Source organism: Collinsella sp. TF09-1AT, assembly GCF_003436895.1.
Classification (GTDB): Bacteria; Actinomycetota; Coriobacteriia; order Coriobacteriales; family Coriobacteriaceae; genus Collinsella.
In genome coordinates this window covers 57,672-109,537 of sequence record NZ_QSRC01000009.1, presented here as the reverse complement: position 1 = coordinate 109,537, position 51,866 = coordinate 57,672, and the positions used below count along the sequence as shown (strand labels likewise).

The 51,866-nt window shown below is 58.8% G+C and carries 39 protein-coding genes and 4 tRNA genes (1 of these 43 only partly in view); 18 read left to right on the top strand and 25 right to left on the bottom strand.

Translation table 11 applies throughout. The annotated features are described in order from the left end of the window. Window positions 1–34: 34 nt before the first annotated feature. The 5 genes from DXC90_RS08715 to DXC90_RS08695 all read right to left on the bottom strand — a co-directional run bounded on the left by DXC90_RS08715 (window position 35) and on the right by DXC90_RS08695 (window position 10,162). A complete protein-coding gene (locus DXC90_RS08715) occupies window positions 35–3,325 on the bottom strand; it encodes an RICIN domain-containing protein (protein ID WP_158550255.1) in 3,291 nt (1,096 codons plus the stop codon). 207 nt (window positions 3,326–3,532) lie between these two features. Next, window positions 3,533–6,931 carry an RICIN domain-containing protein gene (locus tag DXC90_RS08710; protein ID WP_117735626.1) on the bottom strand — a complete coding sequence of 1,133 codons (3,399 nt, stop codon included), beginning with the start codon at window positions 6,929–6,931 and terminating at the stop codon, window positions 3,533–3,535. A gap of 100 nt (window positions 6,932–7,031) precedes the next feature. Continuing rightward, window positions 7,032–7,988 (bottom strand): dTDP-glucose 4,6-dehydratase, encoded by a 957-nt coding sequence (gene rfbB, locus DXC90_RS08705; RefSeq protein ID WP_117735625.1) that lies wholly within the window; start codon window positions 7,986–7,988, stop codon window positions 7,032–7,034. A 34-nt stretch (window positions 7,989–8,022) separates the two neighbouring features. Then, the gene (locus DXC90_RS08700; protein WP_158550254.1) at window positions 8,023–9,051 is read right to left on the bottom strand and encodes a glycosyltransferase; all 1,029 of its coding nucleotides are present in this window, start codon (window positions 9,049–9,051) and stop codon (window positions 8,023–8,025) included. Between the two features lie 7 nt (window positions 9,052–9,058). Continuing rightward, window positions 9,059–10,162, bottom strand: a complete 1,104-nt coding sequence (locus DXC90_RS08695) for a glycosyltransferase (RefSeq protein WP_117735624.1) — start codon at window positions 10,160–10,162, stop codon at window positions 9,059–9,061. A gap of 111 nt (window positions 10,163–10,273) precedes the next feature. On the opposite strand from DXC90_RS08695, the gene DXC90_RS08690 reads away from it, so the two are divergent. After that, the gene (locus DXC90_RS08690) at window positions 10,274–11,404 is read left to right on the top strand and encodes an acyltransferase family protein (protein WP_117735623.1); all 1,131 of its coding nucleotides are present in this window, start codon (window positions 10,274–10,276) and stop codon (window positions 11,402–11,404) included. 170 nt (window positions 11,405–11,574) lie between these two features. Then, on the top strand, window positions 11,575–12,594 hold the full coding sequence (locus DXC90_RS08685; RefSeq protein ID WP_117735622.1) for a glycosyltransferase: 1,020 nt from the start codon (window positions 11,575–11,577) through the stop codon (window positions 12,592–12,594). A gap of 20 nt (window positions 12,595–12,614) precedes the next feature. Here DXC90_RS08685 and DXC90_RS08680 read toward each other — a convergent pair whose 3' ends face one another. The 5 genes from DXC90_RS08680 to DXC90_RS08660 all read right to left on the bottom strand — a co-directional run bounded on the left by DXC90_RS08680 (window position 12,615) and on the right by DXC90_RS08660 (window position 17,657). After that, window positions 12,615–14,411, bottom strand: a complete 1,797-nt coding sequence (locus DXC90_RS08680) for an AAA family ATPase (RefSeq protein ID WP_158550253.1) — start codon at window positions 14,409–14,411, stop codon at window positions 12,615–12,617. A 202-nt stretch (window positions 14,412–14,613) separates the two neighbouring features. Beyond that, window positions 14,614–16,395 (bottom strand): hypothetical protein, encoded by a 1,782-nt coding sequence (locus DXC90_RS08675; protein WP_117735620.1) that lies wholly within the window; start codon window positions 16,393–16,395, stop codon window positions 14,614–14,616. Between the two features lie 128 nt (window positions 16,396–16,523). Next, the gene (locus DXC90_RS08670) at window positions 16,524–16,943 is read right to left on the bottom strand and encodes an HI0074 family nucleotidyltransferase substrate-binding subunit (RefSeq protein WP_006235564.1); all 420 of its coding nucleotides are present in this window, start codon (window positions 16,941–16,943) and stop codon (window positions 16,524–16,526) included. Continuing rightward, window positions 16,930–17,217 carry a nucleotidyltransferase family protein gene (locus DXC90_RS08665; RefSeq protein ID WP_006235563.1) on the bottom strand — a complete coding sequence of 96 codons (288 nt, stop codon included), beginning with the start codon at window positions 17,215–17,217 and terminating at the stop codon, window positions 16,930–16,932. Before DXC90_RS08665 ends, DXC90_RS08670 begins: the two co-directional genes overlap by 14 nt. An 8-nt stretch (window positions 17,218–17,225) precedes the next feature. Continuing rightward, the gene (locus DXC90_RS08660; RefSeq protein WP_117735619.1) at window positions 17,226–17,657 is read right to left on the bottom strand and encodes an Rrf2 family transcriptional regulator; all 432 of its coding nucleotides are present in this window, start codon (window positions 17,655–17,657) and stop codon (window positions 17,226–17,228) included. A gap of 224 nt (window positions 17,658–17,881) precedes the next feature. On the opposite strand from DXC90_RS08660, the gene sufC reads away from it, so the two are divergent. The 5 genes from sufC to sufU are packed head-to-tail and all read left to right on the top strand — an operon-like array spanning window position 17,882 to window position 23,127. Then, window positions 17,882–18,682 carry a Fe-S cluster assembly ATPase SufC gene (sufC, locus tag DXC90_RS08655; protein ID WP_117735618.1) on the top strand — a complete coding sequence of 267 codons (801 nt, stop codon included), beginning with the start codon at window positions 17,882–17,884 and terminating at the stop codon, window positions 18,680–18,682. Between the two features lie 12 nt (window positions 18,683–18,694). Further along, on the top strand, window positions 18,695–20,107 hold the full coding sequence (gene sufB / locus DXC90_RS08650) for a Fe-S cluster assembly protein SufB (protein WP_117735617.1): 1,413 nt from the start codon (window positions 18,695–18,697) through the stop codon (window positions 20,105–20,107). Next, window positions 20,107–21,378, top strand: a complete 1,272-nt coding sequence (locus DXC90_RS08645; protein ID WP_117735616.1) for a SufD family Fe-S cluster assembly protein — start codon at window positions 20,107–20,109, stop codon at window positions 21,376–21,378. Before sufB ends, DXC90_RS08645 begins: the two co-directional genes overlap by 1 nt. Further along, window positions 21,375–22,700, top strand: coding sequence for an aminotransferase class V-fold PLP-dependent enzyme (locus tag DXC90_RS08640; RefSeq protein WP_199406663.1), 1,326 nt, complete (start codon window positions 21,375–21,377; stop codon window positions 22,698–22,700). Before DXC90_RS08645 ends, DXC90_RS08640 begins: the two co-directional genes overlap by 4 nt. Then, complete coding sequence (gene sufU, locus DXC90_RS08635; RefSeq protein ID WP_117735615.1) at window positions 22,693–23,127, top strand: Fe-S cluster assembly sulfur transfer protein SufU; 435 nt, start codon at window positions 22,693–22,695, stop codon at window positions 23,125–23,127. The genes DXC90_RS08640 and sufU overlap by 8 nt, the downstream gene beginning before the upstream one ends. A 65-nt stretch (window positions 23,128–23,192) precedes the next feature. On the opposite strand, the gene DXC90_RS08630 is transcribed toward sufU, so the two are convergent. Then, window positions 23,193–23,993, bottom strand: coding sequence for a transposase (locus tag DXC90_RS08630; RefSeq protein WP_117735614.1), 801 nt, complete (start codon window positions 23,991–23,993; stop codon window positions 23,193–23,195). 403 nt (window positions 23,994–24,396) lie between these two features. Here DXC90_RS08630 and DXC90_RS08625 point away from each other — a divergent pair, with 403 nt between their 5' ends. The 4 genes from DXC90_RS08625 to DXC90_RS08610 all read left to right on the top strand — a co-directional run bounded on the left by DXC90_RS08625 (window position 24,397) and on the right by DXC90_RS08610 (window position 28,513). Further along, entirely contained in the window at window positions 24,397–25,131 is a 735-nt protein-coding gene (locus tag DXC90_RS08625) for an iron-sulfur cluster assembly scaffold protein (protein WP_006235554.1), read from the top strand. Between the two features lie 18 nt (window positions 25,132–25,149). Then, entirely contained in the window at window positions 25,150–26,154 is a 1,005-nt protein-coding gene (locus DXC90_RS08620) for a GGGtGRT protein (RefSeq protein ID WP_117640944.1), read from the top strand. A gap of 296 nt (window positions 26,155–26,450) precedes the next feature. Beyond that, window positions 26,451–27,977, top strand: coding sequence for an FAD-dependent oxidoreductase (locus DXC90_RS09825; protein WP_117735613.1), 1,527 nt, complete (start codon window positions 26,451–26,453; stop codon window positions 27,975–27,977). A 161-nt stretch (window positions 27,978–28,138) separates the two neighbouring features. After that, window positions 28,139–28,513 (top strand): BRO family protein, encoded by a 375-nt coding sequence (locus DXC90_RS08610; protein ID WP_233502265.1) that lies wholly within the window; start codon window positions 28,139–28,141, stop codon window positions 28,511–28,513. Window positions 28,514–28,791: 278 nt separating this feature from the next. Here DXC90_RS08610 and DXC90_RS08605 read toward each other — a convergent pair. The 3 genes from DXC90_RS08605 to DXC90_RS08595 all read right to left on the bottom strand — a co-directional run bounded on the left by DXC90_RS08605 (window position 28,792) and on the right by DXC90_RS08595 (window position 29,082). Continuing rightward, a tRNA-Lys gene (locus DXC90_RS08605) sits at window positions 28,792–28,864 on the bottom strand. A gap of 43 nt (window positions 28,865–28,907) precedes the next feature. Further along, a tRNA-Lys gene (locus DXC90_RS08600) sits at window positions 28,908–28,983 on the bottom strand. 22 nt (window positions 28,984–29,005) lie between these two features. Further along, window positions 29,006–29,082, bottom strand: a tRNA-His gene (locus tag DXC90_RS08595). 165 nt (window positions 29,083–29,247) lie between these two features. Between DXC90_RS08595 and DXC90_RS08590 the strand changes: the two genes are divergently transcribed. Next, window positions 29,248–30,429 carry a pyridoxal phosphate-dependent aminotransferase gene (locus DXC90_RS08590; protein ID WP_117735612.1) on the top strand — a complete coding sequence of 394 codons (1,182 nt, stop codon included), beginning with the start codon at window positions 29,248–29,250 and terminating at the stop codon, window positions 30,427–30,429. Window positions 30,430–30,568: 139 nt separating this feature from the next. Then, window positions 30,569–31,459, top strand: coding sequence for an ROK family protein (locus DXC90_RS08585; protein ID WP_117735611.1), 891 nt, complete (start codon window positions 30,569–30,571; stop codon window positions 31,457–31,459). A gap of 114 nt (window positions 31,460–31,573) precedes the next feature. Here the strand turns inward: DXC90_RS08585 and DXC90_RS08580 are convergent, their stop codons facing one another. The 4 genes from DXC90_RS08580 to argS form a co-directional block, all read right to left on the bottom strand. Next, entirely contained in the window at window positions 31,574–32,023 is a 450-nt protein-coding gene (locus DXC90_RS08580; RefSeq protein ID WP_117735610.1) for a VanZ family protein, read from the bottom strand. A gap of 7 nt (window positions 32,024–32,030) precedes the next feature. Continuing rightward, window positions 32,031–33,431, bottom strand: a complete 1,401-nt coding sequence (locus DXC90_RS08575; protein WP_117735609.1) for a hypothetical protein — start codon at window positions 33,429–33,431, stop codon at window positions 32,031–32,033. Between the two features lie 313 nt (window positions 33,432–33,744). Further along, window positions 33,745–36,318, bottom strand: coding sequence for a transcription termination factor Rho (gene rho / locus DXC90_RS08570; protein ID WP_233502264.1), 2,574 nt, complete (start codon window positions 36,316–36,318; stop codon window positions 33,745–33,747). 913 nt (window positions 36,319–37,231) lie between these two features. After that, window positions 37,232–39,085: an arginine--tRNA ligase gene (argS, locus tag DXC90_RS08565; RefSeq protein WP_117735608.1), complete on the bottom strand. Its 1,854-nt coding sequence runs from the start codon at window positions 39,083–39,085 to the stop codon at window positions 37,232–37,234. Window positions 39,086–39,427: 342 nt separating this feature from the next. Here argS and DXC90_RS08560 point away from each other — a divergent pair, with 342 nt between their 5' ends. Further along, the gene (locus tag DXC90_RS08560; RefSeq protein ID WP_006235480.1) at window positions 39,428–39,913 is read left to right on the top strand and encodes a CarD family transcriptional regulator; all 486 of its coding nucleotides are present in this window, start codon (window positions 39,428–39,430) and stop codon (window positions 39,911–39,913) included. Window positions 39,914–40,020: 107 nt separating this feature from the next. Continuing rightward, the gene (locus DXC90_RS08555; RefSeq protein ID WP_117735607.1) at window positions 40,021–40,620 is read left to right on the top strand and encodes an HD domain-containing protein; all 600 of its coding nucleotides are present in this window, start codon (window positions 40,021–40,023) and stop codon (window positions 40,618–40,620) included. A 63-nt stretch (window positions 40,621–40,683) separates the two neighbouring features. On the opposite strand, the gene DXC90_RS08550 is transcribed toward DXC90_RS08555, so the two are convergent. Next, window positions 40,684–41,442, bottom strand: a complete 759-nt coding sequence (locus DXC90_RS08550; protein WP_158550252.1) for a transposase — start codon at window positions 41,440–41,442, stop codon at window positions 40,684–40,686. 216 nt (window positions 41,443–41,658) lie between these two features. After that, entirely contained in the window at window positions 41,659–42,945 is a 1,287-nt protein-coding gene (locus DXC90_RS08545) for a glutamate-5-semialdehyde dehydrogenase (RefSeq protein WP_117735605.1), read from the bottom strand. Window positions 42,946–43,058: 113 nt separating this feature from the next. Between DXC90_RS08545 and DXC90_RS08540 the strand changes: the two genes are divergently transcribed. Next, entirely contained in the window at window positions 43,059–44,477 is a 1,419-nt protein-coding gene (locus tag DXC90_RS08540) for an alpha/beta fold hydrolase (protein ID WP_117735604.1), read from the top strand. Window positions 44,478–44,576: 99 nt separating this feature from the next. Here DXC90_RS08540 and proB read toward each other — a convergent pair whose 3' ends face one another. The 5 genes from proB to DXC90_RS08515 form a co-directional block, all read right to left on the bottom strand. Further along, window positions 44,577–45,704 carry a glutamate 5-kinase gene (gene proB, locus DXC90_RS08535; RefSeq protein ID WP_117735603.1) on the bottom strand — a complete coding sequence of 376 codons (1,128 nt, stop codon included), beginning with the start codon at window positions 45,702–45,704 and terminating at the stop codon, window positions 44,577–44,579. Between the two features lie 80 nt (window positions 45,705–45,784). After that, window positions 45,785–47,290, bottom strand: coding sequence for a nicotinate phosphoribosyltransferase (locus DXC90_RS08530; protein ID WP_117735602.1), 1,506 nt, complete (start codon window positions 47,288–47,290; stop codon window positions 45,785–45,787). 81 nt (window positions 47,291–47,371) lie between these two features. After that, window positions 47,372–47,830, bottom strand: a complete 459-nt coding sequence (locus tag DXC90_RS08525; protein WP_055252324.1) for a hypothetical protein — start codon at window positions 47,828–47,830, stop codon at window positions 47,372–47,374. A gap of 64 nt (window positions 47,831–47,894) precedes the next feature. Further along, a tRNA-Ala gene (locus DXC90_RS08520) sits at window positions 47,895–47,967 on the bottom strand. 192 nt (window positions 47,968–48,159) lie between these two features. After that, entirely contained in the window at window positions 48,160–49,098 is a 939-nt protein-coding gene (locus DXC90_RS08515; protein WP_117735601.1) for a radical SAM protein, read from the bottom strand. Window positions 49,099–49,632: 534 nt separating this feature from the next. Here DXC90_RS08515 and DXC90_RS08510 point away from each other — a divergent pair. After that, window positions 49,633–50,832, top strand: a complete 1,200-nt coding sequence (locus tag DXC90_RS08510; protein ID WP_117735600.1) for an MraY family glycosyltransferase — start codon at window positions 49,633–49,635, stop codon at window positions 50,830–50,832. Between the two features lie 156 nt (window positions 50,833–50,988). After that, window positions 50,989–51,866, top strand: partial view of a tryptophan--tRNA ligase gene (gene trpS / locus DXC90_RS08505; RefSeq protein ID WP_117735599.1) — the 5' portion only. The gene runs 172 nt beyond the window's last position; 878 of the gene's 1,050 nt are visible here — the first part of the coding sequence; its start codon is at window positions 50,989–50,991; its stop codon lies off the right edge, out of view.

Genomic DNA, 51,866 nt, shown 5'->3' with positions numbered 1-51,866 from the left:
CTATTTGCTCAATGTGTTCGGCTGAGATCGGAAATCAACCCACGTCGTACGAACGCAGGTTGCTACCCCTACTTGCTAGGAAATTATTGGCAGCCCTATTGAGTCCAGGAGCGCAGATCTCGTTACCGTTGTTATAGCTGTGGGGGTCTCCCCAGAAGCACCAGACAAAGTCCCAGGAGCTACGGGGGATCCATCGATCGGCCATCTCGCACGGACCAACGCCAAAACCGTAATAGTTAAGGACGTTGGTCAGAGCCGCCGATTCACAGCCGTTGGGGAGACCAACGGAGTACTGATTGTAAACTGGGACAGCCAGATCTACTGCCTCGGGCGTATAGCTCGTCTGGGCAAAGTAGAATCCCTGCGCGTCGGAGCCATTAGCAGCGTAAATCTGGATATTGGCTCCATCATTAAGCGCGCCTCCGTTCACGTCCAAAACGAGCGAGTCGTTAAGCGCAGAACGAATGACAAAGGAGCCGCCGCCTACGTAGTCAACACGCCAGCGCTGAGCGGAGCTTCCATTCCCCTGCCACTGCTGAACGTTAGCACCCGAAGCACCCTGAGCATTCAGGACATCGAGATATTTTTTGCTTCGGCAGTTTTGAATCGAAACGGTTCCATCCGAGTTAACGCTGACGTTCCATTTTTGAGCGCCAGAACCATTGGAGGACCAAAGCTGAACGTTGGCACCGTTGGAACGAGAACCGCTCGCCACATCCAACACCTTGGATCGGTTAGAAGAAGCAGCAATGGTATAGGTACCCGAGTCAACTAACGAGCAGGCAGACAGTTTAAAAGACTGAGCCGCTGTGCCGTTAGAATCATACATCCTAATATTAGTTCCGTTGCTTGTTGAGCCACCTACGGCATCGAGGACCTTATCGGTTGCAACGTTAACGAAGTTGACACCGCCCTTGTCAATCTGAGCGGTCCAAAGTTGAGCATCGCTATTATCAAAAGATCGGACGCAGACGTTGCCATCTTCATCTGCCGTTAAGACCTTGCCAGACACCAGGCTTTCAACGGTATACGTATTATCGCGGTCGGCGACCTTGGCGACTTTCCACTTCTGAGCAATCGACTTGTTGCTTCCATAGAGCTGAACGTTAGCGCCATCACTGGCCGAGCCGCCCGCAACGTCCAAAACAGCAGAGGAGGAAGCAGAGCTCGAAATGGTAAAGAAGCCCTCGGGCAAAAGCGAAGTCAGCTTTGTAAAAGCAAGACGCTGCGACGCGGAATCAGACGGGATATCTCCGTACACATTAGAGTTGGCAACACTTAGGACCAATCCGGTTGCTTTATTCGTTGCCGTATAGGAACCGTCGTCGTTACGAACAATGGAAAACAGCTGATTTGCGTTATTGCCGTCACCGCTCCATTGGTGAACATTTGTTCCAGGGCACACATTGCCACCATCGACATCGAGAGCCTTACCAGACTGGGCGTTCACGATTCGATAGTAGCCATTCTCATATACATATTTAAAGACCTGAGCAAACGTGCCATTAGCAGCATAAGTCTGGACGTTTGCCCCGTTAGAAGAGGACCCTCCGGAGATATCAAACACACGAGATGAATCCGATGCCAGCGAAATAGTGAACCAGCCGTCCAAACCAAGATCGTCGGACGGGGCTACATCGGGAACGGCCGATACAAAACGAACGTTTTGGGCGGCGGTACCGTTGCTCGCATATGTTTGAATATTGGCACCATTCGAGGAAGATCCGCCTGCAACATCTAGAACAAGATCGGGCAGAACCGCGGACTGCAACCGGAACGAACCACCAGGCACCGAGGGAACGGCGATCCAGCGCTGGGCACGCGATCCATTGGATGAATACTGTTGAATATTGGTTCCCAACGTACAAGAACCGCCCGCAATATCAAGCACCTTGCCAGAGGAAACGTTTTTGATAATCAAATAGCCGAGTTCATCGTGCGAAATATCCCACTGTTGAGCCGCTGTCATATTCGACACATACGACTGAACGTTGCCGCCGTTGACTTTAGAGCTACCGTTCACGTCCAGAACCTTAGCTCCTCCGACGCCGAGCGCCAAGACATAGCGTCCATCAGCAATATTGCCAGCATTTTGCTGGGCAAGTGCATCCAGTTGTTCGCGCTGAACGTCTAAATTGAATAATGTCCAACGTTGAGCAATCGTGCCATTATCCGACCAAGTTCGCACGTTCGTGCCGTTACTTGTATTACCGCCGGCGATATCAAGGCAGATCGACGGATCAAGCGCAGACACCAGCTTGATGGAGCCCCCATCCTTAACGGCAATCCATTTTTGCGCCGCAGAACCATTTGACGCGTATTGCTGAACATTCGTTCCAGATTGAGCGCTTCCACCAGAAACATCAAGAACAAGACCGGAACCACTGTTGGTTAATGTGACAAAGCCATTTTGGTCATGAGAAACGGTCCACGTTTGTGCACCTGTGGCGTTGAGAGCATATACTTGGACATTCGCACCCGATGACCTAGATCCGCCCGCAACATCAAGCGTCTGCCAGGAACTTTTTGCCGAGCGAATATAGTAGGTACCGTCAGCGAGGTCGGATGCGTGGGCAGCTGCAAGCTCGGCGAGGATGGCAGCCTTGGGCTTCTCGAGCGTAAACGTCTGAGCAACGGATTCGTTGGATTGATAGAGACGGATTTCTGTTCCGTTGGAATCGCTGGCGCCAGCGATGTCGATGGCAAAATCATCATCGACGACAGGCGAAAAGACATATCCACCGTCAACCTGTCGAGCATGCCATGCAAAGCCCCAAGCGCCATCATCGCCAGTATTCTGTGTAAGACGCGGATGGTCCGTGAAACGAGAGACGTCGTTTGGGTAGCAAAGGTACAACCCCGACTTAATGTTCTTAAAAGCGTATTGACGGCTGCCAAGATCAACAAGGGCAAACTGCTGTGCAGCCGTCTCATTTCTACCATACAACTGTATCGCAGCGCCGGCGCTCACCGAACCGCCTGGAACATCGAGCACTCGATGCCCCGACAAAGTCGAGGTAAGAAAATACGTACCGGCATCAAGTGCCGCGTACTTAGAAGGATCAGAAGCCGTGGTAGAAGAGTCAGATTCTTTAACTGTGTCGCTTTCGTTCGCGATAGTGTCTTGGACTGAATCGTTCGAAGACTGGATCTGCTCGGAATTAATCCCGTCCTTTGTTTGTTCAGATTCTTCAACGACAGGACTAGCGGAAGATTCTTCAGCAAAAGCAGTCGAGCCCGATTTGAGAACGAGGGGTAAAGCCAGAAGCAACCCCAGGAATAATCCAACTCGTAATAGAGCGCAAACGCGTTTTTTATGACGCATAACATCCCCCAGACGATCTTGCCAACACGAACAAACACAACGCATTGAAACCTCAGGCAAACGCATATCCCTATTATCGAAGCATGCGATAATGCCTGCGATGAAAATGTTTACATGTTTGGTTCATTTAATCGCTGTTCAGCGCGACATGCAACCATTTGAGCAAAAAAGGCGGCTCACAAACTGCGAGCCGCCCCATGACAAGGATTAGTAATTGACCACTTTGGTTCCGTAGGGGATGTTGTCATAGATCCATTTAGCGTGATCAGTTGTAAGCCTGATACAACCTGCCGAAGCACGCCGCCCCATTGTGTGATCCTTCACATTAAACGTTCCCGTATAACAAGGCTGCGAATGGAATAGATAATCTCCGTAGAACTGTGTGTAGTACCAGCAGGTATACCCGTGTCCAAACGAAATGCCCTTTCCGTAAACAGAGAACTCACCCAACACCGTTGGCGACCCATTTTTGCCTGGAGCACACTGCCAGAAGGACCAGAGCCTCCAATTACCACGAGAGCCCCTAAAAATACCCGTACGGCATCCAACGGTATCAGTCAAAATTAGCCATTCCGTGTTGCTGTTATACCACTGTGCACGGTTATACATTGCCTGCTGGTCGGCAGGCAGCGGCTGCACGTACGTAGTAGCTCCGAAGGTAAACCGCTGCGCCCCTGAATCGTTACTTGCGTACAGAGCAACGTTCGTTCCATTCGCATTGTTACCTTCAGAAGCATCGATAACGAACGCTCCATTCAGAGCGGAAGACAACTTAAATCCACCTGGTACATAATCGATATACCAACGCTGAGCAGCACTTCCGTTCCTGGACCATTGTTGGATATTGGTTCCAGAAGATGCAGCACCGTCTTTTACATCAAGAGCCTTGCCACTGGCGGCATTTACGATGTTGTATGAGCCATCACCGTTACGAGAGAAGTTCCATTTTTGAGCACCCGAATCGTTGTTCTGCCAAATCTGAACGTTTGCACCGTCCGAGTGCGATCCGCCAGAAACATCTAAGACCGAACCCGCGCGAGAAGCCATTCGGATGAAATACGTACCATTGGCGATGGTTGCCGAAGTAGCGCGCAGGCGGAATCTCTGCGCAGCAGAACCATTGGAGGAGTGGACTTGAACGTTGGAAGTCGATGCGAAATTACCGCCCTTCACATCAAGCGAAAGGTCTTGGTCATCCGCAGACAAAAACTCGATACCATTGCTATCGATTCGCGCCACCCATTGCTGCGCCTTCACATCTGCCGGTGCCATCGTGCAAACATTGGTACCGGAAACAGCAAGTCTGTTAGTTGAGCAAACGGATTCAAACGTATAGGTATTCTTCGCTCCATCCACCTTTTTAAGCAGCCATTTTTGGGCGAAGGAACCATTGCTGGCGTAGAGCTGAACGTTAGCGCCGGAGTCAACAGATGCACCCGTGACATCAAGCACATAGGAGGAATTTGCAGACGGATAGATTTCATAAAGGCCTTCGCTCAGCAGGTCTTCTTGCTCAGCAAAAACAAACGACGTCTGGACGGAATCTCCCGCCGTAGCAGCGACCAGATTTGAACCGGATACCGCGAGCATGAGCCCTGTGCCCTTATTGATAAACGAATAGCTTCCGTCTTCATTGGCTACGACGCTAAAGAGCTGATTGTCGTTGGGGCTTTCATCCCACTGCTGGACATTCGTCCCGGGGACAACGTCGCCCGCTGCAACATCGAGCACCTTACCGGAACCAGCATTACGCAGAACATAGTAACCGTCTCGATACTCAGCCTTAAATAACTGGGACAGCGTGCCATTGCAGGAATATGTCTGAACGTTGCCCCCGTTCTTCAATGATCCACCAGCAACGTCAAAGGCAACAGAGGCATTTGAGGAGGGCGAAATAACGCACCAACCCTTGTCTTTCAAAATGTCATCGCACGGGTCAACTGACGCAGGGTTTGCGGCAATAAAAGTGAAGCGCTGCGCGGCAGTTCCATTCGAAGCATATAGTTGCACGTTTGTCTGAGAGTTCAGAGAGCCACCGGCAACGTCAAGCGTGCGCAGTTGCCAAACAGCAGAAAGAAGTCGAACGCTTCCATCGCCATTCGGTACCGCAATCCACTTTTGTGCATAGTTCGCATCGCCACAAGCCGCGTACTGCTGGACGTTCGTTCCCAGAGAAGTTGAACCCGCGGAAACATCAAGTGCTTTGCCAGACTTTACATTCGTTATCGTGAGATAGCCGTCATCGTCATGCGAAACACGCCAACGCTGAGCGGCAGTCGTATTCGATTGATAGATCTGCACGTTTGCACCGTTAGAAGCAGAGCCGCCGACAACATCGAGAACCATTCGAGACAAATCCGGACCGGCAGTTATCGCAAAGTCCCCATCTTTGACAACTTCTCGGTTATCGGAAGCGAGCTTATCGAGCTCGGAACGTACAGCCGTCGGATCCACAAAGTAGAAGGATTGGGCAGCCGTTCCATTTGCACTATACAGCTGAAGTCCAGCACCAGATGCTATAGAGCCACCGGGGACGTCGGCGACCTTTTGTCCGTTCAAGCCCGACACAATCCGATAGCGCTCGCCGTCTTTCTCGATGATCCACTTTTGGGTCTTGGTTCCATTAGCGGCATAGGTCTGCAGCTTCGTGCCGTTGGCGTCTTTGCCGCCCGCCGCATCCAGAACCGCACCAGCACCATGAATCGCAATGGTGCGATACCCGTCCGACGTAGTTGAGACATCGAACGTTTGAATCCAAGAGTAAGCAAACGTATCGAATGACAAAGAGCCACTAGCCGACTTCAGAGCAAACGAGTCGTTCGAAGCCAACACAGCATATGTTCCATCGGGAAGGTCAGCGAGATGCGCCGCCGCCCGATCATCGAGTTGCTGCTGCTCAGTTTTGGCAGGCGTTAGCACCCATCGCTGAGCAGCCGTACCATTTGCCTCATACAACTGCACGGCAGAGCCATTTGCGGCAGCTCCACCCGCCACGTCAATGGCAAACGACTGGTTGAGCGCCGAAATAAAGGTGTAGCTGCCATCGTCCTCTTTAATTGCAATCCAACGCTGCGCAAGGGTGCCGTTATCGGACCAAAGCTGAACGGGATTTCTATTGCTCGCGCTGCCGCCGGGAACATCAAGCGTGCAACCCTTGACAGAAGCAATGACAACAAAGCCATTCTGATCGTGAGACACACGCCAGACCTGAGCATTCGTCTTGTTCCCACTGTACAGCTGCAGCTTTCTACCCGCGGACGCCGTACCACCAGGAACATCCAGTACATAATTGCTGTTAACCGAAGAGTCAAAAGTGTACAACCCATCCGCAAGGTCGTCGACGTGCTCGGAAGCAAAATCATAGACAGACTTGGACTTTTCCGGTTTCACAGCATCAGTCGAATCCGATGCATTCGAATCGAACGTGTTGTCCACGCACATAGCTTCGTTGGTAACGAGCTCGGACTCGTTAAACTGGTCTGCAGCCATGGAGGCATTTGTATCTTGGCCGGTAGCCACGTTGTCTTCAGCAAATGCGGGAACGAGACATATTCCCAACAGAAGCACGATAAACACCGAAGCAAACATAGCTTTTCGATTGCCCATGTCTGTCCCCTTTCATACGGTTGCTTACACTCTATGCCAAGAAGCGCGCCCCATCGTCGAGAGATTCGTGAGCAGCAACAGCTTAACCCCGAAAGGCTAATCAGGTTAAAAGCATGTTGCTGTGGCACAATCGCGAAATCTCTGCTGCAAAGTCACCATGGATCGGCGCCCAACCAATCTCGCGGCGGAGCTTGCTAGCGTCTATGGCGTATCGTCGATCATGGCCGGGACGGTCCTTAACGCAGTCAATAAAGTCTTCGTCTTTGCCCATTGCTTTAAGAATGAGCTTGAGAACTTCGAGATTGCTGCGCTCGCAATTGGCTCCGACAAGATAGGTCTCCCCGATCTTCCCTTTGGTCAAGATGAGCCAAACGGCGCGAGCGTGGTCATCGACATGAATCCAATCGCGTACGTTCAGACCGTCCCCGTACAATTTGGGACGCTCCCCGCGCCGGACGCATGCAATCGAATGCGGAATGAACTTCTCGGGGTGCTGATATGGACCATAGTTATTACAGCAATTAGAAATTGTTGCCTGCAGACCATAGGTGCGAATCCAAGCTCTCACAAGCATGTCCGCTGCCGCTTTGGAGCTTGAATAGGGACTACTCGGGCGATAGGGAAAATCCTCAGTAAACTTGACGGGGTCATCAAGCGCCAGGTCTCCAAACACCTCATCAGTCGAAATGTGATGAAACCTAACTTGATGCTTACGAGCGGCTTCCAAGAGTTGGTATGTGCCCTCGACATTCGTTTTTATAAACGGGCTAGGATCGACAATCGAATTGTCATTATGGGACTCAGCGGCATAGTGAATAATTGCATCGTGCCCGGGAACCAATCGATCAAGCAGATCCAAATCGCAAATGTCGCCAACAACGAGCTCAACCCTGTCCTCCGGAAGCCCGGCAATGCTGTCAGGATTAGCGGCATAGGTCAGCTTATCCAAGACAGTGACGTGTGCATTCGGAACGTTGCTCACGACATAGCGAACAAACGCCGAACCGCAAAAACCACAACCACCCGTAACCAGGATGTTCTTATAATCAGATCCCATACGCGCAGCACTCCCAAGCCATGATAGTTGACCCCTAAACAAACCGCTCGATGCAAGCCTTCAGCCCACGGGTCGACAGATAGAGGCGAACGACGTCGATGAGAGAAACGCCCGCGCCGGCTGCGATTTTTCTTGCCACGTTGCGCACGACAGTAGCAGAAGGAAGATCCGTCCAGCTGGAACCAAAGTACTGCAGGAACTCGCCTTTAGCGCTCGCAACAGCCGCGGCATAATTCTCGACATCCAATCGTGCAAGGTCAAACACGACCAAATCCAAGAACCACGTGACAAGCTCTCCGGGGCACAGGTCTAAAAGACCTCGCCTACCCCAGCGCTCCAGCACTTCGTGAAGCACCAGTAAATGGGCACCGACCTTGTCCATGCGCTTGACGCCCGCATTGAACGTATGCGTCAGCGACTTCTCCTGCATCACATAGTGATATAGCCGATCAGGTGCAAGGACCGTCCTGGCAGACAGCGGATACGATTCAAACTGAAACACAACGTCCTCGGCAAACCGGACATTTTCGGCAAAACGCAAAGACTCACGCTCAATCAGCTCACGAGAATAAGCCGCACGCCAGACATAGGGCTGCGCATTCGCAGAAAACAGCAGCGCCGAATCAAACGACTCAAACACGCACGCCTCAGGAGAAAGAAGCTGCTGGATGCGCTTAGAGGCCAGTTCAGCAGGCTCGCACTCAGCTCCAAACACAACAATCTCCGGATGCTTCTCGGCAAACGTACCAACCAAGAATTCGGCAAGATTAGGCTCGACGTAATCATCCGAGTCAACGAAATCGATAATGGCGCCACGCGCAACATCCATGCCGGCATTACGGGCAGATGACAGCCCCCCGTTAGACTTCTCGACAACGCGCACGCGAGAATCCATTCGAGCATATTCATCAATAATCGCTGCGGAGCCATCCGGTGAGCCATCGTTCACGACAATAATCTCAATATCTGGACAAGTCTGATTCAAAAGGGAGTCAAAACAACGAGGCAGGAATTCATGGGTGTTATAAACAGGGACGATAAATGTGACCTTCGGGTTTACCATAACTCCCCTATTTCTTAATTGCATCTAGGACGAATGCCACAACCACGCCCGGGCCACCAACACGCGCATAATGCTTCGCGCGACACATCGCGCCGGCACCGGCAAAGTCCGAAGACTCTGCCAGCCACTTTTGCGGGTCGTCGACAATAGCCTTCAGGTTTGCGCGCTTCCACGGCTTAAGGTCCGTTAGCTCAAACTCATGAGCCTCAAGCGCCCCATGGAACTCTTGGGCCATACGGTCCAAAAACTCAGCGTAAAACTTGGGATTCAGGCGAATGTAGCTCCACATATACGAATCGTATTTAATGATATTTGCAAACCTAAGCAGCTTGGCAACATCCTGCGAAGAGTGCGACTCGGCGTAATCCTCAACAATCCAGCGATGAATTTCGGCGTACTCATCATTAACGCAATGAACCTTATTAGGAGAATTGACCGAAGACCCCTCGTTATCCTGGCGATATGAAAGCACGGAGTCATGCAGGTAAACCGCCGTATCGGAAAGGGCAAGCACCTTAAAGGTAAACGAGGCATCCTGAAACGCGGCCCCAGGCGTCGGCAAGAATCGGACGCCATTACGATTCAAGAACTCGCGACGATACACCGCAGACCAAATCGACGGCTTAAGCGAAAAGGCGTCAACGGTATCACTCGGGCACACCGGCTTGTTGCAATCCTTAGCCTTAAAGAGTTCCATCAGCTCTCGGCGCTCCTCCGGCTTCGACCAATACAGGTCAAAGTTCGCCTTCGCAAAGTCGGCATTATTGGTATCGGCGGCCGAGACAAGCTTTTCGAGTGCGTCGGACGCCATAAAGTCATCGGACTCCAAGATGCCAACGTACTTGCCACGCGCCATCTCCAGACCGTGGTTCATCGAGTCGCCGTAGCCGCTGTTGGCCTTGTCGATCATCTTGACGCGCCCATCGCGCTCCATATACTCGCGGATAATCGCCGGCGAGTTGTCGGTCGACCCGTCGTTAATGCAGATGATCTCAATATCCTTGAGCGTCTGCGCCACGGCGGAATCGAGGCACTCGCGCAGGTAGCGCTCAACGTTGTAGATGGGAATAAGCAGCGACAGGACAGGGCTGCCAGAGGAATTAGTAGACAATTATGCTCCTTAGGAATTACCTGCCGTTAATGGTATCAAAGGGTCGTCCCGCCCGCGGACGTTTATATAATCTATGGAGCTCGCAGAGGCAAACCAATACGAAAGGACGTCATGCAGCCCAAAGCCGCACGCAACATATCCATCGAAGCGCTGCGCTTGGTAGCGGTCGCTGGCATCGCGGTATTCCACACGTTTCAGTGGACCTTCCAGGCCGTCTGCATCAGCGTGCCGGAATATGCACCGCTCGCCGCCTTCCCCTATTCGGGACTGCTGGGGTTCATTAACTTGCTTGGCTGCTGGGCCAACGAGGTCTTCTTTATGATCTCGGGCTATTTTCTCATCGCTTCGGCCGCGCGTGCTTGGGACGGTGGAGCAACGTGGAAGTCGCAAATGCAACGGACGGCGCAGCGCCTTGGCAAGGTCATTATGCCCACTGCGTTTTATTGCCTCGTGGCGCTCGCGTGGTCCACGGTCGTCTCACCCATTCCTGATGTAGCCCTCAACACGCACAACTGGTATACCCTGGGACTCGAGTTCATTTGGGTCTATGCCGCCACGGTCTTCATGGCGCCATGGTTTGGACTAGCAAGGAGTCGACTCCCCCGGAAGAGCTACACGGCGACGGTCATCGCCGTTGGCATCCTCGCATTTGTTGTTAACGGGTATTTAGCCGCTATGAGTGCGACAAGCGCCGGCGAGTTTTCTTGGCTCCAAAAGTTCATGAGCGCCGTCACGTACGTAGTCGCGTTTTTGATCGGCGGACTGCTCCGCGACGTTACCGATGTCATGGATTCGGACAGGGTGGGCGCCTTGGGCATGCGCTCGCTCGTAACGGTTTTGGTGCTCACCATCATCCTGGAAGGAGCACTCTCCTTCACCGACAACCTCACAGCGATGACAATCCTCTCCTACAAATCGACCTCGCTGATCTCGTTTGCCCTCGCTGCCGCCTGCCTGCTCTTTGCGGCAACCCGACGCAGTGCCTCAGGCAATCCGCGGACTGCAGGTGTCATCGTCACCTTATCGACCGCCACGCTTGGTTTCTATGTGATGCAGTCACTCACCAGTAGCCTGTGGCGTCCCGTCTTCAATACGTTGCTCGCAAACATACTGGTCAGCCAAAACAGCCCGGTAGCTATATACATCTTCACGGGTACCGTCATTAGCATCGTCTTTGCTCTGGCACTTCTCATCATCGATGCAGCCAGAAGCTTTATCGCTCGCAAGCTCAAGCGGCAATAGACACGCTGCCGTCAGACGCTAAAGCCGCTACAGCCGTGGCAGGTTCCTGCGTTTTATTCAAAGCTTGCCGTCAAGGTGCGCCGAGCCTTTACAATAGGACAGTCCCAAGGACGTATTCGATAGCTTCCGTGCAGCGCATGCGCGCCGCGCGTGAAAGGATATATTGCCCCATGCCTTCAACCCTTCCCGCCCCCATCGACAAGCTCGCCATCGTCGTCGTTACGTACAAGCGCCAGGAACTCCTGGCCAACTTGTTCGACTCCATGACCGAGCTCACAGCAACGCCCTGGCGCATCGTGATTGTCGATAACGAAAATTCGCGCGAGACCGAGGCCATGTGCACCGCATTCAACGAGCGCCTGGCTAACCTGTGGGGCATCGACACCGAGCAGCCCGACGCGCAGGGCGGCACCGACCGTGTCATCTACGCCCCGCAGCTCGAAAACGGCGGCGGTGCGGGCGGCTTCTCCGCCGGCACTAAATGCGCCTACGACCTGGGCGCCCAGTGGTTCTGGGTGATGGATGACGACGTGCTCGTCATCCCCGAAGGCATCGAGCGCTTGGCCAGGTGGACCGACCGCTACGATGTTATCCAGGGTTCGCGCTTGGACTTTGACGGCGGCGCCTTCTTTTGGCAGTACCAACTCATCCTTTCGCTCGGCATTCCCAATCCCATCGCCAAGTGGGATCTGGGCCCTGAGGGCTACCGCGCCATGAACCAACTGTGCTTTGAGGGCGGCATGTTCTCGCGCCGCGTGGTCGACAAGATTGGCCTGCCCGACGCGCGCTTCTTTATCTACGGCGACGATGCCTGCTACGGCTACGTAGCCAGCCAGCACTTCCCCGCCGCCGTTGTTGCCGACGTGGTGCTCAAGCGTGCCCGCGCTGTCTCTAACTGGGACATCGCCGGTAAGCGCCAACTCAACTCCACGAGCGACACCAATCGCTACTACATCATGCGCAACCGCGGTTATCTGGCCCGCTACATGCAGATCTATGGCGACTATCACCCCATGCTGTTCCGTCTGGGCAACGCCGCGACCTTCTGCAAGGAGTTCATTCGTCTGGCCGCCGTTGACAAGTGCTTTAAGACCGGTATTCCGGCGCTGCGCCGTGGCATGAAGGACGCCCGCAAGATCGTCAAGGACCCCAACTGGAAGCCCATGCCGCCCCTAAAGGACGCGGAGTAGTAAAGGGCTTTCGCCATCCCCTATAACCGCTGGCACACCACGGACACACGCTGCCCGTCAAAGCCAAAGCCCCAGCGAATGCGACCAACGCCGGGTCGCGGCACGCGGATATCATCGATGCCGTTGCGCTCGATTTCGAGCAGCGCCTGAACCGCCAACAGTTCCAGGCCCAGGGCATCGACGCCAGGGTCGTACATCATGTTGATCGTTATCAGCGGACGTTCATCGAGCATACCGATCGTATCGGCTATGTCGAACGCGGCGCCCGTAGGAAAAACCTGGATGTCCCAGCGATCCGCGCCACACTTTCGCCTCGAAGCAGGATTGGCATAGCCCGGCAATCCAAAGCAGAGTCCTTGCAAGAGTAGGTGATATGGCGGCGGTGTATCTGGGTCGGTCGCACCGATTCCCGCATCTCCCAAGATGCGGCTTAGCGCCCGCCTCACGGTATCCTCGTTCCCATGGCACAGCCCGTCGCGAAACGCATCGACGTCTCGAATGTCTTCTGCAGCGCACTCAAACCACTCAATAATCACTAGACGCAAGGCCTGGCGAAGCTCGTTATTGGGCAATCGCAAAGCACGGAAGCGATCGCCATGCTCTGGCTCCTCAGTCATATCCGTCGTGAGAAAACCGGACAGATACAGCGCTGTCCACATGCCATCGTCAGGCGAGACATCTGGCTCTGCAGTGCCCAAACAAAGCGGGGCCTCAGCGCACCCATGGGCCTCGAGCAAATCAAACAAGACCGAAAGGCGGTCGAGATTCCACCCGGCAACTACCCTACTCAGGCAATCGGCATATCCATACAGATCGGCACGCACAGGCGCCGTGCAGCCTCGGCCCAGAAAACCGATCACACGCTCTGGACTCGAGCAATAGGCCCTGCCAAACCGATACCCCTCGAGCCATTCACGCGCATCATTCAGGTATTCCTCGCGCCCAGCATGATTCAAAAGAGCCTCGGCCTCGGCATCCGAAAAGCCGAACCAACGGTCACACCAGGTCGAAAGCGGCGTCGTCAGACAATACGAGCAGCAGTGCAAAGAAAGCGCCGCTTCGGCAGGGCCGGGACACTCCCCCATCAAACACGTCAGCCGCAACGAATCGCGCGCAGCAGCAATGGCGTCGAACAGCACGCGATCGAATAGATCTGCCGGATCGGCGCCGGAAGCGTCCCTCGCGCTCGCACGGCAAGAGCACGCCCCATCGTACCCATCAACGAGCAATACAACCTGCTCATCGTAGGCAATCTCCAGCAGCTCTATGAGCACACCGAGCACCGAGTCAACCTCGTCCGCGCTCGCCACGCCACGCGCGACACGTTCGACGTGACGCACCTTATCTCGAGCTAAATCCGGAGCCTCCAAGAGCGCCAACAAGCGAGCGCACTCGCCCGAAAGGGCATCGCGCACGACGCCGGCAACAGCGGGGCCACGCCTCGCAGCGCCAGAAAAGTCCAGCGATATCACCGGATAGCAAGCGTACTCATCCCGATAGCGCCCGCCGTCCGCATCCCAAATCTGAGCATCGGCAAACGAGATCCGACCGGTGCGACCGACCGCTGGACGCTCCAGAAAAGCCCTGAGCATCGACAAGTTCATGCTCTTGCCAAAACCCTCGGGTCGACAGCACACCACAACGGACGCGTCGCAGTCCAACACATCGGCAATAAACATGGTCTTGTCGACCAGCGTGCAGCAACCAAGAGCCTCCGCATAGTCGTGCATGCCAATGGGCAAAGCCGCATCGTCGGCACAGCCGATCAAGCGCACGCCAAAGCCAGCAGCACAATCAACATTTGCCTGTTCAGACACCAAAACGTTCCCCCTAAATCGCTGCACGATGCCAATTGTAATGACCGCCTCGCGCGTACCGACGACGCCGCGCGAACATATCGGGCAACGGTAGCAACAAGAGGTGTGAGGGGGCATAACTAATCGTTGCACAACAAAACGGGGCCCGATGCATTCGCACCGGACCCCGTCCCGACTCTTTAGTTATCTGGCAACCGAGAGGCTACTCCTCCGAGCTGTCCTCCCCAGAAGCCTTCTTCTGCTGATCGAGCTTATGCTTACCACTTACGATAGACGTAGCACCCAGTGTGGCCAAGCTCGCGCTGGCAAGGCTCGCCATCACGATCAAGTCGCCCGTCTTGGGCATGTTGCCGCCAGATGACTTGGTTGTGGTGGTCGTGGTGGTTGTAGTGGTAACCGTTTTGGAGTCATTTTGCTCCTGGACTTGGTTGTCAGCACCGCTCTTGTCGTCGTCTTCGGACTGTTTCTTTTCGCCCTCGGTCTTGCTCTCGTCCTTCTTCTGAGCGGATTTGTCGTCCTTCGCCTCAGAGCTAGAACCCTTATCGGATTCGGTCTTCTCGGAAGCCTTGTCCTTGGAGTCGCCCTTTGCGGCCTCGGTCTTTTCCGTGGAAACCTGATCAGAGTTGTCCTTGTTCTGAGTCGAGCCGTTATTGACACCAGCCATCAGCGAAGAGCCCAGCGTAGAACCAAGCTGCACGGAGAAAGAAGGCTTCTTGTCCGGCGAAGCAACGGGAGCGTCCGGCGCCTTATTCGAGTCGTCCTTGGAAGCATCGGAATCAGAAGCGGCGCCAGTGTTAGAGTCATTGCTAGAACCAGTATCGGCGGAAGAATCGCTCGAGCCAGTGGAAGAGTCAGAGGAACCAGCGTCGGTCGAACCAGAGGCGGCGCTGCCCGTATTGCCGGCAGAGCTTGAAGACGAATCGCCCGCAGCAGAGCCGTTCGAATCGGAGCCGTTCGAGGTGGAACCGTCGTTGATAGCGCCACCAGCAGAGCCATTACCGTCAGCATCGGTCGAGGGCGCATCCATCCTGTCATCGTTGGCATCGTCACTCGAGCCGTCATTCGAATCAGGCGTCGGCGAGGGCGCCGGCGTAGGCTCGGGCTGCACGGGCGTCGCAGCGGCAGCGGCCTCGTCCTCGGCGATATAAACCAAGCAGTCCTTCAGCTCGTTGCGGTAGCGGTTCTTCCAGCCCTCATGATACTGGGGTTGGCTCGAATACTTGGTCGCCACGTTATTGACCACGCTGTAGGAAAGCGCCGTCACAAACTCGCGATCGGACATATCGTTGGAAAGATTCGCCCAGCGGAAAAAGTCCCTGCAGCCACCAGTGCCGCACATGTTGGTAATGCTCCACACCATGCCCTTGACGCAGTCGGCGCGGCCCGAAATATCAATACCCAGGCCGCTCTTGAGCCACGCCTCGGTCACCGCATAGTACGAGTTGTACGCATAAGCATCTTGAAGTGCTGAGAACTCAACAGGATCGGTGTTGTAAGCACCCTGGAAGGCCTCCTGCGCAATACGGCCCAACTCGGTGAGCTGACCGTTCTCGTACATGGCATTGCTCGTGTTGGAAATCTCGCTGCCGCGATCAATCGCATCCTTGAGCATGCTGTATTTTTCGGGGCTGTAGTTGTAGACCTGCTTCATAAACGGAATGAGCGACCAGCGGCGGTCGAACTGGTAATAGCCCAACGCGTTATAGCCGTCACCGTACGAAAAGCCCTGGTTGTAGTTACCATGGCTCTCGTACTTGGTAAAGTACTTCATCTCGGGAGTCACGTTGACAAACGAAACGCCCTGGACCGACCTCAGCACGCCTGAGAAGGACTGCTGGGTGTAGAGACCCTTATCGATATCGGTGGCATCCGAGGCAACGCCCGGCGTGGGCTCCTCGGCAGCGGCGGGTGCCGGCGCGGAAACGGCGCCAAACGAAAGCGCCAACGTCAGGCCCGCGACAATAGCAGAATGCTTGGGCTGCATAAGATCCTCCCTGCATTGGTGTAGTTAAAGTTCAGTTTGCAAAGATAAAAATTAGTATTGCAGCTCGCCCGTTGTTGCACAACAACCCCTCGGTAAACGGCAACAACCCTCCGCGAAATCTTAAGGAATTAAACAAACTGGTCGTCGGGCGCCATCAGAAGCTCGCCGTATCGCTCCATCAGCCCGTCCCTCAACTGACAGAAAGCGGGGATATAGACGTTCAAGATGCGCTGAATCAAATCTTGAGCGAGCTTGTTGTCGTAGATATGGACGTTCGTATTGCGGTCTCTGAGCATGTCTAGCCAGGCCGCCTCATCAATAAAGTCGTAGAATCGGTACGACTCCTTCACGATGGCACGAGGAGACCCCGACGCGGCAAGCGTGGCGCCCTCATACTCGAGCAGACGCTTAAGGAGCTTCCAGCTCAGTTCAAATTGAAGATTGAACTTATTAATCAATCCACTCTGAACAAAATCATTGTTGAGATCCTGATTGGGCGCATCCTCAAGATTCGCCAAGGCGCTAACAAAGTTCTCATATTTTTTCATACAGAATCACACCATCCCTGGCAATCTCATCGAGCAATTGCTGCGAGAGGGACTCGTCGAGATTGACGACATCTACATCTAAAAGAGTATCAAGATGTTCCTCGATCAAATATGAGAAACGGCCGAAATCCCGGCAACCTGCTACGGCGATGTCAATATCGCTCTTGGGCAAGTTGTCGCCTCGAGCACGAGAACCAAACAACACGACCTTCTCGGCGTCACATTCCCGAGCAAAAACTTCGATTTGCTTGTACACCTTGTCGAGAGATGCCATTTGCACCCCTACAGCTTAATGTCAAAGTTGATTTCGGGGACGGCGGCCAGGTCGGCCAACGTCACGCCGTCGACGTACTTTTCGATCACGTCGTCCAGACCGCGCCAGAACTTGACGGTCGAGCACAAATCGCTGCGGGTGCAGCTGTTGTCGATACCGTCGCACGCCACGGGCGCCGTGCTGCCCTCGACAGCGCGCAGGATGTCGCCAGCACGCACCTCGGCCGGGTCCTTGGCCATCATGTAGCCACCGCCTTTGCCGCGCACACTCTTAAGCAGACCAGCCTTCATAAGCGGACGAACCAGCTGTTCCAGATACTTCTGCGAAATGCGCTCGCGGTCGGCGACCTCGCGCAGAGCAATCTTGCCCTCGGCGTCACCGAGCGCCGCGATATAGATCATCAGCCGGAGGGCATAGCGGCCCTTGGAAGAAATGAGCATACCTACCCTCCCATCGCATCTGGGACAACATAACCAGGTTTGTTTGTCCCAAATCTTAATTAAGTGGGACAAACACGACAGGTTATTTTGTCCCAGAATTTGAAAAGTCGAGTGGATTAGTCGGGTTTTCCCTTGACTAACGCCGAACCCATAGTAACTTTATTCCGAGAAGATTCCTAGGGTTTAGTACACCTATGAGTACACCATATACAGAGAGGTACAGCATGAGCGCAAATCCGCTGCTTTCTATCGAGGGTCTGACCGCCTCCGTGGACGAGAAGACGATCCTCCACAACGTCAACCTCAACGTCGCCGCCGGCGAGACCCACGTGCTGATGGGCCCCAACGGCGCCGGCAAGTCCACCCTCGGCCACCTGGTCATGGGCGACCCCGTCTACACGGTCAACGACGGCCGTATCGTCTTTGACGGCCAGGACATAACCGATCTCACCACCGACAAGCGCTCGCGCGCCGGCCTGTTCCTGAGCTTCCAGGCCCCGGTCGAGATTCCGGGCGTGCCACTGTCGAGCTTTTTGCGCGCCAGCATCGCCGGCCGCCCCGGCCTGGAGATGAAGGGCAAGGAGTTCCGCCGCCGCGTGAAGGAGCTCGCGGCCGAGCTCAACATGGATACCGCCTACCTCAACCGCGAGCTGGGCGTGGGTTTCTCGGGCGGCGAGAAAAAGAAGGTCGAGATGCTCCAGCTTCTGCTGCTGCAGCCCAAGCTCGCCATCCTGGACGAGACTGACTCCGGCCTGGACGTCGACGCCCTTTCCACCGTCAGTCATGGCATGGACGCCTACCGCAAGAGCTGCGACGGCTCCATGCTCATCATCACGCACAACACGCGCATCCTGGAGCACCTGGATGTCGACCGCGTCCACGTTATGGTCAAGGGCCACATCGTGCGCGAGGACGACGCCTCGCTCATCCCCTGGATCGACAAGAACGGCTTTGAGACCTTCGAGCGCGAGGCCGCCGAGCAGCGCGCCCAGGCCGAGGCCGCCGCTGCCGAGCAGCAGGCGTAAAGGGGCGACGCAATGACCAAGAACCGCACCGAGGTCGCGGACATCGACCGCAGCCTCTACGACTTCACCTATGGCGAGGAGGGATTTGAGCGCCTCGACGCCGGCATCACGCCCGACATCGTGCGCGAGATCAGCGCCAAGAAGGACGAGCCGCAGTGGATGCTCGACCTGCGCTTAAAGTCCCTCGAGATCTTCAACCGCTTCCCCGACCCGACGTGGGGCCCCTCCATCGAGGGCCTGGACATGGATAACATCGTCGCCTATGTCAAGCCCAACACCGACCAAAAGCACGACTGGGAGTCGGTGCCCGACGACATCAAGAGCACCTTTGAGCGCCTGGGCATCCCCGAGGCCGAGCGCAGCTATCTGGCAGGCGTCGGCGCGCAGTACGACTCCGAGCTCGTCTACCACAACATGCAGGACACAGCGTCCAAGATGGGCATCGTCTACTCCGGCATCGAGGAGGCCCTGCACGACCCGCAGTGGGAACCGCTCATCCACGAGAAGTTTATGACGCTCATCCCGCCCACCGACCACAAGTTTGCGGCCCTGCACGGCGCCGTGTGGTCGGGCGGCTCGTTTGTCTACGTGCCCAAGGGCACCAAGCTCGACTTTCCGCTTCAGAGCTACTTCCGCCTCAACGCCAAGGGCGCCGGCCAGTTTGAGCACACGCTCATCATCGTCGAGGACGACGCCGACCTACACTTTATCGAGGGTTGCTCCGCGCCCAAATACAACGTGGCCAACCTCCACGCCGGCGCCGTCGAACTCTTTGTGGGCAAGCGTGCGCACCTGCGCTACTCGACCATCGAGAACTGGTCCAAGAACATGTACAACCTCAACACCAAACGTGCGCGCGTGGACGAGGATGGCGACATCGAGTGGATCAGCGGCTCTTTCGGCAGCCACGTGGGCTACCTCTACCCCATGAGCGTGCTCAACGGCCGCCGCGCCCGCTCGAGCTTTACCGGCATCACCTTTGCCGGCGCCGGGCAGAACCTCGACACCGGCTGCAAGGTCGTGCTCAACGCCCCCGAGACCTCGGCAACCGTCGAGACCAAGGGCATCTCCAAGAGCGGCGGCATCCAGACGTTCCGCAGCTCTATTGTGGCGACACCCAAGGCCGAGGGTTCCAAGGCAACCGTGAGCTGCCAGTCGCTGATGCTCGACGACCAGAGCCGCTCCGACACTATTCCGGCCATGGACATCCGCGCCAAGAACGTCGACATCGGCCACGAGGCCACCATCGGCCGCATCGGCGACGACAAGGTGTTCTACCTGATGAGCCGCGGTATCTCGGAGGAAGAGGCCCGCACCATGATCGTCAACGGCTTTGCCAACCCGGTCTCCAAGGAGCTGCCGCTTGAGTACGCCGTCGAGATGAACAACCTGATCAAGCTCGAGATGGAAGGAGCGATCGGATAATGAAACAGACCACCAACACCGCTGCTACCGCCCTTGAGCAGGTCAATGCGATGCCGGCTGCCACTTGGGGTTGGCTCAAGATGAACCAGACCAAACTCGAGCTCTCTGACGAGCTTGCCGCCGCTCCCGCCGAGACCATTGAGGTTGAGGGCTTGGACGAGCAGTTTGCTGGCGTGGCAGACGCGTTCGACGCCGCCATGGACGCCATGGCCGAGCGCTTCCCCGAGCGCCGCGCCTCCGCCCCGGGTGATGCCGCCGACCGCGCCCGCATCACGCCCGAGACCGAGCTCGACGTGCCCGCCACCTCCGTCTACCAGGCCGGTGCCATTAAGCTGGAGGAGGAGCTCTCCCCCGCTGAGGCCTTCGAGACTGGCATGGGCGAGGCTGCCTACACCTACCTGGCCGACCACGCCACCAAGCGCGTCGTCATCGATGTGCCCGCATACAAGCACGCCACGGTTACCGTGCGCGTGAGCGGTGTCGATGCAGCCGCGGCCATCGCCGCCATCGACGTCGTCGCCCGTCCCCAGTCGACGCTCGACCTGCAGATCGCCCTGGACTCCCCCGTTGCCGGCGAGGGCGTCGTGGGTTCTGTGCTACGCGTGTGCGCCCACGAGTACGCCACCGTCAACGTGGCCTGCACGCAGACGCTCGACGATAGCTGGATCGCGCTCGACGACACCGGCCTGTTCCTGGACGAGGGCGCGCGCGTCAACGTGCAGCACACCGTTCTGGGTGCTGGCGCCAGCGCCACCGGCCTTGCCGGCGACCTGCTGGGCGATACCGCCAAGGTCACCATCGATACCGATTACCTGGGCGCCCGCGATCAGGTGCGCGATTTTAACTACGAGCTGCGCCACCGCGGTCGCAAGACCGAGTGCGAGATCGACGCCAACGGCGTGCTGACCGGCACGTCCAAGAAGGTCTACCGCGGCACCATCGACCTCGTGCACGGCTGCAAGGGTGCAACCGGCACCGAGCGCGAAACGGTGCTTTTGGCCAACAAGGGCGTCGACAACAAGACCGTTCCCGTCATCCTCTGCGACGAGGACGACGTCGCCGGCAACCACGGCGCCACCATCGGTCACGTCCGCGACGAGCAGCTGTTCTACCTCGCCTGCCGCGGCCTTGACCAAAACGCCGCCGAGGACCTGTTCATCCGCGCCAAGCTGGAGGACGCCGTGCTTTCTGCCACCGACGAGCGCGCCCGCGCCGCCGTCGTCCGCCTGGGCAACAACCTGATCGACAACTTTGAGGAGGAGCTCGCATGATCGACACCGAGCACGTTAAATGCGATACCTGTACTGCCCCCGAGCCCATGGAGCTCGACGCCAGCGACGAGGCTTCGCGCGGCTGGCCCACTGTGGACATCGAGACCAACCCCTACAAGGGCCAGTTCCCGCTGTTCCAGCAGCACCCCGAGATCGCCTTCCTCGATAGCGCCGCCACCGCGCAGCGCCCTGCCTGTGTGCTCGACGCCGAACGCGACTTCTATCAGCGCATGAACGCCAATCCCCTGCGCGGCCTGTACTCGCTGTCCGTCGAGGCCACCGACGCCATCGCAAAGGTGCGCCAGCAGATCGCCGACCTCATCGGCGCCGCCCAGGCCAACGAGGTCGTCTTCACCCGCAACACGAGCGAGTCGCTCAACCTGGTCGCCAAGAGCTTTGCGCCCACGGTCCTCGAACCGGGCGACGAGGTCGTCATCACTATCATGGAGCACCACTCCAACCTGATTCCGTGGCAGCAGGTCTGCCGCGAGACCGGCTCCAAGCTCGTCTACCTCTACCCCACCAAGACCGGCCAGCTCACCACCGAGGAGGTTCTTGCCAAGGTGGGTCCCAAGACCAAGATCCTGGCCGTGGGTCAGGTCTCTAACGTGCTGGGCGTCGAGAACCCGGTCAAGAACCTTGGCAAGCTCGTGCACAAGTACGGCGGCTATCTGGTTGTCGACGGCGCGCAGTCGCTGCCGCACATGCCGGTCGATGTGGCCGACCTGGGCGCCGACTTCTTTGCCTTTAGCGCGCACAAGGCCATGGGCCCCATGGGCATTGGCGTGCTGTGGGGCAAGATGGACCTGCTCAACGCCATGCCGCCCATGCTGACCGGCGGCGAGATGATCGATTCGGTCACCGAGCAGGACGCCGTCTGGGCGCCCGTCCCCGAGAAGTTCGAGGCCGGCACGCAGGACGCCGCCGGCATCTTTGCCACAGGCGCCGCCCTCGACTACCTCGTCAACACGGTGGGCTACGAAAACATCCAGGCACGCGAGCGGGCACTCGTGCACTACCTGATGGGCGAGCTCATGCAGCTCGACTTTGTCCAGATCATCGGATCCATCTATTGGGACAACCATCACGGCGTCGTGAGCTTTAACGTCCGCGGCATCCACCCGCACGACGTCGCGAGCATCATGGACATGGACGGCGTCTGCATACGCGCCGGCCACCACTGCGCGCAGCCGCTGCTCACCTGGCTGGGCGTCGAGAACCTTGCCTGCTGCCGCGCCAGCGTGGCCTTCTACAACGACAAGGCCGACATCGACAAGTTCATCGCCGGCCTGCATCACGTTTGGAGCACGTTCAATGGGTAATCTGTACACCTCCACCACATTTATGGAGCACAACTCGCACCCCGACTATAAGTACGAGATGGATGCTCCCACGCACGAGCACGACGGCATCAACCCCAGCTGCGGCGACGAGCTCACCTTGCAGCTGCGCGTCGAGAACGGCGTGATCGAGGAGGCCTCCTTTACCGGCCACGGCTGCGCCATCAGTCAGGCCAGCGCCGACATCATGGCCGACCTCATCACCGGCGAGACCGTCGAGGAAGCTCGCCGCCTAGCAGAGCTCTTCCTTGCCATGATCCGCGGCGAGCAGCTCTCCGAGGAGGACCTGGAAGACCTGGACGAAGCCGCCCAGCTCCAGGACATCTCGCACATGCCTGCCCGCGTCAAATGTGCCGAGCTCGCCTGGCGCACCCTCGACGGCATGCTCACGGGACAAAATAATCAGTAGTATTTGTCCCAAATCTTAAGAATTATGTTGGCCGAATCGCTTGACAAGAGTGATTCGGCCATTGTCTATTCCGAGCCCTCAGCCTGAGCCTTCACCCGAGCATAAGCGCGCACGATACGAGAGACGGTACTCTTGCTGATTCCCGTATAGCGTTCAATCTCGCGCACCGTGTAGCCGCCATCGTGCAGGGAGAAAATGATTCCATCTCGCCGCGACGGTGCTACGGTCTTGAGTTCGTTGAGCGGCACGCCCAAGCGATTCGCCATCTTGTCGGCAAACGCACGCCGCTCCCACTCCGTCTCATCCATATCGTGAATCACCGGATCGGAACCATCTGGCATCGACAGAGAATAATCCAGAAACCCCTTGGCAGACTCAAAGAGCTCGAGCACGCAAGAAGGGTCGGAAAATCCCCTCGTCGTATCGTTGTCATACGCTCGTAGATACTCGGCAAAGCTGCTCCACGGATAGCGCTCGATCAGGGCGATACCCGCCTCCTGCGGATTAGCGTGAACATAGCGAATGGCAGCCATTAGATAACGGTCGGTATCGAGCGAGCGCCGGTCAAAACGGTTCTGGAACAGATGGCCCGTGCGCCCCGTGCGTTTATTGAACCGCCGCGCGTACGTCAAAAGCAGCCGGTGCATCGCCGCGCTCATCGCGTCCTCGTAATCTGCAAGCACAAGATGCACGTGATTGCCCATAAGGCACCAGGCGATAACCGTCACACCCGCCTCGCGGCAGCAGTCGCGCATCAGTTCCAAAAACTCCCACCGGTCTTCGTCGCCCTCAAAGATGAGCTGCTTGCCCGTACCGCGGGCACAGACATGGTAAAAGCCGGTAACCGTTCTCCAAACGCGCTGCATGGCGCTCCCTTCGCCGGGATCTGCTTGCCATCTAATACAGCACGATTGAAGCGTGCCATCAAAACATCCACGCAAAACAATGGACTCGCGCGGCCAAAGGCGGTAAATAGGCGGCGAACGGCACCGTTGCAACAGGTCAGCCCCCGCAACGCATACAAGAGCTGACCAAAAGCTTGCCCAAGACGAACCCCCTCTACGGAAGTTCGCGACCACAGAACATAGAGTTAAACCGTTTCAATTTAAACTTCCGGACTTCTCGCTACGAAAACTGAGCCGTTCGCCGAATATTCCGTGCATTTCGCGGTATTATAGGGGCTGCATGTCATGTCCCTTTCGAAGGGTCGCCCGGCAATCGCCAGCCACGACCCCCAGACGGGACGCCAACACGATAGAGAGGAGAGGCATGCAGTACTCACAGGAAGTGGAGAACATGTGCCCCGTTGCCAAGGGTGCATACCACGGCCCCGCACCCATCCCCGAGGAGGGCAAGTGGGTCCAGGCTAAGGAGATTTCCGACATCTCCGGTCTTACGCACGGTGTGGGTTGGTGCGCACCTCAGCAGGGCGCCTGCAAGCTCACGCTGAACGTCAAGGACGGCATCATCGAGGAGGCCCTCGTTGAGACCATCGGCTGCTCGGGCATGACCCACTCTGCCGCCATGGCTTCCGAGATCCTTCCCGGTAAGACCATCCTCGAGGCCCTCAACACCGACCTCGTCTGCGACGCCATCAACGTTGCTATGCGCGAGATCTTCCTGCAGATCGTTTACGGCCGCAGCCAGACCGCGTTCTCCGAGGGCGGCCTGCCCGTGGGCGCCTCCCTCGACGACCTCGGCAAGGGCCTTCGCTCTCAGGTCGGCACCATGTTCGGCACCAAGGCCAAGGGCGCTCGTTACCTCGAGCTCGCTCAGGGCTACGTCACCCGCATGGCTCTCAACGACAAGAACGAGATCATCGCATTCGAGTTCCTGAACCTCGGCAAGTTCACCGACGCCGTCAAGGCCGGCAAGACCCCCGAGGAGGCCATCGCTGGCGCTATGGGCCACTATGGTCAGTGGGAGAACGCTGCCAAGTACATCGACCCGCGCACCGACGAGGAGACTCACTCCGTCGCCAGCGTGTTCCCGGTTCACGAGTAGAAAGGGAGGGAAATAACTATGACTGTTACGTTCGAAGGTTACGAGCGCCGCGCTGACAAGATCAACAAGTGCCTCGCCGACAACGGCATCGCCTCCCTCGAGGAAGCCCTGCAGATCTGCACCGACAAGGGCTTCAACCCGCGTGAGATCGTCAACAACACCCAGTCCATCGCCTTCCAGAACGCCGAGTGGGCCTACACCCTCGGTTGCGCTCTCGCTGTCAAGCGTGGCGCCAAGTCCGCTTCTGAGGCTGCCGCCATCATCGGCGAGGGCATCCAGGCCTTCACCGTTCCCGGCTCCGTCGCCGAGGACCGCAAGGTCGGTCTGGGCCACGGCAACCTGGGCGCTATGCTGCTCTCCGACGACACCGAGTGCTTCGCCTTCCTGGCTGGCCACGAGTCCTTCGCTGCCGCTGAGGGCGCCATCGGCCTGGCTCTGAACGCCAACAAGGCTCGTAAGAAGCCGCTGCGCGTTATCCTGAACGGTCTGGGCAAGGACGCCGCCCAGATCATCGCCCGCATCAACGGCTTCACCTATGTGAAGACCCAGTTCGACTACTACACGGGCGAGCTCAAGGTCGTCGAGACCATCCCCTACTCCGATGGTCCCCGCGCTGCCGTTAACTGCTACGGCTCCGACGACGTCCGTGAGGGCGTTGCCATCATGTGGCACGAGAACGTCGATATCTCGATCACCGGTAACTCCACCAACCCCACGCGCTTCCAGCACCCCGTCGCTGGCACCTACAAGAAGGAGCGCATCGAGGCTGGCAAGAAGTACTTCTCCGTCGCTTCTGGTGGCGGCACTGGCCGTACCCTGCACCCGGACAATATGGGCGCCGGCCCTGCCTCTTACGGCATGACCGACACCATGGGCCGTATGCACTCCGACGCCCAGTTCGCCGGTTCTTCCTCCGTGCCTGCGCACGTTGACATGATGGGTCTCATCGGCATGGGCAACAACCCCATGGTCGGTGCCACCGTCGCCTGCGCTGTCGCCGTCGAGGAGGCCCTCAAGGCCTAATCGCGCCCGCGCGATGCTCATATAGTTGAGCTTTAGAGCCGCTACCCACCCGGGTAGCGGCTCTTTTTTCTTCCAGAGGGGTAGCTAATTTGGGACGGGGCTATTTTAGCTACCCCGTCGCAAGACCATCTACTACCGATATATCAGCTGCAGGGGAATATGAGTTGCAGCGAGACGGAACCATCACGCGCCCATGACGCCCACCTGCCATATTTGCCCTTTACCGATTTGCCGAGTCTTTGCGGCCCCATTGCCGATCACCCATGCGACAATGCGCCGGACGAGAAAGGAATCCGATGGAATCGACTGATGTACTGGTAATTGGATCTGGCATTGCGGGCCTTTGTGCCGCTATCGAAGCGGCGAGCGCGGGCGCGACCGTTGCCGTCGCAAGCGCCGGCAAGACCATGAGCGGATCGAGCTTCTTCCCGGGCACCTGGGGCCTTGGTCTTATTGGCCCCGTCGACGAAGACGACGAACAGGACCTCATCAGCACCATCCAGACCGTTGGTGGCGGCGTTGCCGACCCTACGCTCGTCCAGACGTTCGTCCACGGCATTCCCCAGGCAATTGAATGGCTCGAGCAAGACCTAGGCGTTGAGCTCCAGCGTCCGCAAAGCGCTGAGAGCGCTCAGCAAAAGCAGTTTATCCCCTGCTTTGACCACAAGACGCGCATGTGGCGCGGCCTCACCCGCAAGCCCCTTGAGGACGCGTGTACGGCCCGGATCGAATCGCTCGGCATTCGCCTGCTCCCCCGCCATGAGCTTATCGACCTTGTTGAGGACACAACCGGGAAGATTACCGGCGCCGTGCTCTACGACCGCGCAAGCGAGCATCTCGTGCCTATTGCAGCCAAGGCCATTGTCATCGCTGCGGGCGGCACAGGCGGCCTGTTCGAGCGCAGCCTCACTTCCGCCGACGTGCTCAGCTCATCACAGGGAATCGCGCTGGCGCACGGTGCGTCCCTTACTAATATAGAGTTCATGCAGATGATGCCCGGCTTCATCGAGCCTAAGCGAAACCTTGTCTTTAACGAAAAGACCTGGCGTTACGTACATGTAGACCAGCCGGTCGATATTGCCGACGGCAAGCTGGACGGTCTGCTTGAGCAGCGCTCCGGATATGGCCCTTTCACCTCGCGCTTAGCCTCCCGCGCCATCGACCTCGTCATAGATCAGGCAGGTGCAGAGGGCTTGGCGCTCCACTACGACTTCCCCCGCGAGGACGTCCCCGAGTTTGTGCAGACCTTTGCCACCTGGCTACAAGACGAGCACGGTATCGCGCCGAGCGACGAGATGCGCGTGGCGATGTATGCCCACGCCGCCAACGGCGGCATCAGGATCGACAAAACCGCGTACACGGGCGTCGAGGGCCTCTACGCCTGTGGCGAGGCAACAGGCGGCATGCACGGCGCCGATCGCATTGGTGGCCTGTCAAGCGCCAACGGCATCGTGTTCGGACGCATCGCGGGCGCATCGGCGGCCCTTGCAGCGCGGAATGCACCTGAGGTGGCCCCGAAGGCGGATATCGACCTCCCCCACTACGGCATTGCCACAACAGACGCCGAGCACCTGACCCGCAGCCTCAAACACACAATGAGCACCTACTGCATGATCAACAGGACCGAAAGGGGCCTCTCCACAGCACTGCAGGAGATTGAGAGCCTGGAGACGGAAGCAACGACTCTGAGCATGCGAAACGCTCATGACAGCCAAGTCGCAGCCCTTGCCCGCCCGGAATCGCAGATTCAGCTAGCAAAAGAAGTTGTCAAAGCCATGCGCAACCGAACCGAAAGTCTCGGTTCCCATTATCGAGCGGACTAAGTCGAACACCCATCTAAAACAGAGCACAGTTAATCGATATCTATAGGCCCCGTGAGCTCAAAGTGTCACGGGGCCCATTCGTGTCCGCACGGCAGCGTATCCTTATTCTGAATACAGAGCGGACAAAGCCCGCATAGACAATAGACCAGCGAGGAGGAGATATGGACAGTAGAGATATCGAGAAGTGGCGTGTCGAACTTGATAGCTACGCCAATGTGGAAGACGACGTTGAGTATTGGCTCGCACGCGAATTAATGGAGCCCCTCGGATACGCCCAATGGCGCAATTTTGAGACTGCAGTAAAGAGGGCAATGGTATCGTGTGAAGTCAATGAAATGCCTGTTGCTTCCTATTTTGTTGAAACCAGCAAAAAAGTACCTACAGGAATAGGACAAAAAGCAGTCAAAGACTATAAGTTAACGCGCTACGCATGCTATTTAATCGCCCAAAACGGGGACCCAAACAAGCCGGAAGTCGCGCTCGCACAGGCGTACTTCGCCGTGCAGACGCGCCGGTTTTACCGATCCCCAGGGTAGACTCGATCTGTGAAAGGGGCTGTGTCCTTTCGGGTTCGACCCCGTGCGAGGTTAATGGAAAAGACGGCCAACCGAAGTTGAGCGTCTTAACGTACTTTGGTGGGCCGTCAGGGGGTCAGCCTGCTGCGCAGGCGGCCGCTGCGGCGCTTTGCGCCTTGCGCGCTGCGCTGGTAAATGCTCATGCATTTCCTCAGCTTCGCGCCCCGACGGGCTCGACCCCATGCGAGGTTAATAAAAAAGACGGCCAACTTTCGTTGACCGTCTTAACTTGCTTTGGGTGGGCCGTCAGGGGGTCGAACCCTGGACCTTGGGATTAAGAGTCCCCTGCTCTACCAACTGAGCTAACGACCCAAAGATAAAGTCCGTTGTGGCGGACTTTAGAGGAGATATCGTGTGGTGGGCCGTCAGGGGGTCGAACCCTGGACCTTGGGATTAAGAGTCCCCTGCTCTACCAACTGAGCTAACGACCCGATATCAACACGAAGCAAGAACTGGGGTGGGTAAAGGGACTCGAACCCTCGACCTACGGGACCACAACCCGTCGCTCTAGCCAACTGAGCTACACCCACCGTGTCCTGTGCGCTTCGCGCTCGACTATTATTGCAAGGAACGCCACGCGATGCAAGCCCCAATTTTCAAGAATTTTGAAAAGAGTAGTTCGAGACCATTTCAAGCAAATCCCACCGGTTTCATAGGAGTAAACTTGCCCCACCCTGAAGTTCGAAAGGACAAGCATGAAAGAACTCTCCAACCGCACGGCATTATTTACCGATTCCGTCATCCGTCGCATGACGCGCATCTCCAATAAGTACGGCGCCGTCAACCTGTCGCAGGGCTTCCCTGACTTCGATCCCCCGGCGCAGCTGCTCGATAGCCTCAGCACCATCGCCACCGACCCCAAGCCGCTTTACCACCAGTACTCCATCACCTGGGGCTCCCAGGCCATGCGTGAGGCGCTTGCCGCCAAGCAGGAGCATTTTATGGGCATGCCGGTGAACCCCAACGAGAATATCGTAGTCACCTGCGGCTCCACCGAGGCCATGATGGCCGCCATGATGACGGTCACGAACCCCGGCGACAAGGTCGTAATCTTCTCGCCGTTCTACGAGAACTACGGCGCTGACACCATTCTCTCGGGGGCTGAGCCCATCTATGTGCCGCTCAACCCGCCCACCTTTGACTTCGACCGTGAGGTCCTCGAGGCGGCCTTCCGCGACAACGATCCCAAAGCAATCGTCCTGTGCAACCCGTCCAACCCCTGCGGCAAGGTCTTTACCCGCGAGGAGCTCACCTTTATCGCCGAACTCTGCAAAAAGTACGACGCCTACTGCATCACCGACGAAGTCTACGAGCACATCGTCTACGCGCCCCACGAGCACGTGTACATGGCCACGCTGCCCGGCATGTTTGAGCGCACCATCAGCTGCAGCTCACTGTCTAAGACGTACTCCATCACCGGCTGGCGTCTGGGCTACACCATTGCCCCAGCCCAGATCACCGAGCGCATCAAGAAGGTCCACGACTTCCTCACCGTGGGTGCCGCCGCTCCCCTGCAGGAAGCCGTCGTCACCGCCCTCAACTTCGACGACAGCTATTACGATGAGGTCCTTGACCTCTATACCGCCAAGCGCGACCTGTTCTGCCAGGGACTCGACAGCATCGGTCTTGAGCATAACGTGCCGCAGGGCGCCTACTACGTGATGATGGATATCTCGGAGTTTGGCTATGACAGCGACCTCGACTTCTGCGAGGACCTCGCGTCTAAGGTGGGTGTGGGCGCTGTTCCCGGCTCGAGCTTCTTCCGCGAGCCCGTCAACCACCTCATCCGCTTCCACTTTGCCAAGCGCGACGAAACGCTTATCGCCGCACTCGAAAACCTCAAGTCACTGCGTGATAAAATCGAGCCACGCGGGTAAGGACGACCCAGTAACTAAAGGCACTAAAGAAACCTCGCGAACCCGTTGGGTCACGAGGTTTCTTTTTATAGCGACCTTATTTAGTTTTTAGAGCGCTATACTTAGAGAAGGAGCAACTCGTCCCAGAAAGAGGAACATTATGGCAGAGCAGCAGCTTATCGGAGCGCTCGAGGCCGGTGGCACCAAGATGGTCTGCGCCACGGGCTATGTGGACGGTACGGTCCTAGAGCGCGAGCGGATCGCGACCACGACTCCACAGGAGACCGTCGAGGCCGTCAACGCGTGGTTTGCGAACAAGGGCATCGCCGCGTTGGGAATCGGCGCGTTTGGCCCCACCGCGGTCAACCCCGCTTCGCCGCAGTACGGCAAGATCCTAGAGACCCCAAAGACGGCATGGCGCTACTTTGACCTGCTGGGCAGCATCCAAAACGAGCTCAATATCCCCTGCGGCTACGATACCGACGTCAACGTCGCCTGCCTGGGCGAGGTCACTTTTGGTTGCGCTCAGGGCCTCACCGATGTGGTCTACCTGACCATCGGCACCGGCGTGGGCGCCGGTGTGCTCTCGGGCGGCCAGCTTGTGCACGGCATGATGCACCCCGAGGCCGGTCACATCCTGGTCACGCGCGACCCGCGCGACACCATTGGCGAGCACAGCGCCTGCCCCTTCCACGACAGCTGCCTCGAGGGCCTCATCGCCGGCCCCGGTGTTAAAAAGCGCTGGAATGGCAAGAGCGCCGGAGAGATAGCCGATGACCCGGAGGCCATGGACCTGCTCGCCGGCTATCTGGCGCAGGCACTCATGACCTACACGCTGTGCTATGCGCCGCAGAAGATCGTCATCGGTGGCGGCGTGGCCGACCACACCCCCATCGTGCCGCTCGCGCGCAAGAAGTGCGCCGAGATGCTCAACGGCTACATCGTCACACCCGAGATGGCCGACATCGATAACTACATCGTCAACAACAGCCTCGAGGGCAAGCAGGGCATTATGGGCTGCCTGGCCCTGGGCGCACAGGCGCTTCAGTAGCAGACGCACCCACGGGACGTGGCACGCCCGGCAAATCCGACCTACGGAACGACGCCACCACGCCTCATATAAACCCTCAAATAAAAAAGGCCGCCTAGGACCAAACAATACGTCCTAGGCGGCCTTTTTGGCGCACATCAGCGACCGTAAGAGATATCGGAGCACAACGCCCGTTGCCGCTCCACAGCAGTCGATCATCACATCGGTGATCATGCCGGCGCGTCCCGGCACAAAGAGTTGAATCGTCTCGTCGATCGAGGGAATCAGCAGCAGGAACACCGCCGTGGGCAGCAGCACGTCAAAGGTGCGCCGGCCCTCAAAATCAAACGCATGCGTTGCCAGGATGCCGAGCACCATATACTCGGTAAAATGCGCGCACTTGCGAACAACAAAGTTGGTCACCCATGCATATGGAAGTCCCACGCCGTGCAGGAAACCGCGGATAGCTTCCATGACCGTCAGGCTCAGCGAGCCCGACCCCGAGCCGGGAACCAGCGAATTGCCCCAGATCAAGAGTGCCATCAGGCAGGTCACGACCGCCCATTTTCGATTGATCTTAACCATGCAGAAGTTATGCCTCCGCGCGGAGCGGCGCGAAGCTGGCGGTACCGCCCTCGATAACGCTCAGATAGGCACGGCCCGTACGCTTGGCAGTAGAGGACTGCAGGCGCTCGATCTCTTCTTCTAGGATCTGATTGACGCGCTCGTGACGACGATTTTCCATAATGCCGGCGGCAATAGCCTCGGCCCGCTCAATGCTCTCGCGCGAGATACGGGCGGTATCCTCGGGGAACACAGCGCTGTGACGGCCGACATAGGCGGGGGCAGCAGGCTGAGGGGCAGCGACGGGAGCGGGGGCCGCAACAGGAGCAGGCTCGTCGATCTCATCCAGAATCGCGGTGGCGGCGGCCCACATGTTCTCGTGGCCCGAGTAGTCGGCCATAGGGACATCAACCTCGAGCGAGGCGTCCGGAAGGTCGCCGGTGTCGATGCGATCTTGGGCATCAATCGATGCGGTGATGGCTGCAGGCTCATCGAGGTCATCGAGATCGATGCCCGCAGCACCGGAGATGATAGGCATGCTGGCGAGGTTTGCGTTGTACGGCGCAGCCTCAGCCGCGTGCTGCTGGGCAGGAGCGCCCCAAAGCGAGCTTTCGGCGGCACGGCGGGCGGCAACGGCCTCCTCATCCGCGGCCATGGCTTCATCAACGTACGAATTATCGGCAGAAGCGTTCACGTCCGCCGAGGTGGCGCTGCAGGCGTTATTTGCTGCGGCGTTGGCAACGAGTGCCACGAAAGCCGCCGTGCTGCCCGCAGGGGCGGCCTGGGAGCCAGACACGGCACGTGCCGCGGCGGCGATGTCATCGCGATTGAAGGAGCCAGTCTGCCCGCCATTGGTGAGCTCGTCGATGGCGACTTGATAGACGTCGCGCGAGCGTGCAGGGTCGCAGCTCACCGGCGAATCGTCGTCGAGTATACTGTCGATCATGGACCAAGCCTCCGCCTCGTCCATAGCATCTGCGGCTCGAGCGATGGTAGGGACACCATCATCGGCATGACGGCGCTGGAACGCACCGGTCAGGCCGGAAAGGAATGCCGAGGTAGACTGCTCCGACTGAGTCTGAGAAGCAGAAGCGGCAGCATAAGGAGTCGCATTCTGCTGCTGGGCTGGAATCGAGGCGGTCTTGAACTCGCTTTGATGCTGATTGAGATTGGCGGCACCGCCCATGGCATCGGGCTGGAACAGACGCTCTTCACGCTGCGTACGGTACTCGGAGATACCCAGCGAGGCGGCATAGATACCCACGCCCGCCACCGCGCCCACGGCAAAGGGAACCGCACCCGCCACGACCGTCTCGTTCACCGACGAAAACGGCAGCGTCGCGGCATACATAACCACGGGAGCGGCAAGGCCGATCCCGCACGAAAGTCCGGCAAGGACTGCTCGTTGTGTTGCATCAGAAGAAGCCATGAGCTCTCCCCATCTTCCAGCACCCAAATCGCATCATTCAGTTGGCTGCGCGAGAGAAGATGAAGCGGGGCTATGCCCCAAAGCAACGGTATATGGTTCGTTTCATCTGCGTTTTCCGTCGCGAAGCTTAAAAGCTATTATGCGAAACCGCCCTGTCGATTGCAAGCGACAATGTCGGATTGAAACGGGAAACCTGCTGCTTGCCTGTCTTATGGTTAAAAATAAGCGCGGAGCGGCGATATGGAAAAGGGCCGAGGCTCAAAGCCCCGACCCTTTATCGCATTGATGACTATCGCTGCGCGTGGATGACAACCTAGAACGTCTGCTCGTAGTCACTGTGCTTTTTGGCCGAACGCACCAGGAACTCCTGGTTGGTGTTGGTGCCCTTAAGACCCTTGATGAACGACGCGGCTGCGCGTTCGGTGTTGTTCATGCCGGCAAGAATGCGACGCAGGCCAAAGACAAACGGACGCATCTGCTCGTCGACCAACAGGTCCTCGTTACGCGTACCGGAGGCAACGGGGTCGATAGCCGGGAAGATGCGGCGGTCGGCCAGGTCGCGGTCGAGCTTAAGCTCCATGTTGCCGGTGCCCTTGAACTCCTCAAAGATGACCTCGTCCATCTTGGAACCGGTGTCGATGAGGGCAGAGGCCAGGATGGTGAGCGAGCCACCGTTCTCGATATTACGGGCTGCACCCAGGAAGCGCTTGGGCGGATACAGTGCCGCCGAATCGACGCCGCCCGAAAGGATGCGGCCTGAGGCGGGCGCCGCCAAGTTGTAGGCGCGGGCAAGACGCGTGATGGAGTCGAGCACCACCACAACATCGCCGCCCAGCTCAACAATGCGCTTGGCACGCTCGATGACGAGCTCGGCCACGCGGGTGTGGTTGTCGGCGGGCATATCGAAGGTCGACGCCACAACCTCGCCCTTGATAGAACGCTGCATATCGGTGACCTCTTCGGGGCGCTCGTCGACGAGCAGGCAGATGAGGTGCACCTCGGGGTTGTTAATCGAGATAGACTGGCAGATCTTCTTGAGGATCGTGGTCTTGCCGGCCTTGGGCGGGGACACGATCAGGCCACGCTGACCCTTGCCGATCGGCGACACGATGTCGATGGCGCGACCGGTAATGGAGTCCTTGCCGTGCTCCATGCGCAGCGGCTCGTTGGGATAGACCGGGGTGAGGTCGCCGAACTTGGGACGGTTGCGAATCTGCTCGGGGTCCAGACCGTTGACGGTCGTGATCTTGGCGAGGCCGGCGCGCTTGTCGCCGCCGCGCGAAGGACGCAGCGAGCCCTCGATGACATCGCCCGTGCGCAGACGCGCGGAGCGGATGAGGTAGGCAGGCACGAAGGCGTCGTCGTTGGACTTCATGTAGCCATGGGCGTGGATGATGCCGGAGCTGTCCGGGCGAATCTGCAGAATGCCCTTGATGTCGCGGAAGCCTTCGGCCTTCGCAGCGGTGGTGTAGATTTCCTCGACGAGCTCGGCCTTCTTCTTGCCGGTCGTCTCGATCTCGAACTCCTTGGCCTTTTCGCGCAGCTCGGCGACCTTCATGGCCGCGAGTTCCTCGCGCGAAAGCGTGGGCTCGGTGGGAGCGGCATTACGCTCCTTGTTGCGCTGCTTGCGATCTCGCTGGCGGTTGCGGCGGTCGTTGTTGCGGTCATCCTTGCGCTCGTTGCGCTCGTCGTTGCGCTTGTGCTGGCGACGGTTGGGGCGAGCGCCGTCTTCGCCCTCGGCGGGCGCGGCGCCATCGGTTGCGGCGGTGTCAACATTGGCCGCGACGGCGTCATTGGCCTCGGCGCCGGTATCGACCTGCGCTTCGACATCAGCCTGCTGCTCGGCGGCCTTGGCCCTAGCGGACTTCTTACGGCCGCGCTTGGGTTTCTCGGACGCAGGCTGTTCGACGTCCTGAGGCTCGGCGACATCAGTCGATGCATCGGCGGTCGTCTCGGCGGAATCCTCGGACGCGCCCTTCTTAGCGGCTTTAGCCTTGGACGTGCGCTTAGCAGCGGTGCGACGGCTGCGACCGGGACGGACGTCGGCGGGCTCGGCATCGGCGGGAGCGGCCTCGGAAGTCGTAGCATCCTGGACGGGCGCGTTGGCAGCGGTTGCAGACTCGGCGGTCGCCGCAGCATCCCGAGCGGCGGCGGCTGCGGCTGCGGCCTTCTCGGCCTCGACGAAGGCCTTGGGCTTGCGACCGCGACGGTGCGGGCGCAAAGCCGGATCGACAACGGGAACTTCGCCGGCCTCGACAGGCACAGCAGGCTCAGCAGGCGATGCGCCCTTCCCTGCCGCGGAACGGACCGAAGCCTCAGTGAGCTCGGGGGTTACCTGTTCGGCAACCTGCTCTGCCTTAGCAGCCGTGCGACGGCGTGTGCGCGGTGCCGGCTTCTCGGTCGGCTGGTCGGAGGCAGGGGTCTCGGTGGCGGCAGACGTCTCGGGCACAGACGGAGCTGCAAGCTCGGTCAGAGCCGCGGCCTCGCGCTCGGCAGCACGACGGCGGGCACGCACCACCTGAGCCTCGCTAATCTGCGCCAACGCACGTGCTTGCGCGACCTCATCGGAAATCGGCGCCGAGGAGTCAGTTGCAACGGTGCGCTTGACGCGCGTCGTGCGCGTGGTACGGCGCCTGGGCTTGGTGACCTCCTCGCCGTCAGCGGCAGGCTTGGCCGTGCGGCGCGTGCGCTTGGGCTTTGCCGGAGCAGCCTCCTCACTAGTTGCAGACACGGCCTTCTCAGCCGCTGTAGGCGTAGGCGTCGAAGCAGCCTTGGGCGTCTCAGGAGCCGAGGCTTGCGCGGGCGCCGTGACCTGGTCCGACGCAACCGGTGCAGCGGGAGCGGCCTGCGTCGTCGTTATTTCGTTTTCTTGCTGTTGATCAGACACAGTGTTTGCTCAACTTTCTTTTCAAGCCCTGTGATCACATGCTCCCTGCATAAACCTTCAGGGCGGCTAAACAGTCTAGTTCCGTTCAAAACGACGGACATCATTGATCTGTATCGAGATGATTGCGTCAACTACGCAGCGTTAGTGTAACACAACCGCCGCCACCTGCAACTTAGTCATTGGGGACGTTCTTAAACGACTAGTCAAAAGGGACACTCTTTACAAAGCCGCGGGCGGCGAAATCCAGCTCTCATAAGTTGCGGTGAAAGAGCTCCTGAAAAACCCGGCAGCCGCCCCAAACAGGAACTATTCCACTGCAACTTATATGGAGAGGCCAGCCGAGCCCCCAAAGATCGTAGTGACCACGAGGCACGGGAGCAGAATCGTCAGTCCCAGGATCGACTCGCCACGAATCGCGCCTATCTACTACGTTTGGCCCGCGACCCCTGACCATTCCTTCGGTCTTCCTAAAATCGCAATCCCGCTACCTGCGGTTTTAAATATCGCGCCTTTCGACATGGTTCGGGGTATGCGACTAAACGTAGTAGATAAGCCCGATTCGTGGCGGACGGTTTCGTACCGCTCTCCACCGGGACATAAATGATCCGTTTTCCTCCGTCCCCAAGGGGTCGTTTTCAAAACTATGGCGGATTACGGTGTAAGAACGGCGCAAGCCAACCATACCCTGCATTTTTAATATTCGGCAAGCCGTCTACCTGCGGTTTTATTTTCACTGCTGTCGCTATGGTCGCCAGGCAGCGATTCAGCCCCGTAAAGCGGTATAGCTGCTTTTTTGTAGCATTTTCCAACACGCCAAAAAGCCCCGCCAAACGCAAAAAGCCCGACCTCCGCATGGAGATCGGGCTTATAGGGCTCAGCAAAGCCGAACCTACACGGTCAAATGAACCGCAGATTACATCTGCTCGGGCGCGGAGACGCCAACGAGGGTGAGCACCAGGGCGAGCGTCACGCGAACGGCGTCGCAAGCGGCCAGACGGGCACGCGAAAGCTCGGGGTCGACGGGACGGCCCTCGCTCGGCAGCACCTGGCAAGCAGCGTAGAAGCTGTGGAAGTCGCCGGCGAGCTCCTCGGCAAAATGCGTCAGACGGAACGGGGCGCGATCACGAGCGCAGCTGGCAATCAGGTCGGTGAGCTCGTTGAGCTTACGCGAAAGGGCGAGCTCGGTCGGATCAGTCAGCAGCGAGTAATCGACGTTCTCACCGATGGCCTTGGCGGCGACGGCCTTCATGCCCATCTCGTCAGCCTGCTCGGGCGTAACGTCAGCGGCACGGCGCAGGATGGAGCACACGCGGGCGTGAGCATACTGCACGTAATAGACCGGGTTGGAGTTATCGCGCTTCTTAACGGCCTCGATGTCGAAGTCGACCATCTGATTGGAGCTCTTGGAGATGAGCGTGTAGCGAGCGGCATCGGAACCGACCTCATGGACGAGCTCCTGCAGGGTCACCATGGTACCCTTACGCTTGGACATACGGACGGGCTTGCCGTTGCGCAGCAGGTTGACGAGTTGGCCCAGCAGAACCTCGAACTTACCGGGGTAACCGAGAGCGTCGCAGACGCAGCGGACGCGCTCGATGTAACCGTGGTGGTCGGCGCCCCAGATGTCGATGACGTGATCGACGCGCTGGAACTTATCCCAGTGATAGGCGACGTCGGAGGCGAAGTAGGTGTACTCGCCGTCGGACTTGATCAGGACGCGGTCTTTGTCGTCGCCTAGATCGGTGGAACGGAACCACAGGGCGCCGTCCTTGGTGTAGAGGTAGCCCATCTTGTCGAGCTTCTCAAAAGCGCGGTCGACGGCAGAGGTGCCGGCGGTCTCGCCCTCGGTGTCCTTCACATACAGCGAGCGCTCGGAGTACCAACGATCGAAGTCGCAGTTGACGGCGTGGCAGAGGTCGCGCATGTTGTCGACCATCTTCACATAGCCGCGCTCACGGAAGCTCTCCATGCGCTCCTGCGGATCGGCGTTGACCCACTTGTCGCCGTCGGTGCGCCAGAACTCGGCAGCCTCGTCGATGATGTAGTCGCCGCCGTAGGAGTCCTTGCCCAGGGTCTCGGCAAAGTTGTCCTGGTACGGATGGGTCTCGGGATGCTCGTCGTTCTCGTCGGCAACAAAGGCGTCGCGGTCGGCGATCAGCAGCTTGTGAGCCTCGTCGATATCCACGCCCTGCTTGGCGATGATGTCGGCAAGCTGCATATAGCGCGTGCTGATGGAGTTGCCGAAGGTGTTCATCTGAGAGCCGTGGTCGTTGATGTAGAACTCACGCTGGATGTCGTAACCGGCGTGGTCCATAACACGGCAGAGCGAGTCGCCCAGCGCGGCCCAGCGGCCGTGGCCGATGTGCATGGGGCCGACAGGGTTGGCGGAGACGAACTCGACCTGGGTCTTCAGGCCACCACCGACGTTAGACTTAGCGAAGTCCATGCCCTTCTCGCGGGCCTCGCCAAAAATGGCGTTCTTGACGGCAACGGAGAGGTAGAAGTTAATGAAGCCGGGGCCTGCGATCTCGACCTTCTCAATCGCGGGGTCCTCGGGCATATGGGCAACGATGGCCTCGGCAATCTTGCGCGGGGCGCAGTGAGCCAGCTTGGCGGACTTCAGGGCCATGGTGGAGGTCCACTCGCCATGAGAAGTGTCGGCCGGTCGCTCGATAGCGCAATCGTCAAGTTCAAATGCGGAAAGGTCGCCGGCCTCCTGGGCCGCAGCAAGCGCAGCGCGTACCAGCTCTTCAATCTTCTCGGGCATAGATCCTCCTTGTGTTAAAGCCCCCGAGCTCTTGGTCACTCGTAGGGCAAAAGCCAGAGTTTGTAGCACTCTATCACAAGCGGTAGCTACTGTCGCAGGGTAAAGTTAATCGATATTGCATATGCACAAAAATGACTACGGCTCGCACAGGGCCACTCAAAGATGGCGGTTTGCCTGCTGATTGTGCACCTGCCGAAAATGCATAAACACGTGCATGAGCTGCTCGGAATATCGAATACTCTTACCTATCGGAATTGTGTGCTTTTCCTGCATAAAGCGATGGTTTGCGCACGTCAGCGTGGTATTCTAGACATACGCAAATTCGTATAAGCTGGAGGTAGCATGTTCTCAATCGGTCAACACGTCATTCATCCGGGCCAGGGAGTCTGCACCGTCGTCGGTTTTAGGGACGACACGCCGCAGCCCATGTTGCTGCTCGAGACCAAGCAGGGACATGCGCAGACGATCCTCATGTACCCCGTGGCGCAAGCCGACCGTCTGCATGCCGCCATCTCTCAGCAGGATGCCGAGCACCTGCTGAGCCACTACGACGAGCTGGAGTGCGACACTTTTACCGAGCGCAACAGCTCGCTTGAGGAGACGCACTTTAAGCAGCAGCTCAAGCTGGGCGCGCCCGAGACGGTCCGCGTGGCAAAAACCATGATGCACCGCATTCGCCAGGCCGAGGAAGCTGATAAAAAGCCCAGTTCCTACTACATGCGTGTGCTCAAGGAGGCCAAGCGCCGCTCTATAGAGGAGTTCGCCGTGGCCCTGGGCGTCACCGAAGAGGCCGCCGAAGCCCGCCTAGCCCAAGCCGCCCTCAACTAACCTGCCCACGCCAAAACCACCACAAAGGGGACAGGCACCTTTGTGGTGGTTTTCTTGTTCTAGTAGTATTCAATCTTATCGATACCCACGAGCACAAGGAGTCTGTTATGGCAGAGTCGCTTACCGCCGGAATCACCCGCGACCGCGCATTCGAACTGCTCAACGAGCACAACAAGGATTCGTTCCACATCACCCATGGCGAAACCGTCGAGGGCACCATGCGCTACTTTGCGCGCGAGTTCGACCCCGAGAACGAGGAGTTCTGGGGCATCGTCGGCCTGCTCCACGACCTGGATTGGGAGGAGCATGAGGACGACCCCATGAACCACACCATCTACGCTGCCGAGATCCTCGAAGGCGAAGGTGCCTCTCCTGAGCTCATCCGTGCCATTCAGTCGCACACGTCCGATTTCAACACTTCGCTGCCCAAGCCCGAGCTGCAGATGGAGAAGATCCTGTTTGCCTGCGACGAACTTACCGGCCTGATCGGAGCTGCCGTCATCATGCGACCGAGCAAGAGCGTCATGGACTTTACGACCAAGTCGCTCAAGAAGAAGTTCAAGGACAAGCGCTTCGCCGCCGGCTGCTCGCGCGACGTGATTTCGCAGGGCGCCGAGATGCTGGGCTGGGAGCTCCCCGAGCTCTTTGACCGCACCATCGCAGCCATGCAGTCCTTCGCTCCCGATCGCGACACCTTCCAGGCCTAACACTAAAACCACCACAAAGGGGACAGGCACCTTTGTGGTGGTTTTTGTTTGCATCAGAACGAGCTAACCTGCCTTGCGAATCGACCACTCCCCTACACCCGTCAGGCGCTGAATCTGACGGATCGAAAGGCCGGCGCTCCGCATCGCAGCCAAAATCTCATTTCGTTTGGCCTTATCGAGGGCTTTAACATCGGAAAGCTCACTCAGCCCAAACGAGCGAACCAGCGATATCCCCACATCTAAAGCTTCATCTTCATCGATGCGCCCACCCGCTGACGGACGAACAACCACGACATCGGATGCGTCCATAAAGGCCCGATAGTCGCAAGCGCGCGGAAACGCAAGGCGAACAAACGCCAAATCGACCGTCGCAATAGCTGGGTCGCGTTCAGCATAATCCAAATGGCTGCTCCATCGATACTCGCCATACGGACAAATACCGGCTTTTTGCGGATTGAAATGCACGTATCGAATAGCATCGAGAAGATGTTCCTCGCTCGAAATGGGAGTGCTCGAAAATCTATCCTGAAAAACGTGGCCGACATGCCCATGCCGGCGGTTATACCATGTTGCGTAGCAAGACATGACAAGGTGCATGGACTCACTTACGTTATCATCGGGATCGCTCGCGACAAGATGCACGTGATTGCCCATCAGGCACCAAGCAATAAGTTTGACGTTGAACCTCGATAACGACGACCGGACAAGCGACAACAGCCGCCTCCTGTCTGCATCATCCTCAAATAGAAGCTGCTTGCCGTTGCCCCTCATCGTAATGTGATATAGGCCAATCTGCGATTTCTGCCGAGGTTTTCTTGACATGGGCATCTCCTTGCTCTCATGTCAAAAATAACCCCGCGACGCACGCAAAGCGGCGAGAATCTATTCACCGATTATGCCGCCCACCTGCCGAAATGCCATCTATTGCTTAACGAAAATATGCTTAGATACATTTGAGCAACGAACGAATGCGCGAGGAAGCAAAAACCACCACAAAGGTGCCTGTCCCCTTCGTGGTGGTTTTTGCTTACGGGAGGTTTAGGGGCGGACCTGGCCGGTACCGCGGAGCTTGTATTTGTAGGTGGTGAGGGCCTCGGCGGCAAAGGGGCCGCGGGCGTGGAGCTTTTGGGTCGAGATGCCGATCTCGGCGCCCAGTCCAAACTCGCCGCCGTCGGTGAAGCGCGTACTGGCATTGGCATACACGGCCGAGGCATCGATCTCATCCAAAAAGCGCTCGCAAGCGTCCGCGTCCTCGGCGATGATGGCCTCGGAATGCATGGTGCCGTAGCGGTTGATGTGCGCGATGGCCTCATCCTCGTCCGCCACGACCTTCACGCTCATCTCGAGCGCCAGATACTCGTGGCCCCAATCCTCCTCGGTCGCGGCCACGTAGTCGTCGCCCTCGGCAAGACCGGCGTCGGCGCATGCGGCGCACGTGGCCTCGTCGCCGTGAATGAGCACGCCGTGGTCGTGCAGCACAGCCACAGCCGCGGGCAAAAACGTGTCTGCCACGGCGCGGTCGACCAGCAGCGACTCGGCGGCATTGCACACGCCCACGCGCTGCGTCTTAGCGTTGACGATAATGTTGAGCGCCTTATCAAAGTCGGCGGATTCATGCACGTAGATGTGACAGTTGCCCGTGCCCGTCTCGATCACCGGTACGAGCGACTCGCGCACACAACGCTGAATCAAGCCCGCACCGCCACGCGGAATGAGCACATCGACGATGCCGCGGAGCTTCATGAGCTCGCCGGTGGCCTCGCGGTCGGTAGACTCGATCATCGACACTGCCTCGCGCGGGAAACCCTGGGCCTCAAGCGCATCGGCCAGCAGCTCGGCAATCATGGCGCACGAGTGATACGCCAGCGAACCGCCGCGCAGGATGCAGGCGTTGCCGGTGCGGATGCAGATGCCCGCGGCGTCGGCCGTCACGTTGGGACGTGCCTCGTAGACCATGGCAACCAGACCCAGCGGCACAGTCACACGCGTAAGGTCCACACCACTTGCAAGCACGCGATGGTCGAGCACGCGGCCCACGGGATCGGGCAGCTCAGCGAGCTTCTCCAGGCCGGCGGCCATGCCATCAACGCGCTCGGGCGTCAACAGCAGGCGGTCGAGCAGTCCGGCCGAGGTGCCCGCATCGCGCGCGGAAGACATATCGAGCTCGTTGGCGGCAATGATGCAATCGACACCGTCGCGCAGCGCCGCGGCCATGGCGCGCACGGCCTCCTGGCGCTGGGCATCGCTCGCCGTGGCAAGCGCGGCTGAAGCGGCCTTGGCCTCGACGGCAAGATCGTGGACATACGTGGCTATATCGACCGACATGGGCGGCCCTTTCTCTTAGATGTTTGCCAACCATGGTAGCCGATTTATGCGCATCCTCGCCGACGGCGGTAGAATTGGTCAACCCGAAACACCGCAACGAATGGAAGCATTACATGGCGCTCATCACTTCGTACCACGTCCCCGGCCTGTATGTCGAGGACCACAGCATCGATGTCCCTCTCGACTGGCGCGGCCTTGAGCCAATGCTTTTGGCCGTCGGCAGCACTATGCGCCGCGGCGCCATGCCGGCGCCCATCGCCGGCGCGCCCGAGAGCATCAAGCTTTTCTACCGCGTGGTTTGCGCACCCGACTGCATCAACGAAGATCTGCCGCTCCTCCTCTTTTTGCAGGGCGGCCCCGGCGGCGAGAGCCCGCGTCCGCTGTCGCCCACCAGCGACGGCTGGATCGAGGAGGCCGTCAAGCATTTCCGTGTCGTGCTGCCCGACCAGCGCGGCACCGGACGCAGCAGCTGTGTTGACGGACGCACGATCGCAGCCCTGGGCGAGCGCGCGGAGGCAACCGGCGCCGATGCGGCCCGCTCGCAGGCAGACTTTCTCAAGCGTCACCTCGCCAGCTCCATCGTGCGCGATTTTGAGTACCTGCGTCTGGTGGGCTTTGGCGGCAAGCCCTGGGTCACGATCGGCCAGAGCTACGGCGGATTTTTGACGCTGAGTTATCTGTCCCTCTTCCCGGAGGGCGTGACGGCAAGCTTTACCTGCGGCGGCATTCCGCACGTGCCGGCGAGCGCCAGCGAGGTCTACGCGCACACTTTCCCGCGCATGGCGGCCAAGACCCAGCAGTATTACGACCGCTACCCCGCCGATGTCGAGCGCGTGGCGGCGCTGGCCGATGCGATCGAGGTGCAAAAGCCCGCACTGCCCGACGGTTCGCCGATGACGGTCGAGCGTCTGCAGCTCATGGGCAGCGACTTTGGCATGAAGCCGAGCTTTGAGCGCATGCACTGGATTATCGACCACGCGTTTGTTGATGGTGACGGCACGCTGAGCTGCGGCGCCTCGGTATCCGACAGCTTTTTGATGCGCGCTTTCGAGCGCACCAATACGCGCACGAACCCGCTGTACTGGACACTGCAGGAGTTCATCTACGCCGACGGCGACACCATGCCCATTCGCTGGGCCGCAGCAGAAGAGAAAGCCCATCGTGCCGAGTTCGACACCCTCGCACGCCCGCTCATGTTTACCGGCGAGGCCATGTTCCCGTGGATGTTTGAGCAGATGCCCGAACTTAAGCCCTTCAAGCCGGCGATGGACCTGCTGATGGAGGACACCAGCTGGGACAAGATCTACGACCCGCAGCGCCTGGCCTGTAACGAGGTACCGCTCCAGGCCGCGGTATACTTCGATGACATGTACGTGGACTCGGGCATGCAGCTCGACACGCTCAGCCGCGTGGGCAACTCGCACGCCTGGGTGACCAACGAGTTCGAGCACGACGGCCTGCACGGCAGCGTGGTATTCAAGCACCTCTTCGACGAAGCCCTCAACCGCGGAGACCTGCGTCGAATCTTCTAGCAAAGGAGCGTCCCAAAGTGCCGGCACAAAAGGAACGTCCCCAAGTGCCGGCACAAAAAAGACAGCTCTGCGGGAAACGATCCACAGCACTGTCTTTCTTTATGCAAATACGATCAAGTTATCCCTGTGTATCGCCGGCTTTTCGGCCAGATCCGCCAGCAGGCGGTTGCTGACAATCTGATCCTGGCGGCGGCCGGCCGCAAGCTCCAGCACGTCCGAATCGGCCTCGGCGATACCGCGGGCGACGACCATGCCGCTCGGGTCACACACGTCGAGCACATCGCCCTCGGCAAACGCGCCATCGACCTCGCGAATACCCACCGCAAGCAGGGAAGAGCCCCGGCTGACCAGCGCCTTCGCAGCACCATCATCGACCGTCACCGAGCCATGTGCCTTGTCGCCCAGTGCGATCCACAGCTTGCGGGGTGCGATGTCCAGACGCTCCGCCGGCGGATCGAACAGCGTGCCCACGCTCTCTCCGCGGGCGAGGCGCACGAGCGCATCGGGCTCCTCGCCCGAGCAGATGACGCTCTGAATGCCCGCCGTCATCAGAATGCGGCTCGCGCGAATCTTGGTAATCATGCCGCCCGTTCCCACCGATGTGGAAGAATCGCCCGCCGAGGCAATAATCTTGGCATCGATCTTATGCACGACCGGGACAAACTCGGCCGCAGGATCCTCATGCGGATTGGCGGTGTAAAGGCCGTCGATGTCCGAGAGCGTCACGCACAGATCGGCAGAAACCAGGCAGCTCACAAGCGCCGCCAGCGTGTCATTGTCGCCAAACTTGATTTCATCGACGGTGACGGTGTCGTTCTCGTTGACAACCGGCACCACGCCCAGCTCCACTAGGCGCAGCAGGGCGTCGCGAGCGTGCAGATAGGACGTACGGCGCGCCGTGTCGTGGCGCGTGAGCAGCACGAGCGAGGTGAGCAGGTCGCGCGCATGGAACTCCTCGTCGTAGGCCGACGAGATGATGCACTGACCAGCCGAGGCGCAGGCCTGCAGGCTCGGCAGGTCGCCGACCGGCTTGCGGTCGAAGCCCAACACGGGATAGCCACAGGCGATAGCGCCCGAGCTCACCACGACCAGACGCCAGCCGAGCTTGCGCAGCGCTGCGGCCTGATCGGCAAGTCCACCGATAAAGGCACGGTTGACCTTTCCGTCGGCCCCCACCACCGTGGACGAACCGATCTTTACCACCATCGTTTTATAAGAAGTCGTCATACGTTAAACCAATCGAATGTTCAGCGAACGGACGAACCAGCAAGCGGGAAAATAGTCCGTTTTCCTCCGTCCCCTTCGAATCATTTTGCCCAGGGAAAGGCAGAAGCCGCGGCCATGTTCTTGCGCACGAGCTCGTCGCGCACCCGGGCCAGGCCCTGTTCCATGCCCACCACATAGGTCTGCGGGTACAGGAAGCGCTTGAAAGCTGCGTCCAGATGATCGAGTGCCCAAGCACAGCGCTCGCGCGCGTCCTGGATGCTCTCACGCGGAGCCACCGCGCTGCCATCGCGCACGATCGGCACCAGCAGCTCGCGATACTCAAGTTCGGACACGTCGGTCACCAGGGCGGCATCATTCACAGCCACGAGGGTATTGCCGCGCGCGGCGCCCTCCCCCGCCAGATGGTCCTCGTCGTAGATCATGTCGCAGACCGGGCCGCCAAAGCCGTCGTAATAACGGCGCACGCGTTGCACACCCGGGATCGTGCGCTTGTATGGCTGCTCAGAGAGCTTGACCACCGGCGTCCATGGATCTGCCTCGCTCGCACGGCGGGCGGAAAGCTTGTACACGCCGCCCAGCGCCGGCTGGTCATAGCAGGTCGCAAGCTTGGTACCCACGCCAAAGCTATCGATGGGCGCGCCCTGGTCGAGCAGCGACTGAATCGTGTACTCATCCAGATCGTTAGAAACCGAGATCCCCACATAGGGCAGGCCCTCGGCATCAAAACGGCCGCGCACATACTTGGAGAGCTTGGCGAGGTCGCCGGAGTCGATGCGAATAGCCGACAGGCGCTCGCCCACCGCCTCCATCTCCTTGGCAACCGTAATGGCATGCTCGCAGCCCTCGCGCACGTCGTAGGTGTCGATGAGCAGCGTGCAGTTCTTGGGACTCGACTTAGCAAAAGCCCGGAATGCCTCGAGCTCGGAATCGAAGCTCATCACCCAGCTGTGCGCATGAGTGCCAAAGACGGGAATACCGTAGCGGCGGCCGGCGAGCACATTGGATGTAGAGGAGCAGCCGGCAACGTAGCTCGCGCGCGCGACGGCCAGCCCGCCATCGGGACCCTGGGCGCGGCGCAGGCCAAACTCGGCAACGGGACGGCCGTCCGCCGCCAGCACCACGCGCGCCGTCTTGGTAGCGACAAGCGTCTGGAAGCCGACAATGTTGAGCAACGCCGTTTCGAGCAGCTGGCACTCCAGCGCGGGGCCGGTGACGCGCACCATGGGCTCGCGCGGAAAGACGAGCTCGCCCTCGGGCACGGCGTCAATGTTCACATGCGCGCGGAAGTTGCGCAGGTAGTCGAGGAATGCGGGCTTAAACATCGAGCCGCCGGCCGGAGCCTGGAGCGAAGCTAGATAGTCGATGTCCTCGGGCGTAAAGCGCAGGTTCTCGACAAGCTCGGGCAGCTCGGCGGTGCCGCACATGACGGCATACGCGCTGCCGAAGGGATGGTCGCGGTAAAACGCCGTAAAGCAACCCTGCTCATTGGCCTTGCCGCTCTCCCACAGGCCCTGGGCCATAGTGAGTTCGTACAGATCAGTGAGCATTGCAATGTCGGTGGGATGCGAGATGTCGGTCAAAGCCATGGGGCGACCTTTCGGATGCGTTGTGCAGAGGTTGAGGGTTGGCGAGGCGGGCGTGCGGGCATGGAGCCCAGCGCGAACAGGCTAAAGCAGGCCCATGCTGGTCAGGATCGTGTAGCCCATAAAGATGACAAACGCGATGAGGGCAAGGACAATGATGATTTTTTGAGCCGGCGCCATACCGGGGATCTCGTTCTCACCCGCAGGCTCCTTGGAGGTAACCATGCGCTGGGCAAAGCTCATCTCGTCACGGCTCGGCTTGGGATCGACGGACTTGGGACGAGCGGCCTTTTTAGGCTGAGGTTTGGGCGCGGCAGGTGCAGGCTTCGCAGCAGCGGGCTTGGGTGCGGGCGCGGGCTTGGGCTCGGATGCAACCTTCGCAGCGGCCTCCTCGGCCTTCTCGCGCTCGGCACGCAGGGCGGCCAACTCCTCACGCTCGCGGCGTGCCTCTTCCTGGGCCTCGCGACGAGCTTTCTCGGCGCGGAGCTCTTCCAACTCGGCGCGTTCCTCGGCAGACAGTGGTTGGGACTCAAGCTCGGCCATGGTACAGCCCTTTCTTTTAAAAAAAGCCGCCGACACAATGTCAGCGGCTTATCAAATCCAAGGGTGGAGACGAAGGGAGTCGAACCCTCGGCCTCTGCCATGCGACGGCAGCGCTCTCCCAACTGAGCTACGTCCCCAGGACAAGTCGATATTTTACCTACGGCTCGCCAACTGTCAACGCCCAATAATCAGTCTTTTTGGGGCGCGGCTATTTTGACAACTTTTCGAGCAGGCGATCCTCTCGATGATTTTTCTGGGACGGGGATTAAAAAACATTGTGTACCGAATGATTTTTAATCCCCGTCCCAGAAAAATCATCGGCGAATGCGTTACTTTGTGCTGGTAAGGACGCCGGTGGTATCGAAGGCTGGGGTGAAGCTCTCGTCTACCGCGCCGCCCTCTTGCCAGAACATCGTCGTAAAGCCCAGGTCGTCGGCATGGTCGAGCACCTGCTCATACTCCTCGCGCGTCACGGCGCGCGCCAGGTCGCCGCCTTGTTCGCGCATGAGCGCATTGGGCGTGTACTGGTTCATGACCGAGATCGGCACGTCGCCCACCGTCTGCCACACAAGGTCTAGCACGCGGCACGAGTCATCCGCATGCCCCGGCAGCACCAGGTGGCGCACGATCATGCCGCGCTTCATGAGCCCATTCTCGTCCACTAGCTCTCCCCCGCGGCGCTCGATCTCGCGTGCCATCTGCGCTAAGCCCGACACGGCCACACGCGGGTAGTCCTTAATGTGGGAGAGCGACTGCGCAAGCCCGGCATCGGCATATTTAAAGTCCGTAAGCCACACGTCGACCAGGTCGCCCAGCGCCGCCACGGCACTCGCGCGCTCGTAACCACTCGTGTTGTAGACAATTGGGATGACCAACCCGCGCGTCCGTGCCGCGGCAATCGCGGCAGGCAACAGGTGCGCATAGTGCGTCGCCGTCACCAGGTTGATGTTATTGGCGCTCTGGTCCTGCAGCTCCAGCATAATCTCGACCAAACGCTCGGGCGAAATCTCAAGACCGAAATTGCCCGTCGAGATCTCGTGGTTTTGGCAGTAGATACATTTGAGCGAACAGCCGCTAAAGAAAATCGTACCCGAGCCGGCCTCGCCCGAAATGGGCGGCTCCTCCCACATATGGAGCGCCGCGCGGGCGACCTTAAGCGTGTTGTCGGCGCCGCACACGCCACGCGCGCCCTCGTCGCGCGCCGCACCGCAACGGCGCGGACACAAATGGCAGGCGGGCGAAAAAAGTTCGGTCAACGACGTCGGCATAAAAACATGCTCCAAAACAACGATTCAGCAGCTCAAACGTAAAGGGCTAGGCCGCACAGACGGCTCGAGCCTAAAAGCGCCGTAATCGTCCGACACGATTTTTGTAATGTCAAGACTGGAATCGACAAAGTGCCGCTTTATGATGTAGATATTCCGCCCCCCGCGGAGCAACTGGGTGAACCGTCGCGTTTATTTAGGGAGCCCACACAGTCGTACCTAGTACAGGTATCCTTCGTTGTTAAGGACGCTGGAACAGTCGATGAGGGCACCCACCTGTTTTAGGTGGGTTCATTTTCGTAACGTGGGGGGTGGTTTTCTTTTGCCGATTTTTCTGAATACCGCCACTGCAGGCCCCACATGGACGCTCAGTGGCATCCAGCAGAATCCCCACCAACATCCCAATATCTGGTAAGCGCGTGATAATCGCACGGTGCAAACCTCCGCACCCCCTCGGTCGAGTATCATGGGTCAGCTACGCCTTTTTGCGCAGCAACCTTTGACCTTTTCCTTCGACGCTTGGCGGTTTTTAGATTCATGGCTTTATCCCCGAGCTACATACCGTATCTATGCGTGGCAGCGGCGGCCTTTATCACGACCTTCCTCACGGTGCCCCTGGTCAAGCGCTTGGCAATTAAGCTCGACGCCGTCGACTATCCTTCTAAGCGCCGCATCAACACCAAGCCCATCCCGCGTTTGGGCGGAACGGCGGTGTTTTTGGGCCTGGTCGTTGCCTGCATTGTGCAAATCCTAGGCACCTGGCACCTAGGCTGGCCGCCCGTCCTGGTGCCACACCCACGCCTTCACATTAGCTATCCCATGCTGGCGCTCTCCTTTACCGTCATCTTCGCGACCGGCGCTATCGACGACGTCTATCAGCTCAAGCCCAAACAAAAACTGGCCGGTCAGGTACTCGCCGCGCTCATCGCCTGTATCGGCGGCTTGCGGATCGTCGTCATCGTCAACCCGTTTGCCCCCGGCGAAATCATGCTCGGATGGCTCGCCTACCCCATCACCGTGATCTATCTGGTGGCATTCACCAACATCATTAACCTCATCGACGGCCTCGACGGCTTGGCCACGGGCATCTGCGGCATCGCGTCGTTTACCATGTTTTCGATGGCCGTTATCTCGGGGCGCATCGACGCCGCCGCGCTCTCCATTGCGCTCTTTGGCGCCTGCCTGGCCTTTTTGCGCTACAACTTCAACCCCGCAAGCATCTTCTTGGGCGACTCGGGGTCGCTGCTTCTGGGCTTTGCGCTGGGCTCCATCTCGCTGCTCAACGTGAGCCGCACCGCCGCGCTCACCTCGCTTATCATCCCGCTCATCGTTGCCGGCGTGCCCATCATCGACACGTTTAGCGCCATCGTGCGCCGCAAGCGCGCCCACATTAGCATCGGGCAGGCCGACAAGGGCCACATCCACCATCGCCTGATTCAGGAGGGCTACAACCAAAAGCAGGCCGTACTGCTCATCTATGCCTGGTGCATCATGCTTTCGGCCGGCGCCGCCGCCATTAATCAGGTCGAGGTCCCCATGCGCGTGCTCATCTTTACCGTGCTCGCCATTGGCTCGGCAGCCTTCGCCAAGCACCTGCACCTGTTTGAGCCCGTGCTGCGCCACCATTACAACAAGCGCACGCACGAGGACGAGCTGGTAACCCCCGACGACCCCGCCTTTAAGCAGGAGGAGCAGGCGGCGGAAGAGCGTAAGGAAGAGCGGCACCACAGGCGCTAGGGTTTGCCGGCGAGGATGGGCTAGGCGTTGGCAGCCGTTCGCGCGGACGGCGTGACGGACATGAAAGCCGGCTCCCGACAGTCCCTCACCCACTCACGCCCACCCCTCAATAAACACGCTATCATCAAGACCTGCGAACGAACGTTAGGAGCAATCATGCCAAACGAGAACAGCTACGAAGTCGCGCTGCAAAAGAGCAACGCCATTCGCGAGGGCCTGGCCAAGACGCCCGAGAAGTTCACCATGCTCACCGGCGACCGCCCCACCGGCCGTCTGCACCTGGGCCACTACTTCGGTACCCTCAGGGGCCGTGTTGAGCTGCAGAACATGGGCGCCAAGACCAACGTGCTCATCGCCGACTACCAGGTCATCACCGACCGCGACACCACCGAGCACATCCAGGACAACGTGTACAACATGGTCATGGACTACCTTGCCTGCGGCATCGACCCCGACAAGACCATGATCTACGCGCACTCCGCCGTGCCCGCCGCCAACCAGCTCATGCTGCCGTTCCTGTCGCTGGTCTCCGAGGCCGAGCTGGCGCGCAACCCCACCGTCAAGGCCGAGATGGAGGCCAGCGGCCATGAGCTCACCGGCCTTCTGCTCACCTACCCGGTGCATCAGGCCTGCGACATCCTGTTCTGCAAGGGCAACGTCGTGCCCGTCGGCCGCGACCAGCTGCCGCACATCGAGCTCACCCGCACCATCGCCCGCCGCTTTAACAACCGCTACGGCAAGGTGTTCCCCGAGGTCGACGCGCTGCTGTCCGACACGCCGCTGCTGCCCGGCTTGGACGGTCGAAAGATGAGCAAGAGCTACGGCAACGCCATCAATATTTCGATGACCGCCGAGGAGACGGCCAAGCGCATTAAGAAGAGCCAGACCGACTCCGAGCGCATGATCACGTTTGACCCCGAGAACCGCCCCGGCGTGTCCGGTCTGCTTTCGACAGCCGCCATCTGCACCGGTCGTTCCGAGGTTGAGATTGCCGAAGAGATTGGCATGGGCGGCTCCGGTCAGCTTAAGAAATA

What these genes read in the sequence shown, in the direction of transcription:
- DXC90_RS09825 (WP_117735613.1), top strand. Translation starts at nt 26,451, where the DNA reads ATGGAATCGACTGATGTACTGGTAATTGGATCTGGCATTGCGGGCCTT.
- DXC90_RS08685 (WP_117735622.1), top strand. Translation starts at nt 11,575, where the DNA reads ATGCCTTCAACCCTTCCCGCCCCCATCGACAAGCTCGCCATCGTCGTC.
- DXC90_RS08515 (WP_117735601.1), bottom strand. Translation starts at nt 49,098, where the DNA reads ATGCCGACGTCGTTGACCGAACTTTTTTCGCCCGCCTGCCATTTGTGT.
- DXC90_RS08550 (WP_158550252.1), bottom strand. Translation starts at nt 41,442, where the DNA reads ATGTCAAGAAAACCTCGGCAGAAATCGCAGATTGGCCTATATCACATT.
- sufB (WP_117735617.1), top strand. Translation starts at nt 18,695, where the DNA reads ATGACCAAGAACCGCACCGAGGTCGCGGACATCGACCGCAGCCTCTAC.
- DXC90_RS08640 (WP_199406663.1), top strand. Translation starts at nt 21,375, where the DNA reads ATGATCGACACCGAGCACGTTAAATGCGATACCTGTACTGCCCCCGAG.
- DXC90_RS08710 (WP_117735626.1), bottom strand. Translation starts at nt 6,931, where the DNA reads ATGGGCAATCGAAAAGCTATGTTTGCTTCGGTGTTTATCGTGCTTCTG.
- DXC90_RS08525 (WP_055252324.1), bottom strand. Translation starts at nt 47,830, where the DNA reads ATGGCCGAGCTTGAGTCCCAACCACTGTCTGCCGAGGAACGCGCCGAG.
- DXC90_RS08670 (WP_006235564.1), bottom strand. Translation starts at nt 16,943, where the DNA reads ATGAAAAAATATGAGAACTTTGTTAGCGCCTTGGCGAATCTTGAGGAT.
- DXC90_RS08610 (WP_233502265.1), top strand. Translation starts at nt 28,139, where the DNA reads ATGGACAGTAGAGATATCGAGAAGTGGCGTGTCGAACTTGATAGCTAC.
- sufC (WP_117735618.1), top strand. Translation starts at nt 17,882, where the DNA reads ATGAGCGCAAATCCGCTGCTTTCTATCGAGGGTCTGACCGCCTCCGTG.
- DXC90_RS08645 (WP_117735616.1), top strand. Translation starts at nt 20,107, where the DNA reads ATGAAACAGACCACCAACACCGCTGCTACCGCCCTTGAGCAGGTCAAT.
- DXC90_RS08620 (WP_117640944.1), top strand. Translation starts at nt 25,150, where the DNA reads ATGACTGTTACGTTCGAAGGTTACGAGCGCCGCGCTGACAAGATCAAC.
- DXC90_RS08700 (WP_158550254.1), bottom strand. Translation starts at nt 9,051, where the DNA reads ATGGTAAACCCGAAGGTCACATTTATCGTCCCTGTTTATAACACCCAT.
- DXC90_RS08545 (WP_117735605.1), bottom strand. Translation starts at nt 42,945, where the DNA reads ATGTCGGTCGATATAGCCACGTATGTCCACGATCTTGCCGTCGAGGCC.
- DXC90_RS08575 (WP_117735609.1), bottom strand. Translation starts at nt 33,431, where the DNA reads ATGGCTTCTTCTGATGCAACACAACGAGCAGTCCTTGCCGGACTTTCG.
- DXC90_RS08510 (WP_117735600.1), top strand. Translation starts at nt 49,633, where the DNA reads ATGGCTTTATCCCCGAGCTACATACCGTATCTATGCGTGGCAGCGGCG.
- DXC90_RS08660 (WP_117735619.1), bottom strand. Translation starts at nt 17,657, where the DNA reads ATGCTCATTTCTTCCAAGGGCCGCTATGCCCTCCGGCTGATGATCTAT.
- DXC90_RS08560 (WP_006235480.1), top strand. Translation starts at nt 39,428, where the DNA reads ATGTTCTCAATCGGTCAACACGTCATTCATCCGGGCCAGGGAGTCTGC.
- sufU (WP_117735615.1), top strand. Translation starts at nt 22,693, where the DNA reads ATGGGTAATCTGTACACCTCCACCACATTTATGGAGCACAACTCGCAC.
- proB (WP_117735603.1), bottom strand. Translation starts at nt 45,704, where the DNA reads ATGACGACTTCTTATAAAACGATGGTGGTAAAGATCGGTTCGTCCACG.
- DXC90_RS08665 (WP_006235563.1), bottom strand. Translation starts at nt 17,217, where the DNA reads ATGGCATCTCTCGACAAGGTGTACAAGCAAATCGAAGTTTTTGCTCGG.
- rfbB (WP_117735625.1), bottom strand. Translation starts at nt 7,988, where the DNA reads ATGGGATCTGATTATAAGAACATCCTGGTTACGGGTGGTTGTGGTTTT.
- argS (WP_117735608.1), bottom strand. Translation starts at nt 39,085, where the DNA reads ATGCCCGAGAAGATTGAAGAGCTGGTACGCGCTGCGCTTGCTGCGGCC.
- DXC90_RS08630 (WP_117735614.1), bottom strand. Translation starts at nt 23,993, where the DNA reads ATGCAGCGCGTTTGGAGAACGGTTACCGGCTTTTACCATGTCTGTGCC.
- DXC90_RS08675 (WP_117735620.1), bottom strand. Translation starts at nt 16,395, where the DNA reads ATGCAGCCCAAGCATTCTGCTATTGTCGCGGGCCTGACGTTGGCGCTT.
- DXC90_RS08715 (WP_158550255.1), bottom strand. Translation starts at nt 3,325, where the DNA reads ATGCGTCATAAAAAACGCGTTTGCGCTCTATTACGAGTTGGATTATTC.
- DXC90_RS08580 (WP_117735610.1), bottom strand. Translation starts at nt 32,023, where the DNA reads ATGGTTAAGATCAATCGAAAATGGGCGGTCGTGACCTGCCTGATGGCA.
- DXC90_RS08590 (WP_117735612.1), top strand. Translation starts at nt 29,248, where the DNA reads ATGAAAGAACTCTCCAACCGCACGGCATTATTTACCGATTCCGTCATC.
- DXC90_RS08585 (WP_117735611.1), top strand. Translation starts at nt 30,569, where the DNA reads ATGGCAGAGCAGCAGCTTATCGGAGCGCTCGAGGCCGGTGGCACCAAG.
- DXC90_RS08530 (WP_117735602.1), bottom strand. Translation starts at nt 47,290, where the DNA reads ATGGCTTTGACCGACATCTCGCATCCCACCGACATTGCAATGCTCACT.
- DXC90_RS08540 (WP_117735604.1), top strand. Translation starts at nt 43,059, where the DNA reads ATGGCGCTCATCACTTCGTACCACGTCCCCGGCCTGTATGTCGAGGAC.
- DXC90_RS08555 (WP_117735607.1), top strand. Translation starts at nt 40,021, where the DNA reads ATGGCAGAGTCGCTTACCGCCGGAATCACCCGCGACCGCGCATTCGAA.
- DXC90_RS08625 (WP_006235554.1), top strand. Translation starts at nt 24,397, where the DNA reads ATGCAGTACTCACAGGAAGTGGAGAACATGTGCCCCGTTGCCAAGGGT.
- DXC90_RS08690 (WP_117735623.1), top strand. Translation starts at nt 10,274, where the DNA reads ATGCAGCCCAAAGCCGCACGCAACATATCCATCGAAGCGCTGCGCTTG.